Annotated in this window: 45 protein-coding genes and 2 pseudogenes; 11 read left to right on the top strand and 36 right to left on the bottom strand. The window is 71.5% G+C overall.

What is annotated here, in order from left to right; all coding sequences use genetic code 11:
• Together ACFYXA_RS34205 and ACFYXA_RS34210 are read right to left on the bottom strand one after the other, a co-directional pair.
• Positions 1-444, bottom strand: a pseudogene (locus ACFYXA_RS34205) (hypothetical protein); the annotation flags it as partial.
• A 388-nt stretch (positions 445-832) separates the two neighbouring features.
• Positions 833-1,072 carry a hypothetical protein gene (locus tag ACFYXA_RS34210; protein ID WP_389040349.1) on the bottom strand — a complete coding sequence of 80 codons (240 nt, stop codon included), beginning with the start codon at positions 1,070-1,072 and terminating at the stop codon, positions 833-835.
• Positions 1,073-1,505: 433 nt separating this feature from the next.
• Here ACFYXA_RS34210 and ACFYXA_RS34215 point away from each other — a divergent pair, with 433 nt between their 5' ends.
• Complete coding sequence (locus ACFYXA_RS34215) at positions 1,506-2,708, top strand: amino acid deaminase/aldolase (protein ID WP_389040352.1); 1,203 nt, start codon at positions 1,506-1,508, stop codon at positions 2,706-2,708.
• Between the two features lie 7 nt (positions 2,709-2,715).
• Here ACFYXA_RS34215 and ACFYXA_RS34220 read toward each other — a convergent pair whose 3' ends face one another.
• Genes ACFYXA_RS34220 through ACFYXA_RS34230 form a run of 3 tightly spaced genes read right to left on the bottom strand, consistent with a single transcriptional unit; the run spans position 2,716 to position 6,253 of the window.
• Positions 2,716-3,507, bottom strand: a complete 792-nt coding sequence (locus ACFYXA_RS34220) for a 3-oxoacyl-ACP reductase (RefSeq protein WP_352247795.1) — start codon at positions 3,505-3,507, stop codon at positions 2,716-2,718.
• Positions 3,504-4,883 carry an aldehyde dehydrogenase family protein gene (locus ACFYXA_RS34225; protein WP_389040356.1) on the bottom strand — a complete coding sequence of 460 codons (1,380 nt, stop codon included), beginning with the start codon at positions 4,881-4,883 and terminating at the stop codon, positions 3,504-3,506. The genes ACFYXA_RS34220 and ACFYXA_RS34225 overlap by 4 nt, the downstream gene beginning before the upstream one ends.
• Positions 4,884-4,894: 11 nt before the next feature.
• Positions 4,895-6,253, bottom strand: a complete 1,359-nt coding sequence (locus tag ACFYXA_RS34230) for a glutamine synthetase family protein (protein ID WP_389040359.1) — start codon at positions 6,251-6,253, stop codon at positions 4,895-4,897.
• 119 nt (positions 6,254-6,372) lie between these two features.
• On the opposite strand from ACFYXA_RS34230, the gene ACFYXA_RS34235 reads away from it, so the two are divergent.
• From ACFYXA_RS34235 to ACFYXA_RS34245, 3 genes are all read left to right on the top strand, one after another.
• On the top strand, positions 6,373-7,107 hold the full coding sequence (locus ACFYXA_RS34235; RefSeq protein WP_352247798.1) for an FCD domain-containing protein: 735 nt from the start codon (positions 6,373-6,375) through the stop codon (positions 7,105-7,107).
• Positions 7,108-7,324: 217 nt separating this feature from the next.
• Positions 7,325-8,770 (top strand): ethanolamine permease, encoded by a 1,446-nt coding sequence (gene eat / locus ACFYXA_RS34240; protein ID WP_352247799.1) that lies wholly within the window; start codon positions 7,325-7,327, stop codon positions 8,768-8,770.
• A gap of 17 nt (positions 8,771-8,787) precedes the next feature.
• Entirely contained in the window at positions 8,788-9,483 is a 696-nt protein-coding gene (locus ACFYXA_RS34245) for a gamma-glutamyl-gamma-aminobutyrate hydrolase family protein (protein ID WP_389040364.1), read from the top strand.
• Positions 9,484-9,493: 10 nt separating this feature from the next.
• On the opposite strand, the gene ACFYXA_RS34250 is transcribed toward ACFYXA_RS34245, so the two are convergent.
• The gene (locus ACFYXA_RS34250) at positions 9,494-10,450 is read right to left on the bottom strand and encodes a LysR substrate-binding domain-containing protein (protein WP_351336492.1); all 957 of its coding nucleotides are present in this window, start codon (positions 10,448-10,450) and stop codon (positions 9,494-9,496) included.
• Positions 10,451-10,517: 67 nt separating this feature from the next.
• Here ACFYXA_RS34250 and ACFYXA_RS34255 point away from each other — a divergent pair, with 67 nt between their 5' ends.
• The gene (locus ACFYXA_RS34255; protein ID WP_389040368.1) at positions 10,518-11,645 is read left to right on the top strand and encodes a TDT family transporter; all 1,128 of its coding nucleotides are present in this window, start codon (positions 10,518-10,520) and stop codon (positions 11,643-11,645) included.
• Here the strand turns inward: ACFYXA_RS34255 and ACFYXA_RS34260 are convergent.
• The 4 genes from ACFYXA_RS34260 to ACFYXA_RS34275 form a co-directional block, all read right to left on the bottom strand.
• On the bottom strand, positions 11,557-12,276 hold the full coding sequence (locus ACFYXA_RS34260) for a helical backbone metal receptor (RefSeq protein ID WP_389040371.1): 720 nt from the start codon (positions 12,274-12,276) through the stop codon (positions 11,557-11,559). The genes ACFYXA_RS34255 and ACFYXA_RS34260 overlap by 89 nt on opposite strands.
• Positions 12,276-12,842: an XRE family transcriptional regulator gene (locus tag ACFYXA_RS34265; protein ID WP_352247803.1), complete on the bottom strand. Its 567-nt coding sequence runs from the start codon at positions 12,840-12,842 to the stop codon at positions 12,276-12,278. Before ACFYXA_RS34265 ends, ACFYXA_RS34260 begins: the two co-directional genes overlap by 1 nt.
• Positions 12,843-13,307: 465 nt before the next feature.
• The gene (locus tag ACFYXA_RS34270) at positions 13,308-15,119 is read right to left on the bottom strand and encodes an ABC transporter permease/substrate binding protein (protein WP_389040375.1); all 1,812 of its coding nucleotides are present in this window, start codon (positions 15,117-15,119) and stop codon (positions 13,308-13,310) included.
• Positions 15,112-16,194, bottom strand: a complete 1,083-nt coding sequence (locus ACFYXA_RS34275) for a glycine betaine/L-proline ABC transporter ATP-binding protein (RefSeq protein ID WP_389040379.1) — start codon at positions 16,192-16,194, stop codon at positions 15,112-15,114. Before ACFYXA_RS34275 ends, ACFYXA_RS34270 begins: the two co-directional genes overlap by 8 nt.
• A gap of 312 nt (positions 16,195-16,506) precedes the next feature.
• On the opposite strand from ACFYXA_RS34275, the gene ACFYXA_RS34280 reads away from it, so the two are divergent.
• Together ACFYXA_RS34280 and ACFYXA_RS34285 are read left to right on the top strand one after the other, a co-directional pair.
• Positions 16,507-17,412 carry a 5'-3' exonuclease H3TH domain-containing protein gene (locus tag ACFYXA_RS34280; RefSeq protein WP_389040435.1) on the top strand — a complete coding sequence of 302 codons (906 nt, stop codon included), beginning with the start codon at positions 16,507-16,509 and terminating at the stop codon, positions 17,410-17,412.
• A 66-nt stretch (positions 17,413-17,478) separates the two neighbouring features.
• Entirely contained in the window at positions 17,479-18,324 is an 846-nt protein-coding gene (locus ACFYXA_RS34285) for a siderophore-interacting protein (protein ID WP_352247807.1), read from the top strand.
• A gap of 1 nt (position 18,325) precedes the next feature.
• On the opposite strand, the gene ACFYXA_RS34290 is transcribed toward ACFYXA_RS34285, so the two are convergent.
• Both ACFYXA_RS34290 and ACFYXA_RS34295 read right to left on the bottom strand, forming a co-directional pair.
• The gene (locus ACFYXA_RS34290; RefSeq protein ID WP_389040384.1) at positions 18,326-19,282 is read right to left on the bottom strand and encodes an IS481 family transposase; all 957 of its coding nucleotides are present in this window, start codon (positions 19,280-19,282) and stop codon (positions 18,326-18,328) included.
• A 359-nt stretch (positions 19,283-19,641) separates the two neighbouring features.
• The gene (locus tag ACFYXA_RS34295) at positions 19,642-20,223 is read right to left on the bottom strand and encodes a GNAT family N-acetyltransferase (protein ID WP_352247808.1); all 582 of its coding nucleotides are present in this window, start codon (positions 20,221-20,223) and stop codon (positions 19,642-19,644) included.
• Positions 20,224-20,310: 87 nt separating this feature from the next.
• On the opposite strand from ACFYXA_RS34295, the gene ACFYXA_RS34300 reads away from it, so the two are divergent.
• Positions 20,311-21,282: an RluA family pseudouridine synthase gene (locus ACFYXA_RS34300; protein ID WP_389040389.1), complete on the top strand. Its 972-nt coding sequence runs from the start codon at positions 20,311-20,313 to the stop codon at positions 21,280-21,282.
• Here the strand turns inward: ACFYXA_RS34300 and ACFYXA_RS34305 are convergent.
• From ACFYXA_RS34305 to ACFYXA_RS34380, 16 genes and pseudogenes are all read right to left on the bottom strand, one after another.
• Positions 21,276-22,823 (bottom strand): cytochrome P450, encoded by a 1,548-nt coding sequence (locus ACFYXA_RS34305; RefSeq protein ID WP_389040392.1) that lies wholly within the window; start codon positions 22,821-22,823, stop codon positions 21,276-21,278. The genes ACFYXA_RS34300 and ACFYXA_RS34305 overlap by 7 nt on opposite strands.
• A 77-nt stretch (positions 22,824-22,900) precedes the next feature.
• Positions 22,901-23,521 carry an ATP/GTP-binding protein gene (locus ACFYXA_RS34310; RefSeq protein ID WP_352247810.1) on the bottom strand — a complete coding sequence of 207 codons (621 nt, stop codon included), beginning with the start codon at positions 23,519-23,521 and terminating at the stop codon, positions 22,901-22,903.
• A complete protein-coding gene (locus ACFYXA_RS34315; protein ID WP_352247811.1) occupies positions 23,502-23,918 on the bottom strand; it encodes a DUF742 domain-containing protein in 417 nt (138 codons plus the stop codon). The genes ACFYXA_RS34310 and ACFYXA_RS34315 overlap by 20 nt, the downstream gene beginning before the upstream one ends.
• Positions 23,915-24,322, bottom strand: a complete 408-nt coding sequence (locus ACFYXA_RS34320; protein WP_352247812.1) for a roadblock/LC7 domain-containing protein — start codon at positions 24,320-24,322, stop codon at positions 23,915-23,917. Before ACFYXA_RS34320 ends, ACFYXA_RS34315 begins: the two co-directional genes overlap by 4 nt.
• Entirely contained in the window at positions 24,319-25,962 is a 1,644-nt protein-coding gene (locus ACFYXA_RS34325; RefSeq protein ID WP_352247813.1) for an ATP-binding protein, read from the bottom strand. Before ACFYXA_RS34325 ends, ACFYXA_RS34320 begins: the two co-directional genes overlap by 4 nt.
• Positions 25,963-26,306: 344 nt before the next feature.
• Positions 26,307-29,159 carry a DEAD/DEAH box helicase gene (locus ACFYXA_RS34330; RefSeq protein WP_389040398.1) on the bottom strand — a complete coding sequence of 951 codons (2,853 nt, stop codon included), beginning with the start codon at positions 29,157-29,159 and terminating at the stop codon, positions 26,307-26,309.
• A gap of 114 nt (positions 29,160-29,273) precedes the next feature.
• A complete protein-coding gene (gene tatC, locus ACFYXA_RS34335) occupies positions 29,274-30,218 on the bottom strand; it encodes a twin-arginine translocase subunit TatC (RefSeq protein ID WP_352247815.1) in 945 nt (314 codons plus the stop codon).
• Between the two features lie 47 nt (positions 30,219-30,265).
• Positions 30,266-30,550: a Sec-independent protein translocase subunit TatA gene (gene tatA, locus ACFYXA_RS34340; RefSeq protein WP_352247816.1), complete on the bottom strand. Its 285-nt coding sequence runs from the start codon at positions 30,548-30,550 to the stop codon at positions 30,266-30,268.
• A 261-nt stretch (positions 30,551-30,811) separates the two neighbouring features.
• A complete protein-coding gene (locus ACFYXA_RS34345) occupies positions 30,812-31,006 on the bottom strand; it encodes a hypothetical protein (RefSeq protein ID WP_351098308.1) in 195 nt (64 codons plus the stop codon).
• A gap of 20 nt (positions 31,007-31,026) precedes the next feature.
• A complete protein-coding gene (locus ACFYXA_RS34350; RefSeq protein WP_242621008.1) occupies positions 31,027-31,257 on the bottom strand; it encodes a hypothetical protein in 231 nt (76 codons plus the stop codon).
• 43 nt (positions 31,258-31,300) lie between these two features.
• Positions 31,301-32,539 carry a helix-turn-helix transcriptional regulator gene (locus ACFYXA_RS34355; protein WP_389040404.1) on the bottom strand — a complete coding sequence of 413 codons (1,239 nt, stop codon included), beginning with the start codon at positions 32,537-32,539 and terminating at the stop codon, positions 31,301-31,303.
• An 18-nt stretch (positions 32,540-32,557) separates the two neighbouring features.
• On the bottom strand, positions 32,558-33,511 hold the full coding sequence (locus ACFYXA_RS34360; RefSeq protein WP_130444237.1) for a YafY family protein: 954 nt from the start codon (positions 33,509-33,511) through the stop codon (positions 32,558-32,560).
• A gap of 153 nt (positions 33,512-33,664) precedes the next feature.
• The gene (locus tag ACFYXA_RS34365; protein ID WP_024885170.1) at positions 33,665-34,036 is read right to left on the bottom strand and encodes an FKBP-type peptidyl-prolyl cis-trans isomerase; all 372 of its coding nucleotides are present in this window, start codon (positions 34,034-34,036) and stop codon (positions 33,665-33,667) included.
• Positions 34,037-34,095: 59 nt separating this feature from the next.
• Positions 34,096-35,103, bottom strand: a complete 1,008-nt coding sequence (locus ACFYXA_RS34370) for an FKBP-type peptidyl-prolyl cis-trans isomerase (RefSeq protein WP_389040409.1) — start codon at positions 35,101-35,103, stop codon at positions 34,096-34,098.
• Between the two features lie 166 nt (positions 35,104-35,269).
• Positions 35,270-36,631 carry a Pup--protein ligase gene (gene pafA / locus ACFYXA_RS34375; RefSeq protein ID WP_030955459.1) on the bottom strand — a complete coding sequence of 454 codons (1,362 nt, stop codon included), beginning with the start codon at positions 36,629-36,631 and terminating at the stop codon, positions 35,270-35,272.
• Positions 36,632-36,640: 9 nt separating this feature from the next.
• Positions 36,641-37,901: pseudogene (locus ACFYXA_RS34380) on the bottom strand (MFS transporter).
• Between the two features lie 45 nt (positions 37,902-37,946).
• On the opposite strand from ACFYXA_RS34380, the gene ACFYXA_RS34385 reads away from it, so the two are divergent.
• Positions 37,947-39,005 (top strand): LacI family DNA-binding transcriptional regulator, encoded by a 1,059-nt coding sequence (locus ACFYXA_RS34385; RefSeq protein ID WP_352247821.1) that lies wholly within the window; start codon positions 37,947-37,949, stop codon positions 39,003-39,005.
• 89 nt (positions 39,006-39,094) lie between these two features.
• Here ACFYXA_RS34385 and prcA read toward each other — a convergent pair whose 3' ends face one another.
• The 6 genes from prcA to arc all read right to left on the bottom strand — a co-directional run bounded on the left by prcA (position 39,095) and on the right by arc (position 45,255).
• Positions 39,095-39,844, bottom strand: coding sequence for a proteasome subunit alpha (gene prcA / locus ACFYXA_RS34390; protein ID WP_130444229.1), 750 nt, complete (start codon positions 39,842-39,844; stop codon positions 39,095-39,097).
• A 60-nt stretch (positions 39,845-39,904) separates the two neighbouring features.
• A complete protein-coding gene (prcB, locus tag ACFYXA_RS34395; RefSeq protein ID WP_389040415.1) occupies positions 39,905-40,750 on the bottom strand; it encodes a proteasome subunit beta in 846 nt (281 codons plus the stop codon).
• Positions 40,702-41,214: an endonuclease VII domain-containing protein gene (locus tag ACFYXA_RS34400; RefSeq protein WP_352247824.1), complete on the bottom strand. Its 513-nt coding sequence runs from the start codon at positions 41,212-41,214 to the stop codon at positions 40,702-40,704. Before ACFYXA_RS34400 ends, prcB begins: the two co-directional genes overlap by 49 nt.
• A 122-nt stretch (positions 41,215-41,336) precedes the next feature.
• On the bottom strand, positions 41,337-41,555 hold the full coding sequence (locus ACFYXA_RS34405) for a ubiquitin-like protein Pup (RefSeq protein WP_351098317.1): 219 nt from the start codon (positions 41,553-41,555) through the stop codon (positions 41,337-41,339).
• A 190-nt stretch (positions 41,556-41,745) separates the two neighbouring features.
• The gene (gene dop, locus ACFYXA_RS34410) at positions 41,746-43,257 is read right to left on the bottom strand and encodes a depupylase/deamidase Dop (protein WP_351098318.1); all 1,512 of its coding nucleotides are present in this window, start codon (positions 43,255-43,257) and stop codon (positions 41,746-41,748) included.
• Positions 43,258-43,488: 231 nt separating this feature from the next.
• Positions 43,489-45,255, bottom strand: a complete 1,767-nt coding sequence (arc, locus tag ACFYXA_RS34415; protein ID WP_130444220.1) for a proteasome ATPase — start codon at positions 45,253-45,255, stop codon at positions 43,489-43,491.
• 243 nt (positions 45,256-45,498) lie between these two features.
• Here arc and ACFYXA_RS34420 point away from each other — a divergent pair, with 243 nt between their 5' ends.
• Positions 45,499-45,804, top strand: coding sequence for a ferredoxin (locus ACFYXA_RS34420; protein WP_130444216.1), 306 nt, complete (start codon positions 45,499-45,501; stop codon positions 45,802-45,804).
• 97 nt (positions 45,805-45,901) lie between these two features.
• Here ACFYXA_RS34420 and ACFYXA_RS34425 read toward each other — a convergent pair whose 3' ends face one another.
• Positions 45,902-46,468, bottom strand: a complete 567-nt coding sequence (locus tag ACFYXA_RS34425; protein WP_389040423.1) for a hypothetical protein — start codon at positions 46,466-46,468, stop codon at positions 45,902-45,904.
• Positions 46,469-46,670: 202 nt separating this feature from the next.
• Entirely contained in the window at positions 46,671-47,573 is a 903-nt protein-coding gene (locus tag ACFYXA_RS34430) for a tRNA (adenine-N1)-methyltransferase (protein ID WP_130444212.1), read from the bottom strand.
• 306 nt (positions 47,574-47,879) lie between these two features.
• On the opposite strand from ACFYXA_RS34430, the gene ACFYXA_RS34435 reads away from it, so the two are divergent.
• The gene (locus ACFYXA_RS34435) at positions 47,880-48,500 is read left to right on the top strand and encodes a class I SAM-dependent methyltransferase (protein WP_352247829.1); all 621 of its coding nucleotides are present in this window, start codon (positions 47,880-47,882) and stop codon (positions 48,498-48,500) included.
• Positions 48,501-48,612: the final 112 nt, after the last annotated feature.

Raw genomic sequence — 48,612 nt, forward strand, 5'->3', positions numbered from 1 at the left:
GGGGCGGGCACCGTCCGCGTGGGGCGCGGCCGCACCCTCCGGGCCGGCCGTGCGGGTCGCGTCCGAGCGGGACGGTCTCGCCCCCGGGGCGCGGGCACCCTCCGCGCCGCCTGCCGGCGACGAGGAGCGGGGGTTCTCCAGGCGGGCCGGGCGGGTGACGCCCGGGCGGGCGGGGCTGTCGGCTCCCGCGGCGGGCGAACCCCGGTCGTCGTCGGAGGTGCGGACGTCGTCCGTGCGGGCGGGGCGGATGGTCTCCAGGCGTACCGGGCGGGCAGCGGTCGGACGCGCGGGCGGAACCTCCGTCGAGCCGGGGGCATCGGCGTCGGCCGCGGCGGGCCGGGACTCGGGGTTGCGCGCGGGCGGGGGCGTCCAGCCGCCGGTGCCCGAGGGGGGAGCGTCCGGGAAGCGGGCCGAGGCCGGGGGCGGCGGTGGGGGCGGGGTCATGGAGTCCGTGGGCTGGGGGGCCCGCAAGTGCGGGGCGGGTGGGGCGAGTCGGTCGGGCGGAGCCTTGCGTTCCGTCGAGGGTGCGGCGTCCCCTGTCGGGGGCTTCACGGCGCCGAGGGAGCCGCCCTCCGGGGGCGTGCCGGAACGGCCGCCGGTCACAGGGGACTTGGGGGCCGGAGGGGCTGAGGACGGCAGGGGCGGAGGCGGGGTGCCCGGCCGGGCGGGCGCGGCGGAGCGCTGCGGGGGCAACGGCCCGGTCCCGTTTCCGACGGAGGGCCCGGCGGCGGGCCGCTCAGGGGTCGCGGTGCCGGTCGCGGCCCCGGCGGCGGGCCGCTCAGGGTTCACGGTGCCGGGCGCGGCCCCGGTCGCGGGCCGCTGAGGCGTGGCCTCAGGGGCCGGATCCGTGGCGTGGGTCGGCCGTGGCGGCGTCTGGGGGGCCGGCGGCGTCGTCCCGGTCGCCGTCGCCCCGGTGGCCGTCGTCCCGGTGGTCGTGGCCGTCGGGGGGCGGTTCGGGCGGGGTGGGGCTGTCGGGCGTGGGGGCGCGGTGGGGGGCGGAGGCGCGCTCGGGGGCGGGGGTGCGGTGGGCCGTGGGGGGATCGTGGCGCGGCGTGCTTCCGTGCTCATGCACCCCCCGTTTCCTCGTGCCAGGGCCGTCGTTCTCCCGCTCGGGCCGCCGTCACGTCCGCTCGAACCGTCGTACATCCACTCGGCCGCCGGTGTTCCGCCCGGCCGCCGTCACTGCGCCCGGCCGCCGTCACTGCGCCCGGCCGCCGTCACTGCGCGCGGCCGCCGTCGTCCACCCGGCCGCCGTCGCTCCGCTCGGGCGGTTCTCGTGCCCGCGCGGGCCCGGCGGCGGACGTGGCTGGTCCGTCCCGGGCAGGCATACCCGCACGGGTGGGCCGGCATCCCGGCACGGGGTCTCCGGCCGGAGCCGTCTCCCCGTACGTGCGCGTCACTCTACGGCTAGTTGCCGCGGTAGCGGGAACCAGTCGGCGACCCCGGGGGCATCTGCCCGGATCGTCCCCCTACCCTGCGGTAATCCGGTCTGGCAGGCTGCGTTCATGACTGCGCGCGCCGCCGACCGGGCCCGTTACGACCGGGCCACCGCCCATCTCCAAGCCCCTCTCGCGATCGTCGACCTGGACGCCTTCGACGCCAACGCGGACGACCTGGTCCGCCGGGCGGGCGGGAAGCCGATCCGGGTGGCCAGCAAGTCCGTCCGCTGCCGCACGCTGCTGGAGCGTGTCCTCGCGAGGGACGGCTTCGCGGGGATCATGTCGTTCACCCTGGCCGAGTCCCTGTGGCTGGCGCGGTCGGGATTCGAGGACATCCTGCTCGCCTACCCCTCCGCCGACCGGGCCGGTTTCGCGGAACTCGCCGGCGATCCCAAACTGACCGCCGCCGTCACCGTGATGGTCGACGACGTGGCCCAGCTCGACCTGATCGACGCGGCGCGGGCCGGCGGCCGCGAAGTGGTGCGTGTCTGCCTGGAGTTGGACACCTCGCTGAAGCTGCTCGGCGGCCGGGTGCGGGTCGGCGCGCTGCGCTCCCCGCTGCACTCCCCCGCCCAAGTGGCCGATCTGGCGCGGGCGGTGGCCCGGCGGCCGGGTTTCCGGCTGGTGGGTGTGATGGCGTACGAGGGGCACATCGCGGGCGTCGGCGACTCGCTGGCCGGCCGGCCGCTGCGCTCGCGGGCGATCCGGCTGATGCAGGCGACCGCCCGGCGTGAGCTCGCCGAGCGGCGCGCCGCGGTGGTGCGCGCGGTGCGGGCCGTGGCGCCGGATCTGGAGTACGTCAACGGCGGCGGCACGGGCAGTGTGCAGCACACGGCGGCCGAGGACGCGGTGACGGAGATCGCGGCGGGCTCCGGGCTGTACGTGCCGCGGCTGTTCGACAACTACACGTCGTTCACGGGCCGTCCGGCGGCGCTGTTCGCCCAGCCCGTCGTGCGCAGGCCGGGCGTGGGGGTCGTGACCGTCCTCGGCGGCGGCTACCCGGCGTCGGGCGCCGCCGGCCGCGACCGGCTGCCGGTGCCGTACCTGCCGGAGGGGCTGCGCTACGACCCGCAGGAAGGCCCGGGCGAGGTGCAGACCCCGCTGCTGGGCTCCCCGGCGGACGATCTGCTGATCGGCGACAAGGTGTGGTTCCGGCACGCGAAGGCCGGCGAGCTGTGCGAGCGGTTCGACGAGCTGCACCTGATCGAGGGCGACGAGGTGACGGCGACGGCCCCCACCTACCGGGGTGAGGGCCACACGTTCCTGTAGGGCGTGCCTACACGGGCGTGACGTAGGCGCCGGAGATGCCGCCGTCGACCAGGAAGTCGGTGGCGTTGACGAACGAGGAGTCGTCGCTGGCCAGGAAGGCGACGGCGGCGGCGATCTCCTCGGCCTCGGCGAACCGTCCGACGGGGATGTGGACGAGGCGGCGGGCCGCGCGCTCGGGGTCCTTGGCGAACAGCTCCTGCAGCAGCGGGGTGTTGACCGGGCCGGGGCACAGCGCGTTGACGCGGATGCCCTCCCGGGCGAACTGCACGCCGAGTTCACGGGACATGGCGAGGACGCCGCCCTTGGACGCGGTGTAGGAGATCTGGGAGGTCGCGGCGCCCATCCGGGCCACGAAGGACGCGGTGTTGATGATGGAGCCCCTGCCCTGGCGCCGCATGTAGGGGATGGCGGCCTTGCAGCACAGGTAGACGGAGGTGAGGTTGACCTCCTGGACGCGCTTCCAGGCCTCCAGGCCGGTCTCCAGGATGGAGTCGTCGTCGGGCGGGGAGATGCCCGCGTTGTTGAAGGCGACGTCGACGCTGCCGTAGGTGTCGTAGGCGGTCCTGAACAGGGCCTCGACCTGCTCGGGGTCGGTGACGTCGACCTTCACGAAGATCCCGCCGACCTCCTCGGCGGCGCTCTTGCCGCGGGTCTCGTCCACGTCGGCGCAGACGACGTGCGCGCCTTCGGAGGCGAGGCGGCGGGCGGCGGCGAGGCCGATGCCGCTGCCGGCTCCGGTGACGACGGCGGTACGGCCGACCAGGCGGCGGCAGGTGTGCTGTGCGGTCGATGAGCTCACTGTGCGGGGCCCTCCGTGCTGATGAAGACGTTCTTCGTTTCGGTGAAGGCGGCGAGCGCGTCGGGTCCGAGTTCACGGCCGACGCCTGACTGCTTGAAGCCGCCGAACGGGGTCGAATAGCGCACGCTGGAATGGGAGTTGACGGACAGGTTGCCCGCGCGGACGGCCTGCGAGACGCGCAGCGCGCGCCCGACGTCCCGGGTCCAGAGGGAGCCGGAGAGGCCGTAGGGGGTGTCGTTGGCGAGGCGGACGGCGTCCGCCTCGTCCTCGAACGGCAGGACCACGGCGACGGGTCCGAAGACCTCCTCCACGGCCACCGGCGCGTCGGCGGGGACGCCGGTGAGGACGGTGGGCGGGAACCAGAAGCCGGGGCCCTCGGGCGCCTTGCCGCGGATGCCCTCGGCGCCGGGATCGACGTAGCCGCGGACGCGGTCGAGCTGGGTCCGGGAGATCAACGGGCCCATCTGGGTGTTCTCGTCGGCGGGGTCGCCGACGCGGACGGACTCGACGGCGGGGGCGAGGAGTTCGAGGAAGCGGTCGTGGACGGACCGCTGGACGAGGATGCGGGTGCGGGCGCAGCAGTCCTGGCCGGAGTTGTCGAGGAAGGACATGGGGGCGGCGGCCGCGGCGGCCTCGATGTCGGCGTCGGCGAAGACGATGTTGGGGCTCTTGCCGCCGAGTTCGAGGGTGACGCGCTTGAGCTGGGCAGAGCCCTTGGCCAGGACCTGTTTGCCGACGGCCGTCGACCCGGTGAACACGATCTTGGCGACGCCGGGGTGTTCGACGAGGGCGTCGCCGGCGACGGGTCCCGCGCCGGGCAGCACCTGGAAGAGGTGCTCGGGCAGGCCCGCGTCCAGGGCGAGTTCGGCCAGGCGCAGCGCGGTGAGCGGGGTGGTCTCGGCGGGTTTGAGGAGCACCGCGTTGCCGGCGGCGAGGGCGGGGGCGGTACCCCAGGCCGCGATGGGCATGGGGAAGTTCCACGGGGCGATCACGGCGACGACGCCGAGGGGTTCGAGGAACGTGACGTCGATGCCGCCGGCGACGGGGATCTGCCGGCCGGTGAGGCGTTCCACTCCGCCGGCCGCGTAGTCCAGCAGGTCGCGGACGTTGCCGGCCTCCCAGCGGGCGTTGCCGAGGGTGTGTCCGGCCTCGCGGACCTCCAGCAGGGCCAGTTCCTCCAGGTGGGCGTCCACGGTGGCGGCGAACCGGCGCAGCAGCCGGGCGCGGTCGGCCGGCGGGAGCGCGGCCCACGTGCTCTGGGCCCGGGCGGCGCGGGCGACCGCCGCGTCGACGTCGCCGGCGCTCGCGGCGGGGACGGTGGCGATGACCTCCTCCGTGGCCGGGTTGAGGACCTGGAGTTCGTGCTCGTACGACAAGGCTGGACCTCTCACATGCGTTCGAAGGAGCGGCGCAGCTCCCAGTCGGTGACCGCGGCGTCGAAGGCGGCCAGTTCGACGCGCGCCATGTTGGCGTAGTGGGCGACCGTCTCGTCGCCGAAGGCCGCTTTGGCGATGGGGCTGTTGGCCCACAGTTCGGCGGCCTCGCGCAGGGTGGTGGGCACGTGGGCGTATTCGGCGGTGTAGGCGTTGCCCGGGCAGGGCTCGGGCAGTTCGAGTTTCTGCTCGATGCCGTACAGGCCGGCCGCGACGAGGCCGGCGACGGCGAGGTGCGGGTTGACGTCGCCGCCGGGGAGCCGGTTCTCGAACCGCAGGGAGCGGCCGTGGCCGACGACGCGGAGGGCGCAGGTGCGGTTGTCGTGGCCCCAGGCGACGGCGGTGGGCGCGAAGGAGCCGGGCTGGAACCGCTTGTAGGAGTTGATGTTGGGCGCGTACAGCAGGGAGAAGTCGCGCAGGGCGGCGAGCTGGCCGGCGAGGAAGTGCCGCATGACGTCGGACATGCCGTCGGGTCCGGCCATCGCGTTGTCGCCGGACGCGTCGGCGAGGGAGAGGTGGATGTGGCAGGAGTTGCCCTCCCGCTCGTTGTACTTGGCCATGAAGGTGAGCGACACGCCCTCCTGGGCGGCGATCTCCTTGGCGCCGGTCTTGTAGACGGCGTGCTGGTCGCAGGTGACCAGGGCTTCGTCGTAGCGGAAGGCGATCTCGTGCTGGCCGGGGTTGCACTCGCCCTTGGCGGACTCGACGGTGAGGCCGGCGGCCTGCATCTCGTTCCTGATCCGGCGCAGCAGGGGTTCGATGCGGCCGGTGCCGAGGACGGAGTAGTCGATGTTGTACTGGTTGGCCGGGGTGAGGCCCCGGTAGTTGGCGTCCCAGGCCTGTTCGTAGGTGTCCTTGAAGACGATGAACTCCAGCTCGGTGCCGACCTGGGCGGTGTAGCCGAGTCCGGCGAGGCGTTCCAGCTGGCGGCGCAGGATCTGGCGGGGGGCGGCGGCGACCGGGGCGCCGTCGTCCCAAGCGAGGTCGGCGATGAGCAGGGCGGTGCCCTCGTTCCAGGGCACCCGGCGCAGGGTGCTCAGGTCGGGGCGCATGGCGAAGTCGCCGTAGCCGCGGTCCCAGGAGGACATCTCGTAGCCGTCGACGGTGTTCATCTCGGCGTCGACGGCGAGGAGGTAGTTGCAGCCCTCCGTGCCGTGGTGGAGCACTTCGTCGAGGAAGAAGCGGGCGGCGAACCGCTTGCCCTGGAGTCTGCCCTGCATGTCGGGGAAGGCCAGGACGACAGTGTCGATCTCGCCGCCGGCGACGAGGGCGTGCAGTTCCTCGACGCTGAGCGGGGGTGTGCGGTCTGCCACGGGAGGGCCTCCTTCGGGCTGCTGCGCGCTGTCCTTCGGGCCGCCGCGCACTTCTCCGGCCGGGCCGAGAGCCATAAGGTATTGCCGAGAACCATTGTTTGGGAAGGGGGCGCGGCCACATGGCTCTGGACGCGGAGGGCGGTGCGGAGGACCGGCTGACGCCGGTGCTGCGGCCCGTGCGGGCGGGCAACGGCTTCGAGGAGGCGCTGGAGCAGATCCTCCAGGTCGTCCGGCTGGGCCTGGTGCCGGCCGGGGAGCGGCTGCCGGCGGAGCGGGAGCTGGCGGAGCGGCTCGGGATCAGCCGGGTGACGCTGCGCGAGGTGCTGAAGGTGCTTCAGGACCAGGGCCTGGTGGAGGCGCGGCGCGGGCGCTACGGCGGCACGTTCGTGCTGCCCCGGGCCGACGGGGGCGGCGAGGACGAGCTGCGGCGGCGGATCGAGCGGATCGACGTCGAGGACGTCCTGCGCTTCCGGGAGGTGCTGGAGGTGGGGGCGGCCGGGCTGTGCGCGGCGCACGGCCTGGACGACGAGCAGGCGGCCCGGCTGCGTGACGCGCTGGCCCGCACGCACGACGCGCCGCTCGCCGACTACCGCCGCCAGGACACGCTGCTGCACCTCACGCTCGCGGATCTGTGCGGGTCGCCGTCGCTGACGGCCCGGTACGCGGCGGTCCGGGCGAGCGTCAACGACCTGCTGGACTGCATCCCGCTGCTGGTGCGCAACCTGGAGCACTCCCAGCGCCAGCACACCGCGATCGTGGAGGCCGTGCTCGACGGGGACGCGGACGGGGCGCGGGAGATGATGCGCGAGCACTGCGCGGGCACGGCGGCGCTGCTGCGCGGCTTCCTGGGGTGAGCGGCGGGGGTGGGCGGCGGACGCGTGGGTTTTACGCGGGTTTCACGCAGGGGTATTGCCATCCGGCCCCCGGACCGCAAAGGTATGCATCCATTCCATTGGGTTCCCTTGGTTCGCATGCCTTCCGGCGCCTTGGCCTGAGGTCCCCTGCGCAGTCCTGAGTTCCCTTGCGTTCGTCCACCGCTGCGTTCGTCCACCGCCCGTGGGGAGTCGCGTCATGTCCCTGGAATCCACGCCCACCAGCCCCGCCGAGGAGGCGGACGACTATCTGGAGCGCCGAGCGCTGCGTCGCGGCAGCGCCGGCTGGGTGCTCCTCACCGGCCTCGGCGTCGCCTACGTCGTCTCCGGCGACTTCTCCGGCTGGAACCTCGGCCTCGCCGAAGGCGGCTTCGGCGGTCTCGCGATCGCCACGGTGCTCATGGGCACCATGTACGCCTGCATGGTCTTCGCCCTGGCCGAACTGTCCGCGATCCTGCCCACGGCCGGCGGCGGTTACGGCTTCGCCCGCCGGGCTCTCGGCCCGTGGGGCGGCTTCCTGACCGGCACGGCCATCCTCATCGAGTACGTCCTCGCCCCGGCCGCCATCGTGATCTTCATCGGCGACTACGTCGAGTCGCTCGGCCTGTTCGGCCTGGAGTCGGGCTGGCCCGTCTACCTCGCCTGCTTCGCGATCTTCATCGGCATCCACCTGTGGGGCGTCGGCGAGGCCCTGCGGTTCAGCTTCGTCGTCACCGGCATCGCGGTCTTCGCCCTCATCGTGTTCGCCCTGGGCGCGCTGCCCGGCTTCGACGCCTCCTCCCTCGACGACATCCCGGTCGACACCTCCGCCTTCGGCGCGAACTCCTGGCTGCCCATGGGACTGCTCGGCATCTGGGCGGCGTTCCCGTTCGGCATGTGGTTCTTCCTCGGCGTGGAGGGCGTGCCGCTCGCCGCCGAGGAGACCAAGGACCCGGCCCGCGCACTGCCCAAGGCCATCCGCTGGTCGATGGGCGTCCTCGTGGTGCTGGCCGTGGTCACCTTCTTCGCCGCGGCCGGGGCGCGCGGCTCCGACGCCGTCCAGGCGGCCGGCAACCCGCTGGTCGAGGCGCTCCAGCCGGACGGGAAGGCCACGGCGCTCAGCCGCTTCGTGAACTACGCGGGGCTGGCCGGCCTGGTCGCCTCGTTCTTCTCGCTGATCTACGCCGGCTCCCGACAGCTGTTCGCGCTCTCCCGGGCCGGCTACCTGCCCCGCTTCCTGTCGCTGACCAGCGGCCGCAAGGCGCCGTACCTGGGCCTGCTGGTCCCGGGCACGATCGGCTTCGCCCTGGCCGCCGGCACCGGCGACGGCGGCCGGATGCTGAACATCGCCGTCTTCGGCGCCACGATCAGCTACGCGCTGATGTCCCTGTCGCACATCGTGCTGCGTCGCCGCGAACCGGGGCTGGAGCGGCCGTACCGCACCCCGGGCGGGGTGCTGACCTCCTCGGTCGCGCTGGTCCTCGCGTGCTCGGCGCTGGTCGCCACGTTCCTCGTCGACGTGACGGCCGCGCTCATCGCGCTGACGGTGTACGCGGTGGCCGCGGCCTACTTCGCGCTCTACAGCCGCAAGCGGCTGGTGGCGAAGGCGCCGGAGGAGGAGTTCGCGGCGCTGGCCGCGGCCGAGGCAGAGTTGACCCGGGACTGAGAGACGTGGGAGTGAGCATGGCGAGGCCGCTGATCGGTGTGAGCACGTACCTGGAGCCCGGCGCCCGCTGGGGCGTCTGGGAGCTGGAGGCGGCCCTGCTGCCGGTCGGATACCCCCGCCTGGTGCAGGCCTCGGGCGGCCTCGCCGCGATGCTGCCGCCCGACGACCCGGCCCACGCCGCCGAGGCCGTCGCCCGCCTGGACGGCCTCGTCATCGCGGGCGGACCGGACGTCGACCCGGTGCACTACGGCGCCGAACGCTCCCCGCGCTGCGGCCCGCCCGCGCCGCGCCGCGACGCGTGGGAGCTCGCCCTGATCCACGCCGCCCTGGCCGCCGGCACCCCTCTGCTCGGCATCTGCCGCGGCATGCAGCTGCTGAACGTCGCCGCCGGCGGCACCCTCGTCCAGCATCTCGACGGCCACGCCGAGACCGTGGGCGTCTTCGGCGAGCACCCGGTGAAACCGGTCCCCGGCACGCGCTACGCCTCCCTCGTCCCGGAGGAGACGACCGTCCCCACCTTCCACCACCAGGCGGTGGACCGCCTGGGCGCCGACCTGATCCCGTCGGCCCACGCGGCGGACGGCACGGTGGAGGCGGTGGAACTGCCGCCGTCCCGTGGCTGGGTCCTGGGAGTCCAATGGCACCCGGAGATGGGCCAGGACCTGAGGGTGATGCAGGGCCTGATCGAGGCGGCATCCGGCACCGTGCAGTGAAGTCCCGCCGCTACCCCCGTGTCAGGGACAGCAGTTCCCGCGCCGGCCCCGCGGGCCGATGCCCCGTGGGCCACACCGCCCGCAGCTCCCGCGCCAGCACCACCGACTCCACCGGCACACTCACCAAGCGCCGCATCCCCAGCTCCTCCCCCACCGCCAGCTCGCTCAGCACCGCAGGGCCCGCCCCGCTGACCGCCGCCGCCTTCACCGCCGTCGTCGAGGACAGCTCGATCAACGGCCGCGCCAGCCCCCCGAGCGCCGCGTCCAGCACCTGCCGCGTCCCCGACCCCTTCTCCCGCAGGATCAACGGCGTGGACGCCAACTCCCCCGCCGCCAGCGGCCGTCGACGGCGCGCCCACGGATGACCGGGGGCGACCACCACGATCAGGCGGTCATGGGCGATGACCGCCGAGTCGAGCCCCGACGACACCGTGAGACCCTCCACGAAGCCCAGGTCGGCCTCCCCCGTGAGCACCCGCTCCGCCACCCCCGCGGAGTTCCCCGCGTGCAGCGACACCGCCGTGTCCGGCCGCTGCGCGCGCAGCGCGAGAAGCCAGCCGGGCAGCAGGTACTCCGCGATGGTCATGCTCGCCGCCACCCTGAGCCGCGAGTCGCGCCGGTCCCGCAGGGCCTGCGCCCCCGCGTCGAAGGCCTCCGCCGCCTCGACGATCCGCCGCGCCCAGTCGGTGACCAGCGCCCCGGCGTCGGTGAGGGTCGACCCGCGCGGCGACCGGTCCACCAGGGCCACCCCGAGCTGCCGTTCCATGGACCGGACCCGGCTGCTCGCGGCCGGCTGGGTGATGCCCAGCTCACGCGCCGCCGCCCCGAGGCTGCCCACCCTGGCCACCGCCAACAGCAGCTCCAGCGCCCCGAGATCGGGAACCCGGTGCGCGAGCGACCCCGCGCCCCCGGCACCGCTCCCGCCCCGCTCGCCGTCCCCCGTCCCGCTGCCCGCACCACTGCTCATAAGCCCAGTTTATGTGCTCATAGGTCCGTCCTCCCTGGTCGCGAACGCCCGCACGAGCGACCGTTCAATGGTGATCACCTCCGTCCGCCACCTCGGCCCGAACTGGTACGCCACGGTCATGGGCACCGCGATCGTCGCCACCGCCGGCGCCTCGCTCCCCCACCCCCTCCCGGGCCTGCGCCCGTTCTGCACGGCCGTCTGGGCACTGTCCCTCGCCCTGCTGGCCACCCTCCTGGCCGCCCGCTCCCTGCACCGGCGCCACCACCGCGACCAGGTCCGCGCGCACCTTCACGACCCGGCCATCGCCCCCTTCTACGGCTGCCCGGCGATGGCGCTGGTCGCCGTCGGCAGCGGCGCCCTCGCGGTCGGCCGGGACTGGATCGGAACCCCGGCGGCACTCGCCCTCGACGCCGCACTGTTCACCGCCGGCACGCTCGCCGCACTCACGGTCGCCGTCGCCGTGCCGTACCTGATGGCCGTACGCCACCGGGTGCGGCGGCACGAGGCCACACCGGTGTGGCTGCTGCCGCTGGTGGCGCCGCTGGTACCGGCCGCGTCGGGGCCGGCGCTCGTGCCGCACCTGCCGGCCGGGCCGCCCCGTGCGGCGCTCCTCGTCGTGTGCTGCGCGCTGTTCGCGCTGAGCCTGCCGGCCACGCTCGCCCTGCTGCCGGTCGTCCTCGGCCGGCTGGTCAGCGGCGGACCGCTGCCCCTCGCGCTCACGCCGACCCTGTTCCTCGTCCTCGGGCCGCTCGGCCAGTCCACCACGGCCGTCGGGCAGTTCGCCGACGTCGCGCCCGGGGTGGTGTCCGAGCCCCACGCGCGCGTGGCGGCGCCGGCCGCCGTCGGGTACGGGGTGCCCGTGATGGGCCTCGCGCTGCTGTGGCTGTGCCTGGCCGCCGTCCGCGCGGCACGCGCCCGTGGGCAGGGAATGGGTTTCGCGATGACGTGGTGGGCGTTCACCTTCCCCGTCGGCACCTGTGTGACGGGGGCGGCGGCGCTGGCCCGGCACACCGGGCTCGCGGGGTTCGCCACTGCGGCGGCGGGGCTGTACGTCGTGCTGGTCGGCGTGTGGGCCCTCGTCGCCGTGCGCACGGTCATCGCCCTGGTCAGGGGCGGGCTGCTCGCAGCGCCGAGGCCAGCTCCCGTGGTGCGACGGCGAGCGACGGCCCGTACCACGTCAGGAGCCGTCCGCTGACGAGCGCGCAGGGCAGGCCGGGGAAGGCCTCAGGTCCGTCGCCCGGGGTGAAGCGGTAGGGCTCGTCGGGCAGGACGACCAGGTCGGGGGCGGCGGCCCGCAGCTCCTCCAGGGGGACCTTCGGGTAGCGGTCGGCGTGGGAGGCGTAAAGGTGGTCGACGCCCAAGCGGGCCAGGACGTCCCCGGCGAAGGTGTCCCGGCCCAGGACCATCCACGGGCGGCGCCAGATCGGCACCACGGCACTTCTGCGGGGCGCGCCGGGCTCGACGGCGGCCCACGCCGCCTCGGCCTCGTCCAGCCAGCGCGGACGGCCGCGCGCCCCGCACGCGTGCAGCACCCGCTCCAGTTCGCGGAAGGCCTGCGGCACGTCCCGCACCTCGGTGACCAGCACCTGCACGCCGGCGGCGCGCAGTGCGGCGAGGTCGGGTCCCCGGTTCTCCTCCTCGTTGGCGACGACCAGGTCGGGGGCGAGGGCGACGATCTCGTCGACACGGGGGTTCTTGGTGCCGCCCAGCCGGGGGACGTCGAGGTCCGCCGGGTGCGTGCACCAGTCGGTGGCGCCGGCCAGGGCGCCGGGCAGGGAGACGGCGACCGCCTCCGTGAGCGACGGCACCAGGGAGACGACCCGCACTACCGCTTCCGGTTCCGGACCGCCTCGATGTGCTCGGCGACCGCGACGACGACCACCCGGGTGTCCGCGACGGTCGCCCGCCAGCGGTGGCGGACCCCGCCGGTGAGGTACAGGGTGTCGCCCCGGCCGAGACGGTAGGCGCGGCCCTCCGCCTCGATCTCCACGGCCCCGTCCGCCACGTACATCAACTGGTCGTTGCGGTACTGGAACTCGCGGCCGGCCTCATGGCCGCCGGTGTACTCGCTGGCGTGCATCTGGTGGTGGCCGCGCACGAGGGACCGGCTGTTCGGCTCGGGGCCGGGATCCGTCAGCTCGGCGCGGACGACGTCGACGCTGCAGGCCGGGTCGGCGGCGGCGAGAAGTTCGACGGCCGTCGTACGCAGGGCGTCGGCGACCTTCTCCAGGGAACTGGTGCTGGGCCGCGCCCGGTCGTTCTCGATCTGGCTGAGGAACGGGACGGACAGGCCGCTGCGCTCGGCCACGACGGCGAGGGTGAGGTCCAGGGACCGGCGTCGTCGCCGGACGGCCGCGCCCACCCGCAGGGGCTGTTCCTTGTGGTCGCCCATGGCCCCGGCTCCCTCCTTCGCCCGTCGCTCCGACTACCCCGTGTGGCCCGGTTCGGACGCACCTCTTCCGATGAGTTCTCTGCACCCTACGCATGTTCGGCAAACCGTTTCACGGGGCCGCCGCATCGGAGCCGCACGCCGCCCGGCCCCACCCCCCGGATCACGCCAGTCGATCATCGCGGGCGGGCTGCCGGCGGGGTGGCGTTTCCGCCGTTTTCGTCCTCACCGGTTCAATGCGCGCCGGCCGCCGGGTGTTCCCGGTACGCGCCGGCTCCGGCCGGGCCGGTGGGACGGCCGTCGGCGGGGCCGGGCGGGACGGTGAGCCGGGGTGTGGGCTTGGCGCTGCGTGGTTGGCCGGATCCTTGCCGTGAGTGAAGGGACGGACGAAGAGGGGCGGGCCCCGTCGCACGCCTCGTCGCGTACGCCGGTGCCCGCCCCTCGTCGGGCGGCCGCGGGACTGTCAGGTCACCCCGCCGCCCGGCTCTCGGCGCCCGCGCCGGCCACGGGCGCGAACTTGTCGAGCAGGCCCGGGTTCTTCTTCAGCCAGCCGCGGACGGCGTCCTGCTCCTTGCCCTTGCCCGCGTTCTGGATCTCCGCCTCCAGGCCGGTGAGCTGCTTCTCGGTCATCGAGAAGTTCTCCAGCCACTTGCCGACCTCGGGGTTGTCGGCGGCGAAGCCCTTGCGGGAGAGGGTGTGCACGCCGTCGCCCTTGCCCCAGGCGCCGCGCGGGTCCTTCAGCTTCTTCAGGCCGTACTCGCTGTAGGCCCAGTGCGGCGACCAGAGGGTGACGACGACAGGGGCCTTCTTGGCGTAGGCGCGCTTGAGCTCGGCGAGCATCGCCGGGGTGGAGCCGTCGACGACCTTGTAGTCGCCGAGGCCGTACTCCCCCAGAACCTTGTCCTTGAGCAGGCCCATCATCCCGGCGCTGGGCTCGATGCCGGTGATCTTCCCGCCGAACCGCGCGGACTTGCCCTTGAGGTCGGCCAGCGAGTTCACGTCCTTCATGTAGGACGGGACGGTCAGCTCCAGGGAGGTGGGGCCGTACCACTGCCCGAGATCGTCGAGCTGCTTGCCGTACTTCTTCCAGTACTCGGCGTGGGTGGTGGGCAGCCAGGAGTCGGTCTGGAAGTCGATCTGGCCGGTGGCCAGGCCCGTGTAGAGGGGGCCGGCGGCGTACTGGGTGGTCTTGACGTCGAAGCCGCGCTCCTCCAGCAGCTCCTTCCACAGGAACGTGGAGGCGATGCCCTCGTCCCACGGGATGTAGCCGATGGTGATCTCCTTGCCCTTGCCGACGTCGGCGGCGGAGGCCTCGGCGGTGCCGGCCTTCGGGCCGAGGACGCCCATGCCGCCGGCGACGAGCGCGAGCGCGGACACCCCGGCGAGGGCCACGGCCGGGCGGGGGCGGTAGGTCCACACCGTCGTACGGGCCTTGGCGGCGGCGCGCCGGCCGAGGGGGGAGATGCGGGTGCCCAGGGCGCCGGTCATGCGGTCCAGGTAGATGGCGAGGACGACGATGCCGAGGCCCGCCTCGAAGCCGAGGCCGATGTCGAGCTGGCCGATGGCCTCGTTGACGGCGCCGCCGAGGCCGCCGGTGCCGACCATGCCGGCGATGACGACCATGGACAGACCGAGCATGATCACCTGGTTGACGCCCGCCATGATCGTCGGCAGGGCGAGCGGCAGCTGCACCCGCAGCAGGGTGTCGCGAGGCGTCGTGCCGAAGGCCTCGGCGGCCTCGACGAGCTCGGCGTCGACCTGGCGGATGCCGAGTTCGGTCATGCGCACGCCGGGGGCGAGCGCGAAGATCAGGGTGGCGACGACGCCGGCGGGGACGCCCATGCCGAAGAAGAGGATCGCCGGGATGAGCAGCACCATGGACGGCATGGTCTGGAGCAGGTCCAGGACGGGCCGCAGGGTGGCGCTGACCGTCCTGGAGCGGGCGGCCCAGATGCCCAGCGGGACCGAGACCACGAGGGCGATCACGGTGGCGACGAGCACCAGGGACAGGGTGGACATCGCCTCCTCCCACAGGTCGAGGGAGTCGATGAGCGCGAACCCGGCGAAGCCGAGGACGCCCGCGACCGAGCCGCGCAGCCACCAGGCGAGCACGGCGAGGACGCCCGCGAGCAGCAGCGGCTGCGGGGCGGTGAGCACGGCGTCGAGACCGTCGTACATGCCTTCGACGACGGTCTTGATCGCGTCGAAGAGCCAGGACATGTGGGCGACGAGCCAGTCGACGCCGGAGTCGACCCAGTCGCCGAGGTGGAGCCTAGGCATGGGCGGCCTCCTTGCCGGCGGTGGACGCGCTGTCGCAGCAGGCCTCGGTGTCCCGTTCGTCGCCGATGAAGGCGACGAGACGCCTGCGCGGGACCACGCCGACGAGGGCGCGCTCCGCGTCGAGCACGGCGACGGGGTGGGGGACGCGGGCGCTGAGCGCGCACAGCTCGGTGAACGGCGTGTCGACGGTGGCGGTGGCGCAGCCGCAGTCGGCCTCGTCGCCGCGGACGTCGGCGTCCATGACGGCGGCGGCGGTCAGCACGCGGGAGCGGTCGACGTCCTGGATGAAGGAGGCGACGTAGTCGTCGGCGGGCCGCACCAGGATGTCCTCGGCGGTGCCGGTCTGCACGATGCGGCCGTCGCGCATGACGGCGATGCGGTCGCCGAGGCGCATGGCCTCGTTGAGGTCGTGGGTGATGAAGACGATCGTCTTCTTCAGCGTCTGCTGGAGCGTGAGCAGCTGGTCCTGCATGTCGCGCCGGATCAGCGGGTCCAGCGCGCTGAAGGACTCGTCCATGAGGAGCAGGTCGGCGTCGGTGGCGAGGGCGCGGGCGAGGCCCACGCGCTGCTGCATGCCGCCGGACAGCTCGTCCGGCCAGGAGCTCTCCCAGCCGGCCAGGCCGCACAGCCGCAGCGCCTCGGCGGCGCGTTCCTCGCGCTCGGCGCGCGGGACGCCCTGCACGGCGAGGCCGTAGGCGGCGTTGTCCAGGACGCTGCGGTGCGGGAAGAGCGCGAAGTGCTGGAACACCATGCTGATCTTGTGGGCGCGGACCTCGCGCAGCTCGCGGTCGCCGAGCGCGGTGAGGTCCTGGCCGTCGAACAGGACGCGTCCCGAGGTGGGCTCCAGCAGTCCGTTCAGCATGCGCAGCAGCGTGGACTTGCCGGAGCCGGACAGGCCCATGACGACGAAGATCTGGCCGGGGTCGACGGTGAAGGAGGCGTCGATGACGGCGGCCGTGGCGCCGTCGCCGCGCAGCTCCTCACGGTCGGCTCCGCCGCGGAGCCGTTCGACCGCCTCGTCCTGTCGTCTGCCGAACACCTTGTACAGGTGCTCGGCCTCAAGCCTGGAGGACACACATACCTTCTCGCATAGGGGGCAGGGGGGAGGTGGCGCCGAAGGCCGCCAGGCCCTGCCGGGGCCGGAGCCCCTTGGCGGTCGCGAACGGTTGAACACGCAACCGGCGTCACTTCGAGGCCGCGCCTGCCCTGGTCGAAGCGGTGCAAACGCGCCAGTGGGCCAGTTCACAGGCCCTTCACGGCCGAAACCGACCCCTTCACACCGGGACGGGCGCGACGCAGGGACCTCTTCAGGCCGTGCTGGGCGGGTGAACGCGGGCACTTCGGCGCCACGCGCGTGCGGCATGATGCGTGCGTGACCGGACAGCTGATGCTCCTCGACACCGCCTCGCTCTACTTCCGCGCCTACTTCGGCGTCCCCGACTCGGTGAAGGCGCCCGACGGCACGCCGGTGAACGCCGTGCGCGGACTGCTGGACTTCATCGACCGGCTGGTCAAGGACCACCGGCCGGACGAGCTCGTCGCCTGCATGGACGCCGACTGGCGGCCGGCCTGGCGGGTCGGGCTCATCCCCTCCTACAAGGCGCACCGGGTCGCCGAGGAGCACGCGGCCGGCCCGGACCAGGAGGAGGTCCCCGACACGCTCTCCCCGCAGGTCCCGGTCATCGAGGCGGTGCTCGACGCGCTCGGCATCGCGCGCGTGGGGGTGACGGGGTACGAGGCGGACGACGTGATCGGCACGTTCACCGCGCGGGCGAAGGGCCCGGTGGACATCGTCACCGGCGACCGCGACCTGTACCAGCTGGTGGACGACGCGCGCGGGGTGCGGGTGCTGTACCCGCTGAAGGGCGTCGGCACGCTCCAGGTGACGGACGAGGCGTGGCTGCGCGAGAAGTATGGGGTCGACGGCCGCGGGTACGCGGATCTCGCGCTGCTGCGCGGCGACCCGAGCGACGGCCTGCCGGGCGTCCCCGGCATCGGCGAGAAGACCGCGGCCAAGCTGCTGGCCGAGTTCGGCGACCTGGCCGGGATCATGGCGGCGGTCAACGACCCGAAGGCCAAGCTCACGCCGTCGCAGCGCAAGCGGCTCGACGAGGCACGCGCGTACGTGGCGGTCGCGCCGAAGGTGGTGCGGGTCGCCGCGGACGTGGCGCTGCCGGAGGTGGACGTCACGCTGCCGCGCGCGCCACGGGACCCGGAGACGCTGGAGGCACTGGCGCGGCGCTGGGGGCTGGGCGGCTCGCTGCAGCGGCTGCTGACGACGCTGGGCTCGTGAGTGTCGCCGTCACCGACGGGGATGCTAACTTAGGTAACCCTAACCATATTCGGCAGGGAGGCCGTCATGGCAGAACGCCCGGCACGCAGGCCGCGGAAGCCGCACTCCGCGCAGGTCGTTCGGACCGAACGGCTCACCCCGCACATGCAGCGGGTCGTCCTCGGCGGCGCGGGCCTCGCGGAGTTCGAGCTCGGCGGCTGCACCGACCACTACGTGAAGCTGCTGTTCGGCGCCGAGGGCGTGACCTACCCGGAGCCCTTCGACCTGGAGCGCGTCCGCGCCGAGTTCCCCCGCGAGCAGTGGCCCGTGACCCGGACGTACACCGTGCGCCACTGGGACGCCGAGCACCGCGAGCTGACGGTGGACTTCGTGCTCCACGGCGACGAGGGCCTCGCCGGGCCGTGGGCCGCGCGCGTCCAGCCGGGCGAGACCGTCCGCTTCATGGGCCCCGGCGGCGCCTACGCCCCCGACCCGGCCGCCGACTGGCACCTGCTGGCCGGCGACGAGAGCGCCCTGCCCGCGATCGCGGCCGCCCTGGAGTCCCTCCCGGCCGGCGCCGTCGCCCACGCCTTCATCGAGGTGGCCGGACCCGAGGAGGAGCAGAAGATCGACTCCGACGTGGAGGTCGTCTGGCTGCACCGCGGCGACCGCCCCCTCGGCGAGAAACTCCTCGAAGCCGTCCGCGCCCTGCGCTGGCCCGAGGGCCGCGTGCACGCCTTCGTCCACGGCGAGGCCGCCACCGTCAAGGAGCTGCGCCGGCTCCTGCGGGTCGACCACGCCGTCCCCCGCGACGACCTCTCCATCTCCGGCTACTGGCGTCTCGGCCACAACGAGGACGGCTGGCAGGCCGCCAAACGCGAGTGGAACGCACGCGTGGAAGCGGAACAGGAGACCACGACCCCGGCCGCGTGACCTAGGTGTATTGGCCCGCAGCGTTGTTCACGCGGCTGATCGGTGGCTGGCCGCCGAGTGCGGTGTGGCAGCGGTGGTGGTTGTAGGTGTGGAGGAAGTCTGTCAGGGCTGCGGTCCGCTCGTCGTTTGAGGTGTAGGGCCGCAGATAGGCCCATTCGTCGAGCAGGGTGCGGTTGAAGCGTTCGACCTTGCCGTTGGTCTGGGGCCGGTAGGCGCGGGTGAGTTTGCCGGCCGCGCTCAGGTCGGCGAGCGCCTGCTGCCAGGCGAAGCTCTTGCGGTAGGGCCAGGCGTTGTCGGTCAGGATCCGCTCGATGCGGTCGATGCCCGCGGCGTGGAAGAAGGCCGCGGCGCGGCGCAGGAAGCCGGCACAGGTGACGGCCTTCTCGTCCGCGTGGACTTCGCTGTAGGCGAGGCGGCTGTGGTCGTCGACGGCGGAGTGGACGTAGTCGAAGCCCATCTTGCTGCGGGTGGCCCGTCCGGCCTGGCGGCCCAGCACCTTGTGGCCGCCGCCGTCGGGGATCCGGCCGAGCTTCTTGACGTCGACGTGGAGGAGTTCGCCGGGCCGGTCGCGTTCGTAGCGGCGGATGACCTGGCCGGTGGGCCGGTCCAGGTGGGCCAGCCGGTTCAGGCCGTGGCGGACCAGGATCCGGTGCACGGTCGAGGCGGGCAGGTCCAGGACCGGCCCGAGCCGTGCGGGACCGAGTTTGCGGGTCTTCCGGAGCCGGCAGACCCGGGCCTCCACGGCCGCCGGAGTGCGGTGCGGTGTCGTGCGGGGGCGGCTGGAGCGGTCGGCGAGGCCTTTCTCGCCCTCGGCCCGCCAGCGGCGGACCCACTTGTGGGCCGTTGCTCTCGAGACGCCCATTTCGGCGGCCACATGAGCGACCGGGCGGCCCGCGCAGACACGTTCGACCAGCACCCGTCTGCCGTGAACGGTCAGGCGGGCATTACGGTGGGACACGAAGACCTCCGTGCGGTGCAGTCCTAGACAGCTCCACCACACCGGAGGTCTTCGCCATGATCAAGCACCAGCGAGTGTCAACAACGCTCGTGATCAATACACCTAGGGCCTGTCTGACAAATCCCCGTCGTCCGCCCGAAGGGCGGGCTCTGCGGCGGCGATGGGGGTACCTCCCGCGCGAGTGCGGGTTCGAGCGTGGGGGAGCGTGCGATCGCAAGGCGCCGGAGCGCCCGCGTGGCGGAGTCACGTGGGCGCTCCGGCAACGCGGCTGGGGGCGCCCCCACGCCCTTCAGGCAGTGGGGGAGTGCGTGCCAGGCGTCGCAGAGCAGGCGGGGGTTTGTCAGACAGGTCCTAGCGTCTCAGTCGCCCCTCACCCGGGCGTGGAGGTGCATGTCGTGCCAGCCGTCGGGATGCAGGACGGCGCTGCGCTTGGTGCCCTCCAGCGCGAAGCCCGACTTGACGGCCACGCGGCAGGACGCGGTGTTGGCCGTGGCGTGCAGGAGTTCCAGGCGGTTGAAGCCGACGTCGTCGAGCGCCCAGCGGGACAGCGCGACCGTGGCACGGGCCGCGACGCCCCGCCCCCGGGAGGCGGCCGTGGTCCAGTAGGCCGTCTCGGCCACACCGTCGGCCAGGACGATGTCCCGCAGCGCCACCCGCCCGAGCAGTACGTCGCTGCCGGCGTCCACGACGGCCCACTGCGCGTCGCGCTCCTCGCCCCAGGCGCGTGTCCACTCCCCGATCCAGCCGGCGGCCTCCTCCACCGCGTCGCAGGCACGCACGTGCCACTGGTGGATGAGCGGGTCCTGGAAGGCGGCGTGGACGGCGGGCGCGTCCTCGGCCCGCCACGGGCGCAGGACCAGACCGTCGCCGGTGGGGAGCACGGGCTGCGGGATGCGGGCGAGCGTTCCGGCGGGCAGAACCGGACGGGTGAGATACGGCATGATCCGCATCCTGCCAACGGGCCCCGCCCCCTCCAACGGGATTTCCCGCCGCCCCGCCCGCCGCGCACCGCCGTACCCTTGACCCCGATGAGACGCCGCACCCCTCCCCCGCCCTCGCCCCTGCCGCAGCGTGACGGCGTCGATCCGGTGCGGGTGCGGCTGCCGGGCGGGGACGGCGGACGCTGGGCCACCGTGCGCGAGCACCTGAGCGAACGGTTCGGCGCGGCCCGGGCCGGCCTCGTCGACCAGATGTTCTCCGCGGGCCTGATCGTCGGCGCCGACGGGCGTGCGGTGCCCGCGGACACGGCGTACGCGCCGGGGATGTTCGTGTGGTTCCACCGGGAGACACCCGTGGAGACGCCCGTGCCGTTCCCCGTGGAGATCGTGCACCGCGACGCCCACCTCGTCGTCGCCGACAAGCCGCACTTCCTGGCCACCACCCCGCGCGGCAGCCATGTCACCGAGACCGCGCTGGCGCGGCTGCGCCGCGAGCTGGACGTCCCCGCGCTCGGCGCCGCCCACCGCCTGGACCGGCTCACCGCCGGACTGGTGCTGTTCACCGTCCGCCCCGACGAACGCGGCGCCTACCAGAGCCTGTTCCGCGACCGGCGCGTCCGCAAGGTGTACGAGGCCGTCGCCCCCTACGACCCGTCGCTCACCCTGCCCGTCACCGTGCGCAGCCGGATCGTCAAGGAACGCGGCACGCTGACCGCCCGCGAGGTGCCGGGCGAGCCCAACGCCGAGAGCCTCGTCGAGCTGATCGAGCACCGGCCCGGCGACGGCCTCGCCCGCTACCGGCTGACGCCCCTGACCGGGCAGACCCATCAACTGCGCGTCCACATGGCCTCGTTGGGCGTCCCCCTCCTCGGCGACCCGCTCTACCCCGAGGTGACCGACCCCGTCCCGGCCGGCGACTTCCGCCGCCCGCTGCAACTGCTCGCGCGCGAGCTGGAGTTCACCGACCCGATCACGGGGGTGGAGCACCGGCTGCGGAGCCGGCGGACGCTGGCCGCCTGGTCGTCGTACGACGACTGGACGCGAGGCGAGCGCGGTCAGTAGCCGCGCCACCAAACCAGGAACCGGCGCCAGATGTTCGGCGTGGCAGGCGAGGCGGCGTCCTGGGCGGGAGCGGCATCCGCGGTCGCGCCCCGCGTCGCCGCGTCTTCCACGGCTCCGGCCGGCCCCGTCGCGGCGGCCTCCGACGGGGCCGTGGCCCACGTCGTGGCCGGCGGGATCATCGGCAGGCTGTCCCGGGGCCGCGGGACCTCGCCGTGCGTCGGCTGGACGATCACGTCCTGCTGCGGCCTCGGCTCGAAGTGGACCGGCAGCCCCACCAGATGCCGTGACGCGATCGACGTCGTCCAGCGCAACTCACTCTCGTCGCACTCCAGTTGGACGTCCGGCAGACGCGCAAGCAGCGCGTCGACGCCGACCTCGGCGATGGCACGGCCGATGTCCTGCCCGGGGCATTCGTGCGGGCCGCCGCCGAAGGCGAGGTGCGAGCGGTTGCCCTGCATGTTCGCGGACAGGTCGGGCCGCACCCGGGGATCGACGTTGCCCGGCGCCGGCGCGAAGAGAAGGCCGTCGCCCCTGCTGATGCGCTGCCCGCCCAACTCCGTGTCCTGCTTGGCGAAGTAGGCGAACACCGTACTGAACGGCGGTTCGTCCCAGAGGGATTGCTCGACCGCCTCCGGAACCGTCATCTGCCCGCCGCTGAGCCGGGCGAGGAACCGCGGGTCGGTGAGGACCATGCGCAGCGCGTTGGACAGCAGGTTGACCGTGGCCTCATAGGCGGCGAACAGCACCAGCCGCAGATGCTCCCTCACCTCGTCGTCGCTCAGCCCCGCCGGGTGCTTGACGAGATGGCCGGCGAAGTCCGCCTCCGGCCGGGCCCGCCGCAGGGCGGTGAGCCGGGTGAGCGCCTCCATGACGTAGGCGTGGCTGGCGATCGCCGTCTCGGAGCCCTTGAGCGCGTCACGGGCGGCATGGACCATCCGGTCGCTGTACTCGTCGGGCATGCCGAGGATGTGGCACATCACGGCCATGGGAAGGTGCTCGACGAACTGGCTGATCAGCTCGGCCCGCCCCTTCTCGCAGAAGTCGTTGACCAGCCGCTGGGAGGAGCGGTTGATGTACCGGCGCAGACTGCGGTCGTCGATGGCCTTCAGCGCCGAGGTGACCGCGCCGCGCAGCCGCTTGTGCTCGTCGCCCTCGGCGTGGGCGCAGATCGGCTGCCACGCGATGTGCGGCATCAGCGGGTGGTCGGGCTTGACCATGCCGTCGAGCAGGGGCGTCCAGGTCCGGCTGTCCCGGCTGAACTGCGAGGGGGTGCGCACCATGTGCAGGTTTTCGGCGTGGCCGAGGACCACCCACACCGGCACGTCGTCGTGGAGCAGGGCGGGCGCCACCGGGCCGTGCTTCTCTCGCAGCTCCTCGTAGAGCTCCTTCAGGTCCTGGGCGCCGGGACCGTACAGCCGCTTCAGCCCTCCGGGGCCGCGCCCGTGCGCGGGGCAGCCGGGGGGCGCGTCGAGGGCCGGGCCGGGGCCGGCGTCCGGGGCCAGGTCGGGAGGGCCTGCCGTGGAGGGGTTCTCAGGCGTCACTGGGATCGCTCCGGAAAGGGGGGAATCGAGTCGGGGTCGGGTGCGGGACGGGAGGCCGCGGCAGGGCGCCGCGCGGCTCAGCGGAGACTGCCGCTCAGCTGCAGCGACTGCAGGAAACCCACCAGCGTCGTCAGCACGTCACGGCTTGAGGCCCGGCGCCGCACGTCGCACTCCACGATCGGCACGTACGGCGGCAGGTCGAGCGCGACGCGCAGGTCCTCCACGGGGTGACGGGGGCCGTCGGGGAAGTTGTTCACGGCGACGACGAAGGGCACGGAGCGCTCCTCCAGCCGCCCCATGACCTCGTAGCTGACCTCCAGGCGGCGGGTGTCGAGCAGGACGACCGCGCCGAGCGCGCCCTCGAACAGGCCGTCCCACAGGAACCAGAAGCGCTCCTGGCCCGGGGTGCCGAAGAGGTAGAGCACGACCTGGTCGGTGATGCGGATACGGCCGAAGTCCATCGCCACGGTGGTGGCCGTCTTGGAGTCCGAGCCGTAGTCGTCGTCGACGCCGATGCCGGCCTGGGTCATGGTCTCCTCGGTGGTCAGCGGCTTGATCTCGCTGACCGAGCCGACCATGGTCGTCTTGCCGACGCCGAAGCCGCCCACAATGACGATCTTGGCCGCCGCCTGGATGGTGTCCGGCAGACAGTCCTCGGCGCGCGGGCCGGGGATCGCGTCAGAGCCGTTGAAGTCCATGCATCACCGCTTCGAGGAGGGAACGGTCGGGTAGCTGCTGCCGGACGATCGGGTCGCGCGCGTGCACGAGGTCGGCGGCCAGCATCTCGGTGAGGAGCACCGTCACCACGCTGAACGGCAGACCGAGGTAGGCCGACACCTCGGCCACCGCGAGCGGGGCCCGGCACATCCGGAGCACCGCGAGCTGCTCCGGGGTCGCGGAGGAGGGGGGTTCGGCCCGCGTCACGATCAGCGTGACCAGGTCGAGGGGCGCGCGTTCGCCGTCGCCGGCCGAGATGGTGTACAGCCGCTCGACGTGCTTGTCCGCCTCGCCGTCGCCCTCCGCCGCCTCGTCCGGCTCCCCGGCGGGCGGTTCGTGCGGCATCGACGGCCGCCTGTGGCGTCGCGTAGGCGTCATACGCTGTGCCCGTCACGCCGGGGCGGACTGGTCAGATGGGCGCCGATGCGCACCACGAGGTCGCGCATCATGCCGCTCATCCGGCCGGGCTCGCAGCGCACGTCGGCGAGGACGGCGAGGTAGGCGTTGGCGCCGGCGGCCATCAGATAGAAGTAGCCGCCGTCCATCTCGATCACGACGAGGTTCATGTCGCCGTCGGTCGAGGGGATCTCCTGGGCGACGGCGCCCGCCAGGCTCTGCAGGCCGGCGCAGGCGGCGGCGACCCGGTCGGCCGCGTCGGGGTCACCGGCGTAGCGGGCCAGGCGCAGACCGTCGGACGAGAGCACCACGATCATGTGGATGCCCGGGACGCCGCTGTAGAGCTCCTTGAGCATCCAGTCGAAGTTGGCGCGCTGCTGGATCACGTGGGGTCCCCCTCGTCGTCGGCCCGGTTCTCGGCCTTGTCCTCGATCAGGTGCAGATAGGCGGTCGGATTGCGGGTGAAGTCCGTCGGGTGGACGCCCGGGTTGTCCTTCTTCAGGCCCTCCCAGAAGGCCTCGAACGCCACTCCGGGTTCGGACCGCTTCCGCTCGGACTTCCGCCTGGCCGCCGCCTCCTCCTCGGCGCGGGCCGCCTGCGTCCAGACGTCCGGGGTGCCCTCCCGCTCGAGGCGCTCGGACTCGGCCGCCTCGGCGTAGCGCTGGGTGAGCGGGATCTTCACCTTGCTGCGGCGCTGCGGCAGCCCCTTCTCCGTCCACTCGGTGATCTCGGGGACCTCGTCGTCGGTCAGCGAGACCCCGGCGGGAACGCGGGGGCTGGTGGGGCGGCGCTTCTTCGGCGCGCGCTTGGGGCCCTCGACGGCGTCGTACAAGGTCATCTCGGGTACGGCGGTGGCGCCGATGCCGTGCGCGAAACCGGGGGCCGGGTCGGTGGTCATCATCTCGCTCGGCACCATGAGCACCGCGCGGACGCCGCCGTACGCCGACTTGCGCAGCGCCACGTCCAGGTTGAAGGAGGTGCACAGCCGGCCGACGACCGCGATGCCCAGGCGCGGGTTCCCGCCCAGCTCCTGGATGTCGACGCCCTCCTTGGCCTTCTCCAGCATCTCCTCGACCCGGGCGCGGGACTCCTCGCTGAGGCTGACGCCGGCGTCCTCGATCTCGATGGCGATGCCGGTCTGCACCTCGACGGCGTTGACGTTCACCTTGCTCTGCGGGGGCGAGTAACGGGTGGCGTTGTCGAGCAGCTCGGCGAGCGCGTGGATCAGCGGCTCGACGGACAGGCCCCGGATGTTGACCTTGGCGATGGAGTTCAGCTGGATGCGCCGGTACTCCAGAATCCGGGACATGCCGCCGCGCAGCACGCTGTACAGCGGCACCGGCCGGGGCCAGCTGCGGCCGGGCCGGCCGCCGCCGAGCACGCCGATGGAGTCGGCGAGACGGCCGATCATCGCGTTGCCGTGGTCGATGCGCAGCAGGTCGTCGAAGACCTCGGGGTTGCGCCCGTGGTCCTCTTCCATCTCCCGCAGTTCGTCGGCCTGCTGGTGGACGATGGCCTGGACGCGCCGGGCGATGCTGACGAACGAGCGCTGGTTGGACTCGCGCAGCGACTGCTCGTGGTCGACGGCTTCCAACGCTCCCAGCAGCAGGGCCTTCTGGGCCTCGTTGAGGTCGCGGGCGGACGGGTCCGTGTCCTGGAGGTGGCGGACCACCTCGACGGGGGAATGCCCGCTGCGCATCCACTTCACCGTCCGGGGCAGGAACTCCCGCGCCATCCGCAGGTTCAGCTCGTCCTGGGCGTAGATCCGCCGCTCCAACCGGTCGACGCGCTGGTCCTGTTCGACGCGCAGTCGCCGAATGCGCCTGCCGCGGCGGGCGCATTCGGCGCCGGTGGCGGTCACCAGGAGGGTGGCGACGGCTCCGCACACGCCGACGGCGAGCCGCGCCGGGGCCGCGACCAGGGCGACGGCGGCTCCGGTCGCCGCGGCCATCAGTATCACCGGCAGCAACAGCGGTCGGGCGTACGCCGGTTCACGGCGGCCGGGTGGGGACTGAACACTCACCATAGAGGCACCCTCGGTAGGGACATGTCGGAGTCTTCGGAACATTCGGGAACAAGCGCACGATCACCCCTCAACTCGGTGCGCCGCGGGCGAGCCTAGTCCGACCGGATCAACGCCGCGTCACATTCGGCAACCACCTGAAACCGCAACGGCACCTGGAGTAACGTCGGCGATTTAAACCCTCAGCACCCACTCGAACACACGCAGTAACGAGGAGTAGGCAAACGAAAAGCCTCACCACAACGGATGAGGCAACCGCACGAATCAACTGACAGCAGAACAACTGACCAAGGGGCGCGGGGAACTGCGCGACAAGCCACAGTCCTCCCGCACCCGCCGACGCACCATCACCCCACAGACGAGTAGGCCACAACCCCCCGCAGCAACTGATCAACGGCCCTACGGGCAGCCCGCGCCACCGTGGAGCCCTCCCGCGAAGGAGCCGCCGCCGCGATCTGGCCCAGCACATCGATCACCTGCTTGCACCACCGCACGAAGTCCCCCGCCGGCATCTCCGCCTCCCGGAGCACCTCGTCGAGCCCCTTCCCCGAGGCCCACATGTACGCCGCCCAGGCGAAGCCGAGGTCGGGCTCGCGCTGGCCGACGCCCTCGGTCTGGGAGATGCGGAACTCCTCCTCCAGGGCGTCCAGCCGGCCCCAGATCCGCACCGTCTCGCCGAGCGCGGCCTTCGCCTTGCCGGAGGGCAGCTTGGGCGCCATCGCGTCGTCGCCCACCCGCGCCTCGTACACCAACGCCGAGACGCACGCGGCGAGTTCCTCGGGGGCGAGCCCCTCCCAGACCCCGGCGCGCAGGCATTCGCTGGCCAGCAGGTCCAGTTCGCCGTAGAGCCGGGCGAGCCGCTTGCCGTGCTCGGTGACCTCGTCACCGCGCAGATAGTCCAGCTCGGTCAGCAACGCGACGATCCGGTCGAAGGTGCGGGCGATGGTGTTGGTCCGCCCCTCGATACGGCGCTCCAACTGCGAGGTGTCGCGCAGCAGTCGGTGGTAGCGCTCGGCCCAGCGGGCGTGGTCCTCCCGGTCGGAGCAGCCGTGGCAGGGGTGGGCGCGCAGCGCGGTGCGCAGCCGGGCGATCTCGCGGTCGTCGGCGGCCTGGGAGCGCTTCTTGCGGGCCCGCTCCGGTGTGATGTGCCCGGCCTTGCTGCGCAGCGCGGAGGCGAGGTCCCGGCGGGACTGCGGCGAACGCGGGTTGAACGTCTTGGGGATCCGCATCCGGTCCAGCGCCTCGACCGGCACCGGGAAGTCCATCGACGCCAGCCGCTTGACCTGCCGTTCGGCGGTGAGCACCAGCGGGCGCGGCCCGTCGTGGTGGTCGAAGCCGCGGTGACCGTTGGACCGGCCGGCGGGCAGGCCCGGGTCCAGCACCAGGGCCAGGCCCGCGTACTTCCCCGTGGGCACGTGGATCACGTCGCCCGGCTTGAGCTTCTCCAGCGCCACCGCCGCTTCGGCGCGCCGCTGGGCGGCGCCCTGCTTGGCCAACTCGGTCTCGCGGTCCTTGAGTTCACGGCGCAGGCGCGCGTACTCGTCGAAGTCGCCGAGGTGGCAGGTCATGGACGCCTTGTAGCCTTCCAGGCCCTCCTCGTTGCGCTGCACCTGCCGGGAGATGCCGACGACCGACCGGTCCGCCTGGAACTGTGCGAACGACGTCTCCAGCAGCTCCCGCGAGCGGTGCCGCCCGAACTGCTCGACCAGGTTCACCGCCATGTTGTACGACGGCTTGAAGCTGGAGCGCAGCGGATAGGTGCGGGTGCCGGCGAGTCCGGCGAGGTGGTCGGGGCTGGAGCCGCGCTGCCACAGCACGACGGCGTGTCCCTCGACGTCGATGCCCCGCCGGCCCGCGCGGCCGGTCAGCTGGGTGTACTCGCCGGGGGTGATGTCGGCGTGCTGTTCGCCGTTCCACTTGACGAGCTTCTCCAGCACCACCGAGCGGGCGGGCATGTTGATGCCCAGGGCGAGCGTCTCGGTCGCGAAGACGGCCTTCACGAGGCCTCGCACGAACAGCTCCTCGACGACCTCCTTGAACGTCGGCAGCATGCCCGCGTGGTGAGCCGCTATGCCGCGCTCCAGTCCCTCCAGCCACTCGTAGTAGCCGAGGACGTGCAGGTCCTCGCGGGGGATGGCGGCGGTGCGCTCCTCGACGAGGGCGCGCACCCGGGCCCGGGCCTCGTCGTCGTTGAGGCGCAGTCCGGCGTACAGGCACTGCTGGACGGCGGCCTCGCAGGCGGCGCGGCTGAAGATGAACGTGATGGCGGGCAGCAGCCCCTCGGCGTCGAGCCGTTCGATCACCTCGGGCCGGCCCGGCGTCCACACCCGCGAGCGCTGCCGGCGGTCGCGCTCCCGGTCGGCCTCGCGCATCCGGCCGCGCCGGCGGTCCTGGTAGGAGGGCCTGCTCGCCTCCATGCGGGCCAGCCGCGTGAGGTCGGGGTTGACGGCCTTCTTGTGGCCCTCGCCCTCCTCGAACAGGTCGTACATGCGCCGCCCGGCCAGCACGTGCTGGAACAGCGGCACCGGCCGGTGCTCGGAGACGATCACCTCGGTGTCGCCGCGGACGGTGTCCAGCCAGTCGCCGAACTCCTCGGCGTTGGACACGGTCGCGGAGAGCGAGACCAGGGTGACCGACTCGGGCAGGTGGATGATCACTTCCTCCCACACCGCGCCCCGGAAGCGGTCGGAGAGGTAGTGCACCTCGTCCATCACCACGTATCCGAGCCCGAGGAGGGTCTGCGAGCCGGCGTACAGCATGTTCCGCAGCACCTCGGTGGTCATCACGACCACGGGGGCGTCGGAGTTGACGCTGTTGTCGCCGGTGAGCAGGCCGACCTTGTCGGCGCCGTACCGTCGGCACAGGTCGGAGTACTTCTGGTTCGACAGCGCCTTGATGGGTGTCGTGTAGAAGCACTTCTTGCCCTGCTGGAGGGCGAGGTGGACGGCGAACTCGCCGACGATCGTCTTGCCCGAGCCGGTGGGGGCGGCCACCAGGACGCCCTTGCCCGCCTCGAGCGCCTGGCACGCCTCGACCTGGAAGGGGTCGAGACCGAAGTCGTACATCTCGCGGAAGGACGCGAGCGCGGTGGCCTGCTCGGCCGCGCGCCTGCGCGCAGCCGCGTACCGCTCGGCCGGGGAGAGGTCCTCTGTCATCGTGCTTTCGAGCGTACCCGGCGTCACTGACAACAGGACGATCATTATCCGGATCCGCCCTCGACAAACATATGATCCGTGCAGGTCAGGTGAGGGTGGGCGGGCACGGCGAAGGGCCGGACGGAATCCGTCCGGCCCTTTCACCGCGTCGGTGGTGCGTCAGGTGACGTCGTCGTAGCCGTTGACCCGTTCCCGGGAGGTCTGCTCGGGGAGCGCGCGGGCGGCCGGCACCTGTTCGATCTCGCCGATGTCCTCGGGGGTGAGGTCCAGCTCGGACGCCTCGTCGTCGGCGGGGCCCTCGGCTTCCCGCAGCCGCCTGCGCCGGTCGTTGAGCAGGGCGAAGCCGGTGGCGAGGAAGTACAGCGCGATGATCGGCGCGGCGAGCGAGAGCATCGAGACCGGGTCGACCGTCGGCGTGGCGAAGGCGGCGAAGACGGTGACGCCCATGATCATGCCCCGCCACCAGCCCAGCATCCGGCGGCCGCCGATCATCCCCGTCATGTTGAGCATGACCAGCAGCAGGGGCAGCTCGAAGGAGAGCCCGAAGACGATCACCATGCGGGTCACGAGGTCGAGCAGTTCGTCCAGCGGCAGAAGGTTGACCGCCGACGACGGCGTGAACTCCAGCAGCACGGTCGCCGCGGCGGGCAGCACGTGGTACGAGAACCAGGCGCCCGCGAGGAACAGGGGGACGCCGCTGGCCACGAAGCCGTAGGCGTACTTCCGCTCGTGCTTGTGCAGGCCGGGCGCGACGAACGCCCAGAGCTGGTAGAGCCACACCGGGCTGGCGATGACCACGCCGGCGGTCAGCGACACCTTGATCATCAGCGTGAACGGGCCCATGAGGCCCGACATCGTGATGTTGCCGCAGACCCCGTCGCCCTGCTTGGCCAGCTCGGAGAACGGCGTCTGGCAGCCCACCGACCTCTGGATGGGCTCGGTGAGGAAGTCGATGATGTCCTGGTAGTAGACGGCGGCCGCGACGGCCGCGATCACGATCGCCAGGACCGACTTCCCGAGCCGGTTGCGCAGCTCACGAAGGTGCTCCACGAGGGGCATCCGCCCCTCGGGGTCCTTCTGCTGCTTGCGGGCAGACTTGAGCAACCCACGTCCTCATCTCGTGCGGCGAGCCGGTGGCGTCCGGCCCGGCGTCAGCGCTTGGTGGTGTCCGTCGGCTCGTTGACCGGACGCGAGCTGGTCACGTCGCCGGGGGCGGCCTGGATGGTGCGCTGCGAAGCCTGGTCGCCGGGGTTGGGCGGGCCCGCCGGAGTCGCCGTGCTGCTGCCGTCTTCCTTCATCGCCTTGGCCTCGCTCTTGAGGATGCGCGCGGACTTGCCGAGCGAGCGGGCCATGTCCGGAAGCTTCTTCGCGCCGAACAGCAGGATGATGACGACGAGGATGAGAATGATCTCGGGGGCGCCGAGCCTTCCGAACATAAGTCTTTACCTTCTCACCGAGGCGGCTGGGTGGGGGTGCTGTGTCCGACCGATCGGACATGTGTCCGAACGATCGGGTCGTCAGCGATCGTAACGCTCAGGGGTAAACGTGAGGCAATCCCCGTGCGTACTCCCGGTCGCGGTCCTGGCCTCGTTTTCGGGACCACGACCAGCAGCGTACCTGCCTCAACCGCCGCGCCGGGAGGCCGAACCGGCCCAAAACGCGTCCCGGGCGGGACTCACAGGAACGGTCCGCCCCGCTCACAGGGAGTCCGCGGCGCGGGCCGCACTCAGCGACGCCCGCTCGAGCTCCTCCGCCGCCCTGCTGATACGGCGGGCGGAGTCCTCCACCTGCCGTCCCAGACACTGCGCCTCCAGGAACACCCGCACCGCGAACACCGCCAGTACGACCAGACCCAGGAACCCCATGGCTACCGCGAACATCGGCCAAAACATGCCGTTGAGCCTAGACCGTCCTACGCCGTGTGGAGCCGCAGGGTCCGTACGCCGCCGCCGGTGAGCAGCTCGACGATCCGCTCCCCCGCGGGCTTGCGCACGGCCGCGCCGCAGTCGGGGCAGGTGAAGGAGTAGAACGTGGTGCGGCTGGACGCCCCGAGCACCAGGCGCAGCGCACCCGCCGCGAGCTCGAAGCGGCCCCGGCAGTCGGGGCACCCGGCCCGGAACACGACGGGGTCGGCGCTGCGCATCCCCGCGAAGGCAGCGGCCACGGAGACCCCTCGGCCCCCGAGCTCACTCAAGACCCAGCCCCCCGGCGCCGCCGGTCGCGAGGCCCGCTCCCCGTGCTCCGCCGGCCCCGGCACCGCCCGGGCCGACGACGGCCACCGCCCCGAGGACCGCCTCACCGGCCGGACCGGCGCCCGGTCCGCCCGCCGGTTCACCGGCCGGAGCGTCGCTCTGCTCGGGGGTCCGCGCGGTGGCGGTCACGCCGTCGCCGGGCGACGGGCGGCGGGCCGTCCCGGCGGACGCCCGCGGTGAGTCCTGCGCCTCGGTCCCCTCGTACGCTGCGAGGGCCTCTCGGGCGGCGCTGCGGGCGCTGTCGGCGAGGGCCTCCGGGGAGACGATCCGGCCGTCGCGGCCGAGGCGGAGGGCCAGGCGGCGCAGCGACGCCGGGTCCGGCGTGCGCAGCGTGATGCGCAGGCCGCCGTCGGGGAGTTCCTCGGCGCTGTCGTGGGGGTAGTACTCGGCGACCCACCGGCCGCCGGGGCCGGTCTCGACGACGACCTCCGGGTCCTCGGCGGCCGGCTGCACCAGTGCCTCCGACAGGTCCCGCAGTTCGATCTCGGGCGGCGCGGACGGCTCGTCGAGGATGCGGATCTCGGCCACCCGGTCCAGCCGGAAGGTGCGGCGCGCCTCCGAGCGGCGGCACCACGCCTCCACGTACGTGTGCCCGACGCTGACCAGGCGGATCGGGTCGATCTCCCGTTCGGTGAGCTCGTCGCGGGCGGGCGAGTAGTACCGGATCCACAGCCGGCGCCGCTCGGAGATCGCCCGGTCGACGTCGGCGAAGACGCCGCCCTCGGACTCGAACGTCACCGACAGCCGGGAGCTGGCGCCGGCCGCCTCGCCGGCCGCGGTCTCCACCTTCGCGGTGGCCCGCAGCAGCGCCTGGCGGTCGCCCTCGCGCAGCCCGGGCAGCGTCGCCACGGCCCGCGCGGCCACCAGCAGCGCGGTCGCCTCGTCGGCGGCCAGCCGGAGCGGCTCGGCGGCCTCCGCGCCGAGCGCGGCGGGGTTGTGCCACCAGATGCGCTCGCCGTCAGTGTCGATGTCCAGGAGGTCACCGCCCCTGAAACTGGTGCCGCACATGGGCAGCACGTCGAGGTCGCAGACCAGTTCGTCCTCGGTGATGCCGAAGGCGCGCGCGACGTCCTCGATGCGCGCGCCGGGGCGCTCGCGCAGATACGTCACCAGCGAGAGCATCCGCCGGGTCTGGTCGATGGCGTTCGCGGGCCTGACCGGTTTGCCTGCCACAGTTCTTTCCGCTCCCCCTCAGCCCATGGCCACGGCACGCAGCCGGTCCACCACGTCGGCCCGCAGCTCCGCGGGCTCCAGGACCACCACGTCCGGTCCGAACTCCACCAGCCACGCGTCCAGTCCGTGCCCGTACGGAATCTCCAACTCGTCCCAGCCGTCACCGAGTTCCCGAACCGCCGTGGCCTTCGCCCGCAAGGGGTACCCGGCGCCCTTGCGCAACCGGATCCGCGCGCTGCGGTCGGCGCTCTCCCCCGCCCAGCTCGCGACGGTCTCGCGGACGGTGACGACGTCGGGGACGGGGGCGGTGAAGCGGCCGCCGCGGGAGCGGACCTTGCCGGTGATCCGCGACAGCCGGAAGACCCGCTCGGCGCCCCGGTCGCGGTCGAAGCCCGCCAGGTACCAGTGGCCGCGCCAGCACTCCAGCGCCCACGGCTCGACGTGCCGGGGCTCGGGGCGGGCGGCGGTGGCCTTGCGGTAGTCGAAGACGACCGGGCGGCGGTCGCGGCAGGCCAGCATCAGCGGCTCGAACGCGGCCTCGTGCACGGGGATGCGCGGCTCCAGCGCGCCGTGCGCCTCGTAGGGGTCGACGTCCTCGGGAAGTCCGGCGGCGCGCAGCTTCTGCAGGGCGCCGCTGGCGGCGCCGGCGAGCCGTGCCTGCTGCCACACCTTGGCGGCCAGCCCCAACGCGGCGGCCTCCTCGGCGTCCAGGGTGATCGGCGGGAGGCTGTTGCTGTCCCGGCGGGCGAGGTAGCCCACCTCCCCGTCCAGGCTCTCCACCGTCTCGATGACGAGGCCCAGCTCGCGCAGGTCGTCCTTGTCGCGCTCGAACATCCGGTTGAAGGAGTCGTCGCTCCCCGCTTCCAGGTAGGCCTCGACGGACTCACGCAGCTCGCGCTTGCTGAGCGGCCGCCGTGTCCCCAGCAGGCACAGCGCCAGGTTCATCAGCCGCTCGGCCTTGGCAATGGCCATCGACGCCCTTCGCCTTCCTTATGGTGCTTCTGACGGATGACCGTACCGCTCCGCGGTGCCCCGGCAAAAGCCGAGAGCCCATGCCCGGACAGGCATGGGCTCCAGATGATCACGATCGGTCACGCAGTGATCGACCGGGACGTCGTGCGCGGCTCAGACCCCGAGCAGGTCCACCACGAAGATCAGCGTCTCGCCGGGCTGGATCGCCGGGGTCGGGCTCTGGTTGCCGTAGGCGAGGTGGGCCGGGATGGTCAGCTGACGACGGCCGCCGACCTTCATGCCCTGCACGCCCTGGTCCCAGCCCTTGATGACACGGCCGCCGCCGAGCGGGAACCGGAACGGCGTACCGCGGTTCCAGCTGGCGTCGAACTCCTCACCGGTGCTGAAGGCGACACCGACGTAGTGCACGGTGACGGTCTGGCCGGCCTTCGCCACCTCGCCGTCGCCCTCCCAGATGTCCTTGATCTCGAGGTCCGCCGGGGGCTCGCCGCCCGGGAAGTCGATCTCGGGCTTGTCGATGCTCACGTCTAACGCTCCTGCTGTTTCGCGGAAAGGCAACGCCCCAGTCTTACATCACGACGGCGTCACATCTTCGCGAGGATGTCCACCGTGAACACCATCGTGGAGTCCTTCTTGATGCCGCTGCCCGCCGGCGGGTTGTCGCCGTAACCCAGCGACGGCGGGATCACGATGACGACCCGGCTGCCCACCTTCTTCCCGGTCAGCCCCTGCGACCAGCCCTTGACCACGTTCTGCAGCGGGAACGACGTCAGCTCGCCCCGCCCGTACGTCGAGTCGAACGTCTTGCCCGTCTCCCACAACACGCCCTGGTACTGGACCAACAGGGTGTTCTCCGCCTTGACCACCTCACCGTCGCCCTCGATGACGTAGTTCGACACGAGCCCCTTCGGCGGGCCGGACTTCGGGATCTTCACCGAGGGCGCCTTGCCGTCGGTGTTCGTGCCGATGACGGGCAGCGCCGCGTCCGTCTGCGGGACCTCCTTGCCCTCGGCGGAGCTCTTGGCGTTGAACGTGGCCTCCAGATCCACCACGAACACCAGCGTGTCGGTGCCCTTGATGCCGGCCTGCGCATTGCCCTCCGTGCCGTAACCCCAGGTCGGCGGGACGGAGAACTCCACGCGGCTGCCCGTCTTCTTCCCCGACAGCGCGTACCGCCAGCCGTCGATGATGCTGCCCTGCGCCAGCTGGATCAGCAGCGGCGTCTTACGGTCGTAGGAGTTGTCGAACACCTTCGCGGTGGACCAGATCTGCCCCAGGTAGTTCGCCTGGACCCAGTCGTTCTCCGCGACCGCGCGGCCGCCGCCCGCGATGACCGTCCTGACCGCGAGCTGGTCGGACGGCTCACCGGAGCCCTTGGCGACCGTCGGCTTCTCACCGAACTTCACGCCCGCCGTGATGGCCGGCAACGGCCCGTCGACGATCTTCGGCGACGGCGCCGCCGAAGGCGCAGAGGCGGAAGGCGACGCGCTGCCGTCCGCCGCGCTCGACGAGTCGGACTTCTCGTCGCCGCATCCGGCGAGCGAGACCAGTCCTGCGGGGACGGCGGCGAGAATGAGTGAGCGTCGGCGCACGGTGAGGGCCTCGTAATCGGTCGATCTTGCTGATGGCGTGCGCGCTACCTTACTGACACCCGCCCGCCGATCCGAGGCTCACGCGACACGGCAAGGGCGCCGCACGCATCACGCACGACGCCCCGCACACGCTCCGCCCCAGGCCACGGGGGCGCAACGCCTCCGCTCACATTCCCGCGATCAACTTCTCCACCCGGTCGTCCACCGAACGGAACGGGTCCTTGCACAACACCGTCCGCTGCGCCTGGTCGTTGAGCTTCAGATGCACCCAGTCGACCGTGAAGTCACGGCGCTGCTCCTGCGCCCGCCGGATGAAGTCGCCGCGCAACCGCGCCCGAGTCGTCTGCGGCGGCACCGACTTGCCCTCGAAGATCTTCAAGTCGTTGCAGATCCGGGCCGCCTGACCCTTCTTCTCCAGCAGGTAGTACAACCCACGACGACGGTGGATGTCGTGGTAGGCGAGGTCTATCTGCGCCACCCTCGGATGCGACATCGTCATGTTGTGCTTGGCCCGGTACCGCTCGATGAGCTTGTACTTCATCACCCAGTCGATCTCGGTGCCGATCCGGTCCAGATCCTCCGACTCGATCGAGTCCAGCGTGCGGCCCCACAGCTCCAGCACCTGCTCCACGGTGCCCGTGCGGATGCCGCGGCGCTCGCAGAAGTCCACCGCCTTCTCGTAGTACTCCCGCTGCACCTCCAGCGCGGAGGCCTCACGGCCGCTCGCCAGCCGCACCTTGCGCCGGCCCGTGATGTCGTGACTGACCTCGCGGATCGCCCGGATCGGGTTCTCCAGCGTCAGATCACGCATCACCGTGCCCGCCTCGATCATGCGCAGCACCAGATCGGTCGCGCCGACCTTCAGAAGCATGGTCGTCTCGGACATGTTCGAGTCGCCCACGATCACATGCAGTCGCCGATAGCGCTCGGCGTCCGCGTGCGGCTCATCGCGGGTGTTGATGATCGGCCGGGAACGCGTCGTCGCCGACGACACGCCCTCCCAGATGTGCTCGGCACGCTGGCTCACGCAGTACACCGCCCCGCGGGGCGTCTGCAGCACCTTCCCCGCGCCGCACAGCAGCTGCCGGGTCACCAGGAACGGAATCAGGATGTCCGCGAGCCGGGAGAACTCCCCGTGCCGCGCCACCAGATAGTTCTCGTGGCAACCATAAGAGTTGCCCGCCGAGTCCGTGTTGTTCTTGAAGAGGTAGACGTCGCCCGCGATTCCTTCCTCGTGCAGGCGTCGCTCCGCGTCCACCAGGAGTCCTTCGAGAATGCGCTCGCCGGCCTTGTCGTGAGTGACCAACTCGGTCACGTTGTCACATTCCGGCGTCGCGTATTCCGGATGCGATCCCACGTCAAGATAGAGGCGGGCGCCGTTCCGCAGAAAGACATTGCTGCTACGGCCCCATGACACGACACGGCGGAAGAGGTACCGCGCCACCTCGTCAGGCGACAGGCGGCGCTGTCCCCTGAACGTGCACGTGACGCCGTACTCGTTCTCCAGCCCGAAAATGCGGCGGTCCATGACTGAACATTACGCCCGATCACCAGAACTGAAACGGGGTTCGACAGCACGGTTCGGATCATTTTCCGATGAAGCCGCAACGACCTCGCCCCCCAACGGACGCGCCAGCACCCGCCCCCCCGGCCAGCAGAACCGCCGACGCCACCGCACCCGCGGCCCCCGGCACGGCGAACCCCCACACCGCACCACCCCGCTCCACGACCGGCCCGGCCACACCCGTCCCGACCGACATCCCCACCGTGAACATCGTCACCAGCCACGAGAAAGCCTCCGTCACCGTCCCTCGCGGAGCGTGACGATCCACGATCACAAAAGCACAAGCCAACGCCGGCGCCAGAAACACCCCCGCCACCGCCGTCAACGCCACCATCGCCACCGCACCCGGCACCAGCAGCAACGGCAGATAACACACCGCCAGCAACCCCACCAGCACCCGCAACCGCCGCTCCGGCACACCCGGCCACTCCCGCGCCCCGTACGCAAGACCGCCCACCAGCGCCCCCAGACCCACCGCCGCCATCAGCCAGCCGTACACCACATCACCACCGTGCTCGTCCGCATACGGCACCGCGGCCACCGTGATCGAACCCAGCGCCACCCCCACGAACAGAAAAGCCCCCAACAGCACCAGCAGCCCCGGCGACCGCAGAGCACCCAGCCAGTGCGCCTCACGCGGCGCCGACCGCCACGCCCGCGAAGGCGCCGACACCACCACCGACAGCGCCCCCAGCACCCCGAACGCATTGATGACCACCAGCGCCACCGCCGGCGACCACAGCGACACGCACACCGTCACCAGCAGCGGCCCCACCGTGAACATCACCTCCTGCGCCACCGCGTCCAACGCGTACGCCGTGTGCACCTGGTCCTCCCGGCGCAGCACCGACGGCCACAACGCCCGCAGCCCGCCCTCCAGAGGCGGCGTGAACAGCCCCGCCGCCGCCACGGCCGCATACGCGAGCGGCAGCACCCCCGTGCCCGACAGGGCGAACCCCGCCATCGCCAGCGCCGACGCCAGCGCGGCCGGCAACTGCACCCTCGGCTGCCCGTACAGATCCACCAGCCGCCCCAGCAGCGGCTGACCGACCGCGTTGGCCACGCCGTACACCGCGGCCAGCGCGCCCGCCAGGCTGTACGCACCCCCCTCGCCCCGCACGAACAACACGATCGCGATCGCCGCCGTCGCATTGGGCAACCGCCCCACGAGCGTGCCCGCGAGCAGCCGGGCCGCATGCCTCGCCCTGAGGATCTCGCCGTATCCCGCCGCCATCGAACCGCCTTAGTTGTACGTATAACGTCGTCCGTCATACGTACCATGTGCGCTGTTCACCAGTCCAGACGAAAGAGCAGGCCCACGGTGGCACGAGGCAGCACCCGCCCCACAAGCCGCGACGTCGCCCAAGCCGCGCAAGTCTCCCAAGCCACCGTCTCCCTCGTCCTCGGCGACAAATGGCAGGGCCGCGTCTCCACCACCACAGCCGAACGCGTACGCCAAGCCGCCCGCGACCTCGGCTACCGCCCCAACCTCGCCGCCCGCCACCTACGCCTCGGCCGCACCCGCACCGTCCTCCTCGTCGTCCCCGCCCTCACCACCGAATTCTTCGCCGGCGTCTACACCGGCGCCGCCCGCATCGCCGCCGAACACGGCTTCGGCGTCGTCCTCTACCCCTCCCCCGAAGGCGTCGGCCCCGCCCGCGACCCCTTCGCCTCCGCCCAAGCCGCCCTCGACGGCGTCATCGCCTCCTCCATGGCCGCCGACGCCCTCACCGCCATCAGCGGCGACCAACTCCCCCTCGTCATGCTCGACAGCGACCCCGCCGCCCACCCCGCCGCGGCCACCGTCAACCTCGACATCGCCGACGGCATCCACCAGATCACCGACCACCTCCTCCACCTCGGCCACCGCCACTACCTCCACCTCGCCGCCGACATCCCCTCCTGGACCTTCCACCTCCGCGCCCGCGAACTCGCCACCCGCCTCGCCGCGGCACCCGGAACCACCCTGCGCACAGCCCCCGCCCCCATCTCCATCGACGGCGCCCTCACCGCCACCCTCACCGCCCTCCACCACCCCCACAACCGCCCCACCGCCGTCATCTGCGACGACGACAAACTCGCCGCCGGCGCCTACAAAGCCGCCCGCCGCCTCGGCCTGCGCATCCCCGACGACCTCTCCGTCACCGGCATCGACGACCTCGCCCTCGCCGGCGCCCTCGACCCCGAACTCACCACCGTCCACCTCGACGCCGAACTCTTCGGCGAACGCGGCATGCACGCCCTCCTCGCCGTCCTGGACGGCCGCACACCGGACGCACAGGACATCCCCGTCCACCTCATCACCCGAGGCTCCACAGCGCCCCCACACACCCCCTGAAGGCCCCAGAACCACCCCCGAACGCCCTGCGCCCCGGACGGCAGACCGACCGGGGCACAGAACAGGGCAACATCAAGCAGGACCGACGCCTACGAATCGTCCTCCGACTCCTCGGCGCTCTCCGCCTCCGACACCGCACCACTCGACTCCAGCAGACGCGCCAGCTGACGCCCCACGATCCGCTTGAACTTCCGCTGCTGCGGCCGCGTACGATCCAGCACCGCCACCTCAAGACGCTCCGCCGGAATCTCCCGCTGCGTACCGTTGGTGTCCCGCGACAACGCCTGCACCGCCAGCTTCAACGCCTCGGCAAGACTCATGCCGTCCTGATGACGCTGATCCAGGTAACCGCTGATCTGCTCCGCGTTACCGCCCACCGCGACCGAACCGTGTTCGTCCACGATCGAACCGTCATGCGGCAACCGGTAGATCTGATCCCCGTCCGGAGTCTCCCCGACCTCCGCCACGACCAACTCCACCTCGTACGGCTTCTCACCCGCCGAAGAGAAGATCGTGCCCAACGTCTGCGCGTACACGTTCGCCAGACCACGCGCCGTCACATCGTCACGGTCATAGGTGTAACCCCGCAGATCCGCGTACCGCACACCACCGATCCGCAGATTCTCGTACTCGTTGTACTTACCGGCCGCGGCGAAACCGATCCGGTCATAGATCTCGCTGAACTTGTGCAGCGCACGGGACGGGTTCTCGCCGACGAACACGATCCCGTCGGCATACTGCAGCACGACCAGGCTGCGACCACGGGCAATACCCTTCCGCGCGTACTCCGCACGGTCGGCCATCGCCTGCTGAGGTGAGACATAGAACGGCGTCGACACCGGTTATCCGTCCCTTTCTGTGAAAGTCACTCGATCACCTGAACCAGCGGAACCGGCCCACTACAGCAGCGCCGCCCGCGGACCGTCCGGCTGCTCCAGACGCCGAGCCAGCACCGACCGGGCGATCTGAGACGACTCCTCCTCCGTCAGCCGGCGGAAACCGTCCTCCGTGATCACCGTGACGATCGGGAAGATCCGGCGGGCCACATCCGGACCACCCGTCGCCGAATCGTCGTCAGCCGCGTCGTACAGCGCCTGCACCACCAGCGTCGTCGCCTGCTCCTCGGTCAGGTCCTCACGGAACAGCTTCTTCATCGCACCACGCGCGAAGATCGAACCCGAACCGGTCGCCGCGTAGTTCTGCTCCTCCGAACGCCCGCCCGTGACGTCGTAGGAGAAGATCCGCCCCTTGCCCCGGTCCACGTCGAACCCGGCGAACAACGGCACCACGGCCAGCCCCTGCATCGCCATGCCCAGGTTCGACCTGATCATCGTCGACAGCCGGTTCGCCTTGCCCTCCAGCGACAGCTGAGCGCCCTCGACCTTCTCGAAGTGCTCCAGCTCCAGCTGGAACAGCTTCACCATCTCCACCGCCAGACCGGCCGTGCCGGCGATGCCCACCGCGGAGTACTCGTCCGCCGGGAACACCTTCTCGATGTCCCGCTGCGCGATGACGTTGCCCATCGTCGCCCGGCGGTCGCCGGCGAGCACGACACCGCCCGGGAACGTCACGGACACGATCGTCGTCCCGTGCGGCGCCTCGATGACACCCTGCGTCGGCGGCAGCTGCCGCTTGCCCGGCAGCAGCTCCGGCTGGTGCTCGGAGAGAAAGTCCATGAAGGACGAGGACCCAGGCGTCAGGAAGGCAGCTGGTAGACGCCCGGTGCTACGAGTGTTGGCTTCCACGCGATTCCTTCCACGTAAGCGGCAGCCCGCCTTATGGCATCGGGCCGATCCTTGAACTGCCCCAGTGCTGCATTGCAGCTGAAGCACAGTACGCCACGGACCCTACCCGTCTGATGGCAGTGATCCACATGCTCCGCAGGAGCAGCGAGGCATATACAACAGACGCCGCGCTGCTCCGCGATCAGCGCCTCCAAGTCAGCCGGCGTGAGGCCGTACTTGCGCTTGAAGTAGCTGATCCGGTTCCTCTCCGCCCGGCATGCTCGGCAGTAGCTGGCCCAGCCATCCGACGAGGACTTGTTGCGCTCCCAGGCGGAGTGGGGCTTGACCTCCTCGCACTGAGGGCACCGCTTGAAGCCCTCCGGAACGGAGACCTTCTGCCGGACCTTCTTGCCCTTGGCCTCCTGGCGCTGCCGGTAGTACGCGGCAGCGCACTCCCGGCAGTACGCCTGGAGACCGTCGGGCATGGACTTGTTGCTTGCGAACGCCACTTGCGGCAGGTGCTGCTTACACCGAGAGCAGCGTCTCGTCCGCGAATCTTTGTCCACTTGGAAGCTTCCCCGGTCTCACCTTCACATCGAAGGTGAGATCACTCCCCACCCTTCTGAACGAAGGACCTCACGAAATCCTCGGCGTTCTCTTCGAGTACATCGTCAATTTCGTCAAGAACCGAGTCGACATCGTCGCTCAGCTTCTCCTGGCGCTCCTTGAGGTCGTCCGAGGCCTGCGTCTCCGCGGCCTGCTCTTCGACCTCCTCCGTGGAGCGCGTCGCCTTCTGCTGGCCGCCGCCGGTGTCCTTGGTCGCCATTACCCTCACCCCGCTCAGTTCGCCCGACATGGGTCGACAGGTCGGCTTTCCTGCCGATCGGTGATGATCAGACCCTACAAGCCGGGTCCGACATCGGCCCCGCAGTTCCTGGAACGTACGGGCGCCACCTCGATGATTCCCGGACGGCGGGGCTCTCACCCCGCTCGCCCGGGTCCGGCCGAGTACCCGGTCAGCCGCCCGACAAGACCCTGACCAGGTCTTCCGCGGTCCGGCAGCGGTCCAGGAGTTCCTTGACGTGATTTCGCGTTCCGCGAAGAGGTTCGAGGGTTGGGACCCGCTGGAGCGAGTCCCGACCCGGAAGGTCGAAGATGACCGAGTCCCAGGACGCCGCGGCGACGTCGTCGGCGTACTGCTCCAGGCAGCGGCCGCGGAAGTAGGCGCGGGTGTCCTCCGGGGGCTTGGCCTTGGCCCGCTCGACCTCGGCCTCGTCCAGCAGCCGCTTGATGCGGCCGCGGGCGGCGAGCCGGTTGTACAGGCCCTTGTCGGCCCGTACGTCGGCGTACTGGAGGTCGACGAGGTGCAGGCGGGCGGCGTCCCAGTCGAGGTCGTCGCGGCGCCGGTAGCCCTCCATGAGTTCGCGTTTGGCGACCCAGTCGAGTTCGCCGGCGAGGCTCATGGGGTCGTTCTCCAGGCGGGTGAGGGTGTCCTCCCAGCGCGCCAGGACGTCCTTGGTCTGGGCGTCGGCGTCCGCGCCGTACCGTTCCTCGATGTATTTCCGCGACAGCTCGTAGTACTCCATCTGGAGCTGGACGGCGGTGAGCGTGCGTCCGCTGCGCAGGGTGACGAGGCGCTGGAGCGTCGGGTCGTGGGAGACCTGGTGGAGGGTGCGGACGGGCTGGTCGACGGCGAGGTCGACGGCGATGAAGCCGTCCTCGATCATGGACAGGACGAGGGCCGTCGTGCCGAGTTTGAGGTAGGTGGAGATCTCCGAGAGGTTGGCGTCGCCGATGATCACATGGAGGCGGCGGTACTTCTCGGCGTCGGCGTGCGGTTCGTCGCGGGTGTTGATGATGGGGCGTTTCAGCGTCGTCTCCAGGCCGACCTCGACTTCGAAGTAGTCGGCGCGCTGGCTGAGCTGGAAGCCGTGCTCGTGGCCGTCCTGGCCGATGCCGACGCGGCCGGCTCCGGCGAAGACCTGGCGGGAGACGAAGAAGGGCGTGAGGTGGCGCACGATGTCGGAGAAGGCGGTTTCCCGCTTCATCAGGTAGTTCTCGTGCGTGCCGTAGGAGGCGCCTTTGTTGTCGGTGTTGTTCTTGTAGAGGTGGATGGGCTGGGCGCCGGGGAGTGCGGCGGCGCGTTCGGCTGCTTCGGCCATGATGCGTTCGCCGGCCTTGTCCCAGAGGACGGCGTCGCGGGGGTTGGTGACTTCGGGGGCGCTGTATTCGGGGTGTGCGTGGTCGACGTAGAGGCGGGCGCCGTTGGTGAGGATGACGTTGGCGAGGCCGATGTCCTCGTCGGTGAGCTGGCTGGCGTCGGCGGCCTCGCGGGCGAGGTCGAATCCTCGGGCGTCGCGCAGGGGGTTCTCTTCCTCGAAGTCCCAGCGGGCCCGGCGGGCCCGGTGCATCGCGGCCGCGTAGGCGTTGACGATCTGGGATGAGGTGAGCATGGCATTGGCGTTGGGGTGGCCGGGGACGGAGATCCCGTACTCCGTCTCGATGCCCATTACTCGCCGTACGGTCATGCGGCCCTCCTTGCCCGGCGGCGCCCTCGGTCGTGGGCGCCACTCCAGTACCGCGGGTGCTCCGGTGCGTGTGCGGTGCCCGTCCCCGCACTGCGCCCGGCGGTACGGAAGAGCCTAGAACGGCTCTGCGCTGGCGGGGAGATCATTTGCGTCATTGGCTGCTCCAGCCGTGGCCCGAAAAGCAGTCGGCTGCGGGTACCCCCGTGGAGGGCACCCGCAGCCGCCCTGGTTTTACAGGTACTGTCCGGTGTTGGCCACCGTGTCGATGGAGCGCCCGGTGTCGGAGCCTTGCTTTCCGGTGATGAGGGTGCGGATGTAGACGATCCGTTCGCCCTTCTTTCCGGAGATGCGGGCCCAGTCGTCGGGGTTGGTGGTGTTGGGGAGGTCTTCGTTCTCCTTGAACTCGTCCACGCAGGCCTGGAGGAGGTGGGAGACGCGGAGGCCCTTCTGGTTCTTTTCGAGGAAGTCCTTGATGGCCATTTTCTTGGCGCGGCCGACGATGTTCTCGATCATGGCGCCGGAGTTGAAGTCCTTGAAGTAGAGGACTTCCTTGTCTCCGTTGGCGTAGGTGACTTCCAGGAAGCGGTTTTCCTCGGATTCGGCGTACATGTGTTCCACTGCCGTCTGGATCATGCTGTCGACGGTGGTGGCCTTGCTGCCGCCGTGCTCGCCGAGGTCGTCGGAGTGCAGGGGGAGGCGTTCGGTGAGGTACTTGCCGAAGATGTCCTTGGCGGCCTCGGCGTCCGGGCGCTCGATCTTGATCTTGACGTCGAGCCGGCCGGGGCGCAGGATCGCCGGGTCGATCATGTCCTCGCGGTTGGAGGCGCCGATGACGACGACGTTCTGCAGGCCTTCGACGCCGTCGATCTCGGCGAGGAGCTGCGGGACGATGGTGTTCTCGACGTCGGAGCTGACTCCGGAGCCGCGGGTGCGGAAGAGGGATTCCATCTCGTCGAAGAAGACGATGACGGGGGTGCCCTCGCTGGCCTTCTCGCGGGCTCGCTGGAAGACGAGGCGGATCTGGCGTTCGGTTTCGCCGACGTATTTGTTGAGGAGCTCGGGTCCCTTGATGTTGAGGAAGAAGCTCTTGCCGGCGGCCTGGCCGGTGACTTCGGCGACCTTTTTGGCCAGCGAGTTGGCGACGGCCTTGGCGATGAGCGTCTTGCCGCATCCGGGGGGTCCGTAGAGCAGGACGCCCTTGGGGGGCCGCAGTTCGTGCTCCTTGAACAGGTCGGGGTAGAGGTAGGGCAGCTCGACCGCGTCGCGGATGGCTTCGATCTGGCCGCCGAGTCCGCCGATCTGTTCGTAGCCGATGTCGGGGACTTCTTCGAGGACGAGTTCTTCGACCTCGCTCTTGGGGACGATTTCGTAGACGTAGCCGGAGCGGGGTTCGAGCAGCAGGGCGTCGCCGGGGCGGATGGTGACGTCCAGCAGCGGCTCGGCGAGCCGTACCACCCGTTCCTCGTCGGTGTGCCCGAGCACCAGGGCGCGTTCGCCGTCCTCGAGGATCTCCTTGAGGGTGACGATGTCCCCGACGCGCTCGAACTCCATGGCTTCGACCACGTTGAGCGCTTCGTTGAGCATCAGTTCCTGGCCGCGTCGGAGCTCTTCGAGCTCGACGCCGGGGCTGACGTTCACGCGGAGTTTGCGGCCTCCGGTGAAGATGTCGGCGGTGCCGTCCTCGTTGGCCTGCAGGAAGACTCCGAAGCCGGCCGGCGGCTGGGCGAGCCGGTCGACTTCCTCTTTGAGGGCCACGATCTGGTCGCGGGCCTCGCGGAGTGTGTTGGCGAGTCTCTCGTTCTGAGCGGACACGCCGGCCAGGTTGGTCTGCAGCTCGACGATCCGCTCTTCGAGAATCCTCGTGTGCCGCGGAGAGTCGGCGAGCTTGCGTCGCAGGACGGCGATCTCCTGCTCAAGGTAGGCAATCTGCCCGGCCGGGTCGTCGGACCCTCGTCCCGGGCGGATGCCGCGGTTCATGTCGTCGTCGTGGGCTGCCACGGTCCTCACCTCCTCCAAGGGGAGCTGGACGCTTCCAGACCCTACCTGGGTGGGTGTCGATTGAAACCCCTAGATCACAAAGACTGTCGGGGTGTGTCCGATCTTCACCCTTGCGCTCTCCCTCACGCCAGGGGAATACCCACCGAACATGATTGGAAAGCCGCCAGAGGTAGGGTCGAAGTGTTCAACACCCGTCAGGGCTCGCATGGTTCCCGTGGGGCTCGGTTCTAAACGGCAGGAGATATGGGCGTGCAGCAGGATGCGGTGGTCGGCGGTGAGGCGCTGGAGGTCTGGATCGACCAGGATCTCTGTACCGGTGACGGCATCTGTGCGCAGTACGCGCCGGAGGTGTTCGAGCTGGACATCGACGGGCTGGCGTATGTGAAGGGTGCGGGTGAGGAGCTTTTGCAGGCTCCGGGGGCGTCGGCGCCGGTTCCGCTGCCGTTGCTGACGGATGTGGTGGATTCGGCGCGGGAGTGTCCGGGTGAGTGCATCCATGTGCGAAGGGTTTCGGACAGTGTCGAGGTGTACGGCCCTGACGCTGAGTGAGTGCGCGTGCGCGTGGGGTGACGCGGTGAGGCCTGCCTGAGGGGCGAGTTGTGGGTGCCGGCCGCTGCGCGGGGTGCGTGGGGGCGGTGGGCGGGTGTCAGACGGTGTGGGTGCCCGCGGGGGTGGAGCGGATGAACAGGTTGTCCTTCCAGCGCCACTTGGCGTCGGCTCTGACGTCGGGGCAGCAACTGGGCACGTCGGCTGAGGAGTAGCCGAGGTAGGTGGCGAGGACGGCGCCGTCCTGGACGGTGAGGGCGGTGACGGTCCTGCGTTCCTCGGGGTCGAGGAGGGTGGCGACGAGGCGGGGGTGGGGGGTGTCGGCGCCTTGGGTGAGGACGTAGAGGCCGTCGGGTGGGGTGCCCATGGCTGAGTCGCAGTGGACGGCTGCGACGGTTTCGGGCCTGCCGTCGCCGTCGAGGTCTCCGGTGGCTTTCTTGACGACGAGGGGTTTGACGGGGCCGCACCGGAGGGGGAAGTCGATTCCGGTGGTGGCGGGCGCCGCGACGGTGGCGGGGTGGGGGTCGGTGGTCTGGGCGGCGGTCGCCGGCCGGGGTTGGAGGACCGAGGAGAGGGCTATGACGGCGGCCAGGGCGGTGGCGGTCGCTAGCCAGTGGATCGGCCGGGTGTGGGTGTGTGCCAGTTCCGGGACGGCGGGTTGCTGCACGAGGTGCGTCTCCTGGGCTGTGCCGGGGGGTGGGGTGGCCAGCATCGTGCCACACGTCACAGTGCGGGGGAACGGCGGGGTGCGGGGCCGGGCCGGTGGGGCGCCGGGTGGGGCGGGGTGTCAACGCGGTGACGCCGTGGCCGGGTTCCTTGGTGTGGCGGGGAACTCGGTCACGGCGTCGTGGCGTTGAGGGGGCGTTGTGTCAGCGGCCGTTGCCCGCGTCGGCGTTGGGGCCGGCGTAGTCCTCGCCGTAGGCGCCCTTGGCGGGGCGGCGGCGGCGCATGGGGGGCTCGACGCCGTCGGCGAGGCGGCGGGCGGTGAGCAGGAAGCCGGTGTGGCCGATCATGCGGTGGTCGGGGCGGACGGCGAGGCCTTCGATGTGCCAGTTGCGGATCATCGACTCCCAGGCGGTCGGCTCGTTGAAGCAGCCGATCTCGCGGATGGACTCGACGGTCCGGGCGAGCTGGGTGGTGGTGGCGACGTAGCAGCACAGGATGCCGCCGGGGACGAGGGCCTTGGAGACGGCCTCGAGGCATTCCCAGGGGGCGAGCATGTCGAGGATGACGCGGTCGACGTCGGGGTCGGACAGGTTGTCCTGGAGGTCGCCGACGGTGAGCTGCCAGGCGGGGTGGGGGCCGCCGAAGTAGCGTTCGACGTTCTGCCGGGCGATGTCGGCGAAGTCCTCGCGGCGCTCGTAGCTGTGCAGCATGCCCTCGTCGCCGATGGCCCGCAGGAGGAAGCTGCTGAGGGAGCCGGAGCCGACGCCGGCTTCGACGACGCGGGCGCCGGGGAAGATGTCGGCGAAGGCGAGGATCTGCCCCGCGTCCTTGGGGTAGACGACGGCTGCCCCGCGGGGCATGGACAGGACGTAGTCGGGGAGCAGGGGGCGCAGCGCGAGGTAGGCGACGTTGCCGGTGGTGCGGACCACGCTGCCCTCGGGTGCGCCGATCAGTTCGTCGTGCGGGAAGGAACCCTTGTGGGTGTGGAAGTTCTTTCCGGCTTCGAGCGTGAACGTGTAGTGGCGGCCCTTGGGGTCGGTCAGCTGAACCTGGTCCCCGACCTTGAAGGGCCCGCGCCTGCGGGCGGCACCGGTCGGTTCGGACATGTGACCAGACTACCGGCGTTTGCGGGGGTCGCCGACCACGATGGTGGGGGGCGGGTGTTCGTCGGGGGGGGGTGGTGCGGCCGGGGGCGGGGTGGCTGGTCGAAATTGCTTGCGGGCATCGGCCGGTTCGGCTTTACCTGTTCCCTTGTGCCTCATAGCCTTGTGGATCAGGTCACATGGCGGGTGGGACATGGGCCGCGAGGGCGGGACGCGATGCGGGCCCGCGCTTGGGGTTTCCTTGTGGGTTCCGTTCGTTCCGCCGGTGTGGCCCGTTGTCGATCTCTCATCTGGGAATGGCGGTCATCGATGTCCGAGGCCAAGAACGGTAAGCCCGAGGCGAGCACGGAGGGCTCCGACTACACGAAGCGGCTCGCCCGGCTGGAAACCTCGGGGATCAAGCGGTTCCTGCCGACGCAGGCGCCGTACCGGTGGAACCTGAAGCGGCTTCGGCTGGGGCGGGTTCTCGACGTGGGCTGCGGTCTGGGGCGGAACCTGCTGAACTGCGGGCCGGACAGTGTGGGTGTGGACCACAACGAGCATTCGGTGGCGACGTGTCGTGAGCGTGGGCTGACGGCGTATGTGCCGGAGGAGCTGGCGAAGGCGCCGGACTGCGGCCCGGGGTCGTTCGACTCGCTGCTGTGCGCGCATGTCCTGGAGCACATGGACGAGGCGCTGGGCGCGGATGTGCTGGCGCAGTACCTGCCGCTGGTGAAGCCGGGGGGCCGGGTGGTGCTGATCACTCCGCAGGAGGCCGGTTACAAGACGGACGCGACGCATGTGCGTTTCGTGGGTTTCGAGGATTTGCGCCGGCATGCGGACAAGGCGGGGCTGACGGTGGCGCGGGCGTTCTCCTTCCCGTTCCCGCGCTCGGTGGGGAAGGTGTTCCCGTACAACGAGTTCGTCCTGGTGGGGACGAAGGCCGGCTGAGCTGGGCCGGGCGGGTTGGGGTGTGGGGGGCGGGAAAGCCCGCGGGGGGGTGGGGGTTGGGGGGGGCGGCCCTGTGAAAAGGGGCGGACCGGAGGCGGCTCCGGAAGGGTGG

The organism is Streptomyces sp. NPDC002566 (assembly GCF_042889585.1).
Taxonomy (GTDB): domain Bacteria; phylum Actinomycetota; class Actinomycetes; order Streptomycetales; family Streptomycetaceae; genus Streptomyces.

What these genes read in the sequence shown, in the direction of transcription:
- ACFYXA_RS34215 (WP_389040352.1), top strand. Translation starts at nt 1,506, where the DNA reads ATGACTGCGCGCGCCGCCGACCGGGCCCGTTACGACCGGGCCACCGCC.
- ACFYXA_RS34235 (WP_352247798.1), top strand. Translation starts at nt 6,373, where the DNA reads ATGGCTCTGGACGCGGAGGGCGGTGCGGAGGACCGGCTGACGCCGGTG.
- eat (WP_352247799.1), top strand. Translation starts at nt 7,325, where the DNA reads ATGTCCCTGGAATCCACGCCCACCAGCCCCGCCGAGGAGGCGGACGAC.
- ACFYXA_RS34245 (WP_389040364.1), top strand. Translation starts at nt 8,788, where the DNA reads ATGGCGAGGCCGCTGATCGGTGTGAGCACGTACCTGGAGCCCGGCGCC.
- ACFYXA_RS34250 (WP_351336492.1), bottom strand. Translation starts at nt 10,450, where the DNA reads ATGAGCAGTGGTGCGGGCAGCGGGACGGGGGACGGCGAGCGGGGCGGG.
- ACFYXA_RS34255 (WP_389040368.1), top strand. Translation starts at nt 10,518, where the DNA reads ATGGTGATCACCTCCGTCCGCCACCTCGGCCCGAACTGGTACGCCACG.
- ACFYXA_RS34265 (WP_352247803.1), bottom strand. Translation starts at nt 12,842, where the DNA reads ATGGGCGACCACAAGGAACAGCCCCTGCGGGTGGGCGCGGCCGTCCGG.
- ACFYXA_RS34270 (WP_389040375.1), bottom strand. Translation starts at nt 15,119, where the DNA reads ATGCCTAGGCTCCACCTCGGCGACTGGGTCGACTCCGGCGTCGACTGG.
- ACFYXA_RS34280 (WP_389040435.1), top strand. Translation starts at nt 16,507, where the DNA reads ATGCTCCTCGACACCGCCTCGCTCTACTTCCGCGCCTACTTCGGCGTC.
- ACFYXA_RS34285 (WP_352247807.1), top strand. Translation starts at nt 17,479, where the DNA reads ATGGCAGAACGCCCGGCACGCAGGCCGCGGAAGCCGCACTCCGCGCAG.
- ACFYXA_RS34295 (WP_352247808.1), bottom strand. Translation starts at nt 20,223, where the DNA reads ATGCCGTATCTCACCCGTCCGGTTCTGCCCGCCGGAACGCTCGCCCGC.
- ACFYXA_RS34300 (WP_389040389.1), top strand. Translation starts at nt 20,311, where the DNA reads ATGAGACGCCGCACCCCTCCCCCGCCCTCGCCCCTGCCGCAGCGTGAC.
- ACFYXA_RS34310 (WP_352247810.1), bottom strand. Translation starts at nt 23,521, where the DNA reads ATGGACTTCAACGGCTCTGACGCGATCCCCGGCCCGCGCGCCGAGGAC.
- ACFYXA_RS34315 (WP_352247811.1), bottom strand. Translation starts at nt 23,918, where the DNA reads ATGACGCCTACGCGACGCCACAGGCGGCCGTCGATGCCGCACGAACCG.
- ACFYXA_RS34325 (WP_352247813.1), bottom strand. Translation starts at nt 25,962, where the DNA reads ATGGTGAGTGTTCAGTCCCCACCCGGCCGCCGTGAACCGGCGTACGCC.
- ACFYXA_RS34330 (WP_389040398.1), bottom strand. Translation starts at nt 29,159, where the DNA reads ATGATCGTCCTGTTGTCAGTGACGCCGGGTACGCTCGAAAGCACGATG.
- tatA (WP_352247816.1), bottom strand. Translation starts at nt 30,550, where the DNA reads ATGTTCGGAAGGCTCGGCGCCCCCGAGATCATTCTCATCCTCGTCGTC.
- ACFYXA_RS34345 (WP_351098308.1), bottom strand. Translation starts at nt 31,006, where the DNA reads ATGTTTTGGCCGATGTTCGCGGTAGCCATGGGGTTCCTGGGTCTGGTC.
- ACFYXA_RS34350 (WP_242621008.1), bottom strand. Translation starts at nt 31,257, where the DNA reads ATGCGCAGCGCCGACCCCGTCGTGTTCCGGGCCGGGTGCCCCGACTGC.
- ACFYXA_RS34360 (WP_130444237.1), bottom strand. Translation starts at nt 33,511, where the DNA reads ATGGCCATTGCCAAGGCCGAGCGGCTGATGAACCTGGCGCTGTGCCTG.
- pafA (WP_030955459.1), bottom strand. Translation starts at nt 36,631, where the DNA reads ATGGACCGCCGCATTTTCGGGCTGGAGAACGAGTACGGCGTCACGTGC.
- ACFYXA_RS34385 (WP_352247821.1), top strand. Translation starts at nt 37,947, where the DNA reads ATGTGCGCTGTTCACCAGTCCAGACGAAAGAGCAGGCCCACGGTGGCA.
- ACFYXA_RS34400 (WP_352247824.1), bottom strand. Translation starts at nt 41,214, where the DNA reads ATGCCCGACGGTCTCCAGGCGTACTGCCGGGAGTGCGCTGCCGCGTAC.
- ACFYXA_RS34405 (WP_351098317.1), bottom strand. Translation starts at nt 41,555, where the DNA reads ATGGCGACCAAGGACACCGGCGGCGGCCAGCAGAAGGCGACGCGCTCC.
- dop (WP_351098318.1), bottom strand. Translation starts at nt 43,257, where the DNA reads ATGACCGTACGGCGAGTAATGGGCATCGAGACGGAGTACGGGATCTCC.
- ACFYXA_RS34420 (WP_130444216.1), top strand. Translation starts at nt 45,499, where the DNA reads ATGGGCGTGCAGCAGGATGCGGTGGTCGGCGGTGAGGCGCTGGAGGTC.
- ACFYXA_RS34430 (WP_130444212.1), bottom strand. Translation starts at nt 47,573, where the DNA reads ATGTCCGAACCGACCGGTGCCGCCCGCAGGCGCGGGCCCTTCAAGGTC.
- ACFYXA_RS34435 (WP_352247829.1), top strand. Translation starts at nt 47,880, where the DNA reads ATGTCCGAGGCCAAGAACGGTAAGCCCGAGGCGAGCACGGAGGGCTCC.